At 63.8% G+C, this 56,328-nt stretch carries 51 protein-coding genes and 1 other RNA gene (1 of these 52 only partly in view); 35 read left to right on the forward strand and 17 right to left on the reverse strand.

Annotated features, from left to right (window positions below; translation table 11 throughout):
• Positions 1-391: 391 nt before the first annotated feature.
• Positions 392-1,423, reverse strand: a complete 1,032-nt coding sequence (locus tag AC0GNR_RS10340; RefSeq protein WP_472900876.1) for an IS110 family RNA-guided transposase — start codon at positions 1,421-1,423, stop codon at positions 392-394.
• Between the two features lie 184 nt (positions 1,424-1,607).
• Between AC0GNR_RS10340 and AC0GNR_RS10345 the strand changes: the two genes are divergently transcribed.
• Genes AC0GNR_RS10345 through AC0GNR_RS10355 form a run of 3 tightly spaced genes read left to right on the forward strand, consistent with a single transcriptional unit; the run spans position 1,608 to position 4,456 of the window.
• Positions 1,608-2,540 (forward strand): hypothetical protein, encoded by a 933-nt coding sequence (locus tag AC0GNR_RS10345; RefSeq protein ID WP_472900877.1) that lies wholly within the window; start codon positions 1,608-1,610, stop codon positions 2,538-2,540.
• Positions 2,534-4,081 carry an Eco57I restriction-modification methylase domain-containing protein gene (locus AC0GNR_RS10350; protein ID WP_472900878.1) on the forward strand — a complete coding sequence of 516 codons (1,548 nt, stop codon included), beginning with the start codon at positions 2,534-2,536 and terminating at the stop codon, positions 4,079-4,081. The genes AC0GNR_RS10345 and AC0GNR_RS10350 overlap by 7 nt, the downstream gene beginning before the upstream one ends.
• A 36-nt stretch (positions 4,082-4,117) precedes the next feature.
• Entirely contained in the window at positions 4,118-4,456 is a 339-nt protein-coding gene (locus AC0GNR_RS10355) for a hypothetical protein (protein WP_472900879.1), read from the forward strand.
• 384 nt (positions 4,457-4,840) lie between these two features.
• On the opposite strand, the gene AC0GNR_RS10360 is transcribed toward AC0GNR_RS10355, so the two are convergent.
• The 9 genes from AC0GNR_RS10360 to AC0GNR_RS10400 all read right to left on the reverse strand — a co-directional run bounded on the left by AC0GNR_RS10360 (position 4,841) and on the right by AC0GNR_RS10400 (position 13,525).
• Entirely contained in the window at positions 4,841-5,050 is a 210-nt protein-coding gene (locus AC0GNR_RS10360) for a hypothetical protein (protein WP_472900880.1), read from the reverse strand.
• A 71-nt stretch (positions 5,051-5,121) separates the two neighbouring features.
• Positions 5,122-5,532 (reverse strand): DUF2784 domain-containing protein, encoded by a 411-nt coding sequence (locus AC0GNR_RS10365; RefSeq protein WP_472900881.1) that lies wholly within the window; start codon positions 5,530-5,532, stop codon positions 5,122-5,124.
• A gap of 43 nt (positions 5,533-5,575) precedes the next feature.
• Positions 5,576-6,421, reverse strand: coding sequence for a class II aldolase/adducin family protein (locus AC0GNR_RS10370; RefSeq protein ID WP_472900882.1), 846 nt, complete (start codon positions 6,419-6,421; stop codon positions 5,576-5,578).
• Between the two features lie 97 nt (positions 6,422-6,518).
• The gene (locus tag AC0GNR_RS10375) at positions 6,519-7,685 is read right to left on the reverse strand and encodes an ABC transporter substrate-binding protein (RefSeq protein ID WP_472900883.1); all 1,167 of its coding nucleotides are present in this window, start codon (positions 7,683-7,685) and stop codon (positions 6,519-6,521) included.
• A gap of 57 nt (positions 7,686-7,742) precedes the next feature.
• The gene (locus AC0GNR_RS10380; protein ID WP_472900884.1) at positions 7,743-9,599 is read right to left on the reverse strand and encodes an AMP-dependent synthetase/ligase; all 1,857 of its coding nucleotides are present in this window, start codon (positions 9,597-9,599) and stop codon (positions 7,743-7,745) included.
• Between the two features lie 136 nt (positions 9,600-9,735).
• Positions 9,736-10,524 carry an ABC transporter ATP-binding protein gene (locus AC0GNR_RS10385; protein ID WP_439114658.1) on the reverse strand — a complete coding sequence of 263 codons (789 nt, stop codon included), beginning with the start codon at positions 10,522-10,524 and terminating at the stop codon, positions 9,736-9,738.
• Positions 10,521-11,351, reverse strand: coding sequence for an ABC transporter ATP-binding protein (locus AC0GNR_RS10390; protein ID WP_472900885.1), 831 nt, complete (start codon positions 11,349-11,351; stop codon positions 10,521-10,523). Before AC0GNR_RS10390 ends, AC0GNR_RS10385 begins: the two co-directional genes overlap by 4 nt.
• Positions 11,352-11,484: 133 nt before the next feature.
• Positions 11,485-12,561 carry a branched-chain amino acid ABC transporter permease gene (locus tag AC0GNR_RS10395; RefSeq protein WP_472900886.1) on the reverse strand — a complete coding sequence of 359 codons (1,077 nt, stop codon included), beginning with the start codon at positions 12,559-12,561 and terminating at the stop codon, positions 11,485-11,487.
• A gap of 88 nt (positions 12,562-12,649) precedes the next feature.
• Positions 12,650-13,525: a branched-chain amino acid ABC transporter permease gene (locus tag AC0GNR_RS10400; protein WP_439114655.1), complete on the reverse strand. Its 876-nt coding sequence runs from the start codon at positions 13,523-13,525 to the stop codon at positions 12,650-12,652.
• A 235-nt stretch (positions 13,526-13,760) separates the two neighbouring features.
• Here AC0GNR_RS10400 and AC0GNR_RS10405 point away from each other — a divergent pair, with 235 nt between their 5' ends.
• Genes AC0GNR_RS10405 through AC0GNR_RS10420 form a run of 4 tightly spaced genes read left to right on the forward strand, consistent with a single transcriptional unit; the run spans position 13,761 to position 16,811 of the window.
• A complete protein-coding gene (locus tag AC0GNR_RS10405; RefSeq protein WP_472900887.1) occupies positions 13,761-15,167 on the forward strand; it encodes an acyclic terpene utilization AtuA family protein in 1,407 nt (468 codons plus the stop codon).
• A complete protein-coding gene (locus AC0GNR_RS10410) occupies positions 15,164-15,583 on the forward strand; it encodes an AtuA-related protein (protein WP_472900888.1) in 420 nt (139 codons plus the stop codon). The genes AC0GNR_RS10405 and AC0GNR_RS10410 overlap by 4 nt, the downstream gene beginning before the upstream one ends.
• Entirely contained in the window at positions 15,580-16,050 is a 471-nt protein-coding gene (locus tag AC0GNR_RS10415; RefSeq protein ID WP_472900889.1) for a nuclear transport factor 2 family protein, read from the forward strand. Before AC0GNR_RS10410 ends, AC0GNR_RS10415 begins: the two co-directional genes overlap by 4 nt.
• A 20-nt stretch (positions 16,051-16,070) precedes the next feature.
• Positions 16,071-16,811, forward strand: coding sequence for a type 1 glutamine amidotransferase (locus AC0GNR_RS10420; RefSeq protein WP_472900890.1), 741 nt, complete (start codon positions 16,071-16,073; stop codon positions 16,809-16,811).
• Positions 16,812-16,818: 7 nt separating this feature from the next.
• Here the strand turns inward: AC0GNR_RS10420 and AC0GNR_RS10425 are convergent, their stop codons facing one another.
• Positions 16,819-17,259: an acyl-CoA thioesterase gene (locus tag AC0GNR_RS10425; protein WP_472900891.1), complete on the reverse strand. Its 441-nt coding sequence runs from the start codon at positions 17,257-17,259 to the stop codon at positions 16,819-16,821.
• Positions 17,260-17,297: 38 nt separating this feature from the next.
• On the opposite strand from AC0GNR_RS10425, the gene AC0GNR_RS10430 reads away from it, so the two are divergent.
• On the forward strand, positions 17,298-19,160 hold the full coding sequence (locus tag AC0GNR_RS10430; RefSeq protein WP_472900892.1) for an ABCB family ABC transporter ATP-binding protein/permease: 1,863 nt from the start codon (positions 17,298-17,300) through the stop codon (positions 19,158-19,160).
• Positions 19,161-19,571: 411 nt separating this feature from the next.
• Here AC0GNR_RS10430 and AC0GNR_RS10435 read toward each other — a convergent pair whose 3' ends face one another.
• Positions 19,572-21,122 carry an acetyl-CoA hydrolase/transferase family protein gene (locus AC0GNR_RS10435; protein ID WP_472900893.1) on the reverse strand — a complete coding sequence of 517 codons (1,551 nt, stop codon included), beginning with the start codon at positions 21,120-21,122 and terminating at the stop codon, positions 19,572-19,574.
• A gap of 108 nt (positions 21,123-21,230) precedes the next feature.
• Between AC0GNR_RS10435 and AC0GNR_RS10440 the strand changes: the two genes are divergently transcribed.
• The 5 genes from AC0GNR_RS10440 to htpX all read left to right on the forward strand — a co-directional run bounded on the left by AC0GNR_RS10440 (position 21,231) and on the right by htpX (position 26,433).
• Positions 21,231-22,169, forward strand: coding sequence for a LysR substrate-binding domain-containing protein (locus AC0GNR_RS10440; protein WP_472900894.1), 939 nt, complete (start codon positions 21,231-21,233; stop codon positions 22,167-22,169).
• Between the two features lie 14 nt (positions 22,170-22,183).
• Positions 22,184-23,233: a dihydroorotase gene (pyrC, locus tag AC0GNR_RS10445; protein WP_472900895.1), complete on the forward strand. Its 1,050-nt coding sequence runs from the start codon at positions 22,184-22,186 to the stop codon at positions 23,231-23,233.
• A 7-nt stretch (positions 23,234-23,240) separates the two neighbouring features.
• Entirely contained in the window at positions 23,241-24,020 is a 780-nt protein-coding gene (locus AC0GNR_RS10450) for a DUF3025 domain-containing protein (RefSeq protein WP_472900896.1), read from the forward strand.
• Positions 24,021-24,073: 53 nt separating this feature from the next.
• The gene (locus AC0GNR_RS10455) at positions 24,074-25,459 is read left to right on the forward strand and encodes a glutamine synthetase family protein (protein ID WP_472900897.1); all 1,386 of its coding nucleotides are present in this window, start codon (positions 24,074-24,076) and stop codon (positions 25,457-25,459) included.
• A 104-nt stretch (positions 25,460-25,563) separates the two neighbouring features.
• Positions 25,564-26,433 carry a protease HtpX gene (gene htpX / locus AC0GNR_RS10460; protein ID WP_472900898.1) on the forward strand — a complete coding sequence of 290 codons (870 nt, stop codon included), beginning with the start codon at positions 25,564-25,566 and terminating at the stop codon, positions 26,431-26,433.
• Between the two features lie 83 nt (positions 26,434-26,516).
• On the opposite strand, the gene AC0GNR_RS10465 is transcribed toward htpX, so the two are convergent.
• Both AC0GNR_RS10465 and AC0GNR_RS10470 read right to left on the reverse strand, forming a co-directional pair.
• Positions 26,517-27,263, reverse strand: coding sequence for a glycine zipper 2TM domain-containing protein (locus tag AC0GNR_RS10465; RefSeq protein WP_472900899.1), 747 nt, complete (start codon positions 27,261-27,263; stop codon positions 26,517-26,519).
• Positions 27,264-27,364: 101 nt separating this feature from the next.
• Positions 27,365-29,194 carry an NAD(P)/FAD-dependent oxidoreductase gene (locus AC0GNR_RS10470; RefSeq protein ID WP_472900900.1) on the reverse strand — a complete coding sequence of 610 codons (1,830 nt, stop codon included), beginning with the start codon at positions 29,192-29,194 and terminating at the stop codon, positions 27,365-27,367.
• 69 nt (positions 29,195-29,263) lie between these two features.
• On the opposite strand from AC0GNR_RS10470, the gene rnpB reads away from it, so the two are divergent.
• Positions 29,264-29,635, forward strand: an RNA gene (gene rnpB, locus AC0GNR_RS10475) — RNase P RNA component class A.
• Positions 29,636-29,640: 5 nt separating this feature from the next.
• Here the strand turns inward: rnpB and AC0GNR_RS10480 are convergent.
• The 3 genes from AC0GNR_RS10480 to AC0GNR_RS10490 are packed head-to-tail and all read right to left on the reverse strand — an operon-like array spanning position 29,641 to position 32,476.
• Complete coding sequence (locus tag AC0GNR_RS10480) at positions 29,641-30,438, reverse strand: metallophosphoesterase family protein (RefSeq protein ID WP_472900901.1); 798 nt, start codon at positions 30,436-30,438, stop codon at positions 29,641-29,643.
• A gap of 11 nt (positions 30,439-30,449) precedes the next feature.
• A complete protein-coding gene (locus AC0GNR_RS10485) occupies positions 30,450-30,770 on the reverse strand; it encodes a c-type cytochrome (protein ID WP_472900902.1) in 321 nt (106 codons plus the stop codon).
• Positions 30,767-32,476, reverse strand: a complete 1,710-nt coding sequence (locus AC0GNR_RS10490) for an MBL fold metallo-hydrolase (RefSeq protein ID WP_472900903.1) — start codon at positions 32,474-32,476, stop codon at positions 30,767-30,769. The genes AC0GNR_RS10485 and AC0GNR_RS10490 overlap by 4 nt, the downstream gene beginning before the upstream one ends.
• 97 nt (positions 32,477-32,573) lie before the next feature.
• Between AC0GNR_RS10490 and dapF the strand changes: the two genes are divergently transcribed.
• The 21 genes from dapF to murC all read left to right on the forward strand — a co-directional run.
• Positions 32,574-33,449 (forward strand): diaminopimelate epimerase, encoded by an 876-nt coding sequence (gene dapF, locus AC0GNR_RS10495; RefSeq protein ID WP_472900904.1) that lies wholly within the window; start codon positions 32,574-32,576, stop codon positions 33,447-33,449.
• A 26-nt stretch (positions 33,450-33,475) separates the two neighbouring features.
• Positions 33,476-34,177, forward strand: coding sequence for a DUF484 family protein (locus tag AC0GNR_RS10500; protein WP_472900905.1), 702 nt, complete (start codon positions 33,476-33,478; stop codon positions 34,175-34,177).
• 19 nt (positions 34,178-34,196) lie between these two features.
• Positions 34,197-35,219, forward strand: a complete 1,023-nt coding sequence (locus AC0GNR_RS10505) for a tyrosine recombinase XerC (RefSeq protein ID WP_472900906.1) — start codon at positions 34,197-34,199, stop codon at positions 35,217-35,219.
• A gap of 153 nt (positions 35,220-35,372) precedes the next feature.
• A complete protein-coding gene (locus AC0GNR_RS10510; RefSeq protein WP_472900907.1) occupies positions 35,373-35,810 on the forward strand; it encodes a DsrE family protein in 438 nt (145 codons plus the stop codon).
• A gap of 238 nt (positions 35,811-36,048) precedes the next feature.
• Positions 36,049-37,233, forward strand: a complete 1,185-nt coding sequence (locus AC0GNR_RS10515) for a class I SAM-dependent rRNA methyltransferase (protein ID WP_472900908.1) — start codon at positions 36,049-36,051, stop codon at positions 37,231-37,233.
• A gap of 90 nt (positions 37,234-37,323) precedes the next feature.
• Positions 37,324-38,403 carry a CobW family GTP-binding protein gene (locus AC0GNR_RS10520; RefSeq protein WP_472900909.1) on the forward strand — a complete coding sequence of 360 codons (1,080 nt, stop codon included), beginning with the start codon at positions 37,324-37,326 and terminating at the stop codon, positions 38,401-38,403.
• A 598-nt stretch (positions 38,404-39,001) separates the two neighbouring features.
• Entirely contained in the window at positions 39,002-39,823 is an 822-nt protein-coding gene (gene dksA, locus AC0GNR_RS10525) for an RNA polymerase-binding protein DksA (RefSeq protein ID WP_472900910.1), read from the forward strand.
• 43 nt (positions 39,824-39,866) lie between these two features.
• Positions 39,867-41,723, forward strand: coding sequence for an STAS domain-containing protein (locus AC0GNR_RS10530; protein WP_472900911.1), 1,857 nt, complete (start codon positions 39,867-39,869; stop codon positions 41,721-41,723).
• 158 nt (positions 41,724-41,881) lie between these two features.
• Positions 41,882-42,427 carry an ATP-dependent protease subunit HslV gene (gene hslV, locus AC0GNR_RS10535; protein ID WP_472900912.1) on the forward strand — a complete coding sequence of 182 codons (546 nt, stop codon included), beginning with the start codon at positions 41,882-41,884 and terminating at the stop codon, positions 42,425-42,427.
• Positions 42,428-42,505: 78 nt separating this feature from the next.
• Entirely contained in the window at positions 42,506-43,840 is a 1,335-nt protein-coding gene (hslU, locus tag AC0GNR_RS10540; protein WP_472900913.1) for an ATP-dependent protease ATPase subunit HslU, read from the forward strand.
• A gap of 407 nt (positions 43,841-44,247) precedes the next feature.
• Positions 44,248-44,676 (forward strand): division/cell wall cluster transcriptional repressor MraZ, encoded by a 429-nt coding sequence (gene mraZ, locus AC0GNR_RS10545; protein WP_472900979.1) that lies wholly within the window; start codon positions 44,248-44,250, stop codon positions 44,674-44,676.
• 9 nt (positions 44,677-44,685) lie between these two features.
• Positions 44,686-45,609 (forward strand): 16S rRNA (cytosine(1402)-N(4))-methyltransferase RsmH, encoded by a 924-nt coding sequence (gene rsmH / locus AC0GNR_RS10550; RefSeq protein ID WP_472900914.1) that lies wholly within the window; start codon positions 44,686-44,688, stop codon positions 45,607-45,609.
• 73 nt (positions 45,610-45,682) lie between these two features.
• Positions 45,683-45,982: a cell division protein FtsL gene (gene ftsL / locus AC0GNR_RS10555; RefSeq protein WP_472900915.1), complete on the forward strand. Its 300-nt coding sequence runs from the start codon at positions 45,683-45,685 to the stop codon at positions 45,980-45,982.
• Positions 45,979-47,712, forward strand: a complete 1,734-nt coding sequence (locus AC0GNR_RS10560) for a peptidoglycan D,D-transpeptidase FtsI family protein (protein ID WP_472900916.1) — start codon at positions 45,979-45,981, stop codon at positions 47,710-47,712. Before ftsL ends, AC0GNR_RS10560 begins: the two co-directional genes overlap by 4 nt.
• Positions 47,712-49,259, forward strand: coding sequence for a UDP-N-acetylmuramoyl-L-alanyl-D-glutamate--2,6-diaminopimelate ligase (locus AC0GNR_RS10565; RefSeq protein ID WP_472900917.1), 1,548 nt, complete (start codon positions 47,712-47,714; stop codon positions 49,257-49,259). Before AC0GNR_RS10560 ends, AC0GNR_RS10565 begins: the two co-directional genes overlap by 1 nt.
• A complete protein-coding gene (locus tag AC0GNR_RS10570) occupies positions 49,256-50,701 on the forward strand; it encodes a UDP-N-acetylmuramoyl-tripeptide--D-alanyl-D-alanine ligase (protein ID WP_472900918.1) in 1,446 nt (481 codons plus the stop codon). The genes AC0GNR_RS10565 and AC0GNR_RS10570 overlap by 4 nt, the downstream gene beginning before the upstream one ends.
• Positions 50,691-51,869, forward strand: a complete 1,179-nt coding sequence (mraY, locus tag AC0GNR_RS10575; RefSeq protein ID WP_472900919.1) for a phospho-N-acetylmuramoyl-pentapeptide-transferase — start codon at positions 50,691-50,693, stop codon at positions 51,867-51,869. Before AC0GNR_RS10570 ends, mraY begins: the two co-directional genes overlap by 11 nt.
• A complete protein-coding gene (gene murD, locus AC0GNR_RS10580; RefSeq protein ID WP_472900920.1) occupies positions 51,866-53,653 on the forward strand; it encodes a UDP-N-acetylmuramoyl-L-alanine--D-glutamate ligase in 1,788 nt (595 codons plus the stop codon). The genes mraY and murD overlap by 4 nt, the downstream gene beginning before the upstream one ends.
• A complete protein-coding gene (gene ftsW, locus AC0GNR_RS10585; RefSeq protein WP_472900980.1) occupies positions 53,653-54,960 on the forward strand; it encodes a putative lipid II flippase FtsW in 1,308 nt (435 codons plus the stop codon). Before murD ends, ftsW begins: the two co-directional genes overlap by 1 nt.
• A gap of 85 nt (positions 54,961-55,045) precedes the next feature.
• Entirely contained in the window at positions 55,046-56,128 is a 1,083-nt protein-coding gene (murG, locus tag AC0GNR_RS10590; RefSeq protein ID WP_472900921.1) for an undecaprenyldiphospho-muramoylpentapeptide beta-N-acetylglucosaminyltransferase, read from the forward strand.
• Positions 56,125-56,328, forward strand: the start of a protein-coding gene (murC, locus tag AC0GNR_RS10595; RefSeq protein ID WP_472900922.1) for a UDP-N-acetylmuramate--L-alanine ligase. The gene runs 1,206 nt beyond the window's last position; the window shows 204 of its 1,410 coding nt (coding positions 1-204); it begins with the start codon at positions 56,125-56,127; its stop codon lies beyond the right edge, outside the window. The genes murG and murC overlap by 4 nt, the downstream gene beginning before the upstream one ends.

Raw genomic sequence — 56,328 nt, forward strand, 5'->3', positions numbered from 1 at the left:
CTACAAGGGCTTCCCCCCAGATTGCAAGCAGCCTCCATCCTGGGTCTATTGCGCAGCAATAGACCCAGGTATCGGTATTCCAGTTTTTCCAATCAGATCCAACATTCGCAGCAGACGGCGGGCGGTTGATGTCGTGATGCAAAGGGTGCGGACGGCGGTACTACAAACGGTCATTGGTGCTGCATCTGCTGGCAGCGGACCCTGATGAAAGACGCGCGCCGGGGGCTCCATTCGTTAGTCGGGCTTGGGGAGATTTCTCCCCCGTTATCCCCTTGAGCTAATCGAGCATTCCCCAGCGCAGGTCCAACCTTTGCACATCAACTTTAGGCCTTCACGCGGCGGACTGTGGGATCTCGGATGTCATGTCACTTCAAGTCGTGGCAGGCGTGGTTCAGGCAGGCATCTTGAACCCCTCCCCACGTTGCAACACCGCCCAGCACATGCGCGCGTTCTTGGCCGCCACGGCCACCACCGCGCGCCAGTAGCCGCGCCGCTCGGCCAGCGCGCGAGCCCAGCGGCTGACCGGGTCTTGTCTGGGGTTTGTCTTGTTCATCGCCAGCGCCAGCACCGCCCTGGCGCCCATCACCAGCAGGCTGCGCAGGTACGGGTCGCCAGCCTTGGTGATGCGGCCCAAGCGCTGTTTCCCACCTGAGCTGTACTGCCCGGGCACCAGCCCGAGCCAGGCGCAGAACTGGCGGCCGCAGGCAAAGTCGTGCCCATTGCCCACGGTGCTGACCAGCGCCGTGGACGTGGTCTCGCCAATGCCCGCCAATTGCATCAAGTGCTGCGCGGGCGTGCTTTGGCGGGCCATGGTCTGGATGTGCCGGTCGTACTGGCCAATACGTTCGTCGAGCCGGGCGACCTCGTTCAGCAGGTCCCCAATCACCGTGTTGGCCCAGCCGGGCAAATCCTCCAGGCGGGCCATGGCTTCGCGGCGCACCACGGCTGCCTTGAGCGGCAGCACGATGCCCAGCTCCGAGAGCAGACCCCGGATGCGGTTGAAGGTGGCGGTACGCTGCTCCACAAAACCCTGGCGGGCACGGTGCACCAGCAACTGGCCTTGTTGTTCAATCGATTTGATCGGTACGAAGCGCATGTTGGGCCGGGTGACGGCTTCGCAGATGGCGGCGGCATCGGCCGCGTCGTTTTTGCCGCGCTTGCCCGAGAGGCGGTAGGGGATGACGAACTTGGGCGCCATTAGGCGCACGGTGTGGCCGCACTTTGCAAACTCACGCGCCCAGTGGTGGGCGCCGGAGCAGGCTTCCATGCCGATGAGGCACGGCGGCAGCGAGGCGATGAATTCGAGCAGTTTGGCGCGCGGCACAGTGGGCCGCACCAGGGCGGGCTTGCCTGTGGCGTCCACACCATGAACGGCAAAGACATTCTTGGCGAGATCGATTCCGACGGTGACAATGGCAGACATGGACTTCCCCTTCCGCAAAAACGAGTGAGTTGATGAAAAGTTCGAGCTTCCCATCGTGGCACTCAGTTGCCGAAAACCGCAAGCCTCACGGTGCGCGGCTCGCTCGGGACGGGGAAGTCCCTTTCATTCGTTAGGCGTCACCGGACATTTGTGCCAATATCGGCCCTATTACAGAGAGAAGAAAATGGACATGCACGTAACTAGAAATCTCTATACACAAAAAGCCGAAATTTTGCGCTACTTGCGCGATCGAGCAGCCGAATCACATGGCGAAATTATTCGAATCCACGGTGAACGGGACTACAAGGAACGTGGCGCTGCAATAAACAAAGCAATAACGCTTACTACAACAAATCTAAAAACCATAATTTTTCAGCGTGCCTTAGCTCAGGGGTGGAGCAGGGATGAGGTCTTAAAGAATATCCTTATCGTAACTTACTGCTCTTACGTTGTAATGATTGAGTTCAGGAATATGGTTTGGCCATATGAATACATGGCATTCTCCCGAAGAGTTGGAGAACTATGGGAGCCGTTCTGCAAACTTTGCTTCGACTACCCTGTAAGAAATGACGTTGAACTTTATGAGCCTCCATTATTCTCAGAGGTCAAAGAGCGACTGCAAGAAGAGATTCGGCAGTACATCTTTAATCTAAATCTGAAAAATGAAGAAAAAGAACAACTGCTTTCGTATTACGACAAAGTCTGGAGTCTGGTTACCTCTGGCGAAATCAAGCTGGAGCTTGATCTCCACTTCAGAATAGGGCAAAACAATTTCAACGTTGACTTCAAGAGCGGATTTCAATCTAACGAAAAAGGAAATACAAACCGTCTGCTATTGGTGGCATCAATATACAAAAACATCATTGGCGCAAATAATGAGTGCCTGTTATTTGTAAGGGCAAACGAAGACGATAATAACCATTATCTTCAGACGCTCAAGAATTCAGGCATCTGGGGTGTCTATTGCGGCGCAGAAACTTATGAAAAAATTCACGAATATAGCGGCTTTGATTTAGCAGGCTGGATAGAAAACAATATTTCATGGAGTAACGACCTCTCACAAGAAACACACGACCATTTTCATGCGAATGATCTTACGAAGTATTTAACATGGTAGCTCTAGCCAAGAGAAAAACGGACGAGTTTCAAGCATTCTATACAAGTTGTAACCACATAACAGGCTATATGGTTGGGCTATTGGAATGCGATTCTGAAATGTCAATTTTAGAGCCGTGCGCTGGTGATGGCGCATTCATTGACGAGCTTCTCAGCCAAAATTATAAGTCGAGTATCGCTGCCTTCGAAATTGATGGTAAAAGTGTTGGCAATTTAATAAACAAATATCGAACCTCCAGCAATGTGCATATTCAGCAGGCCGACTTTGCTTTCCTTGAATTGGAACCGATCTTTGACAGGGTTATCGCCAATCCACCTTACGGTGCTTATCAAACCCCAGAAAAGAGGGCAAGACTGAAAAGCACCTATCCCGATATATATGCGAAAGAGACATATGGAATATTTTTGGTCAGAGCAATGGAATTGCTTAAACCAAATGGACGCTTGGTGTTTATTGTCCCTGACACTTTCTTAACCCTTCATATGCACGAAGGGTTAAGAAATAAGATTCTTTCCGAATACAAAATCGAATCAATTGCATTATTCCCATCAAAATATTTCCCTGGCGTAAATTTTGGATATGCTGGGCTTTCAATAATTTCAATCAAAAAATCCCGCGTTTCCAATGAATGGAGCTTCCCTATATACAAAGGGCTTTCCAGCCCGGAGGAGCTAGAAGCCTTGCTAACGCCAAAGAAGGAATCCTTTGTAGCTGGCAGGCTCTCATATGGGAAGTTAAAAACAAACCCTTCGCTCTCTTTCTATCTTTCCGATGAATCAAGGGTTCAAAATCTTTTGGATCAGGATTTGCCAACAGTTGACACCATCTGTCATGTTGTAACTGGTTTCTATTCTGGCAATGACGCTCATTATTTAAGAAGAGCAAATTCTGTTGTTCGCGGGGCAAAAAAATATGCCTCCGTTGATGAAAATTTGATTTGCGATATCAATCACCAGTTAAACCCACCGCTTGAAGGGATTGTAGGTAAAAATTACTGGGTGCCGATTGTTAAGGGTGGAAACCGGCGTTTCCATAAACCTTCAGAATGGTTTATGGATTGGAGCAAAGCTTCAGTACACGACTACAAAGTGGTCAACAAGAAAAAAGCGAGATTTCAAAATTCTCGGTTTTATTTCAGTCAAGGCATCGCTGTGCCTATGGTTTCGTCCAGTTCAATTACTGGCTCGCTGATAGATGGCAGATTATTTGATCAATCTATAGTTGGGATTTTTCCAAAAGAAGGGATGCAGCATTTACTGATGTATTTGTTAGGCTTTTTTAATTCAAGAATATGCAATCAACTTATTAGAACCATTAACGCAAGCACAAATAATTCGTCAAATTACATAAAAAAAATACCCCTCATAATTCCAGGGCAATGCCAACTCGATGAAGTTTCAGCCATAGTTTGTAAGCTGTGCGACCTTGCAAAAAATAGAGAAATCGGAGAATCTGACTTGTGCGAGATGAATGGATATTTCGATCAAATCTTCGGCATAAAAACGCATAACCCGGCAGTCCACACGGACGCTGCGCGATAAAGCCGCGCAGCGCCGGTGACTTCTACGTTAGGCCTCATGATCGTTAATCCTGCACTCGTCCGCCGCCGCGTTGCGCAAGGCGTCGCCATGGTGGTGTTTCTGGCGCTGCTGCCCGAGGTTGCGCAGCGGTGGACGCCGTCGGTCGCTCGTTATATTCCGCCTTTTCTGTTGTCCACCGTGGTTCTCACGAGCCTCTCGTACGCGTTGGCTGTCTGGCGTACGCGTTGGTTCTTTTCGTTGCTTTTGCCGGGTCATGAGTTGATCACGAGCAACCTCCTCACGTCGGAGAAGCGGCGCGGTGAAGTGCTGAGTGCCTTCGTCAGCGTGGTTGTTGCCCTGTCTCTTTCAGCTATGTGGGTTGCTTCCCTGCTATGAGTGCTGCGCTGCCTGCGTTCACGCAAGTCTGCATCGTCAGCGTTGATCCGCTGGTTCTCGGTCGAGAGCCGCCGCTGGGGCGTGGATTGACACGTGAAGTGCGACACCTTCAACCGTAGGCTCACGTACTATGAAAACCTTCCACTCCGCGCCCCAGCCTAACTGTCAGGTCAACTCGGACGCAACCAAGGGCCATGCCTTCGGCATTTTCATGGCCCTTGGTTGTGCCCTCCGCCCTGGCGGGCTCCGGCGCCGGTTACCTTGGTAGTTGAACTACTGCTTCGCTGACCTAGCAGCGCCTGCTCCTGGCCAAAAACAGCCCCGCAACAGTCGCCCGTCCCGGCGCGCCGCAGCGCTGATTTTTCTCGAGAAATTGAGCGCCGCTCAACCCTCCAGCATCACACCCAAGGCCTGCAGCTTTTTCGCAAACGCGTCCCTGCGTTTGTCCGCCCGTGCCGCCGTATCGACGGCGGCTTGAATGGCTTTGGGGCCTTTTTGGGCGGCCTTGTTGATCAGGCTGCGCTTGTGCGCAGCATCGGCTTCAGCCCGCTTGAAAGTGGCGATCAATTCGGCATGGGCGACGGGTGGTTTCATAGGTTGGGGATTGTATGAAACACCATTTTTGCGCGGTTTGATTTGATTACCGTTTGACGCCGCGTGACCTGTCATTCAGCAAGGTGGCCCTTCGGTGGTACCCACCACCACGCCACCGCCACCAGCACCGCAAACGCGGTGTAGGCCGCCACAAACACCCACCAAGGGGCTTCCCAATACAGCAGGCGCGACAGCCAGTGCTCGATGAAACTTTGCGTGTAGCTGCCCTGGCCGGCCAGGCGGCGCAGGTCTTGTTCCCAGACGGTCAGGGGGCAGAGCTGGCCGAGCCAGGTTTGTGCGGTGATGAAGGCCATGAGGCCCAGGTGGGTGAGGCGCAGGCCGCGCCGGCGCACCCAGCGCCAACCCCTTGCGCCACCCAGCAACACCAGCGGCAGCAGACCCACCACAAACACCACCAGCCCCAGGTGCAGGGCCAGCAGGGTGTCGGCCAGCAGGGCCGCCCAGGCGGGCGTGATGCTCATGGGGGTGGTGTGGCCGCGTTGGCGGGCCGGGTTGCTGTGCTGCTCAATCGAACATGTCGGGCTGGGTGCGCAGCAAGTCGTTCCAGATGGTCTGGAAGTGCAGCCAGCCAATGTATTCGCTGCCGACGTGCTCGCGGCTGTAGCGTGCCTTCTCCGGCGGCACCAGCCGGGGTTTGATGCCTGTGGCTTGCACCAGGAGCTGCTGCTGGCAACAGCGTTCCAGCGCAATGAACCAGAACGCGGCCGCTTCGATGCTGTGGCGGCTGGCGGTCAGCAGACCGTGGTTTTGGTGGATGGCGGCTTTGACGCCTTTGAACCAGTCGGCCACTTTCAACCCGGCTTTTACCTCGACCGCGACTTGACCGGCTTCGTCGCTGATGACCACATGGTCTTCAAAGAACGCGGCGGCGTCTTGCGAGATGGGCTCCAGCGGCTGGGCGAGTGCCGCAAACGCCGTGCCGTACAGCGTGTGGGCGTGGCACATGGCGACGATGTCCGGGTGGGCTTCGTGCACGGCGGCGTGCAGCACAAAGCCGGCGCGGTTGATCGCATGCTGGCCCTCGACCACATGGCCCTGGTGGTCGGCCAGGATCAGGTTGGACACCTTGACCTGCGCAAAATGCACCGCCATGGGGTTGGTCCAATACAGGTGCGGGTGCTCGGGGTCGCGCACCGTCAGGTGCCCGGCAAAGCCGTAGTCAAAGCCCTGCAGCGCAAAGGCGCGGCAGGCGCCCACGAGCCGTTCTTTCAGGTGGCGCCGGTGCTCGGCGTGGCTGGTGAAGTGGGGAATGCCGGGGAATATGCGCCCGTGCTGGTCGGGTTGGTAGATCGAAACCTTCTCGTCGGTGAGGGGGTCAAAGCGCGGCTCGCGCTGGGGCGTGATGTGCATCTCGGGTCCTGCGGGGGAAGGGGCAACGTGCCTCGTTTCAATGAAAAAAGGCCGTCAGCGTTTGCACACTGACGGCCGCGCTGAACAGAGACCGTGCTCAGTTCACCTTGAAATACTCAGACACCACTTTCCAGCGGTTGTCTTGCAGCTGCGACAGGCGGGTGGCGTCGCTGCCCAGGCGCTTGGTGGGGCTGAAGGTCATCTGGGAGCTGCCGAAAATGTCCGGTGGGATCACCATCGTGTCCATGGCTTTGATGAAGCTTTCGGTGGTCAGGTTGGTGCCGGCTTTGCTGGCGGCGCGCAAGAACGAGTCAACCAGCGAGTAGCCGTACACCGAGAACACGGTCGGGTCTTCGTTGAACTTGGTCTTGTACTTGTTGGCCCAGAACCGGATCGGCTGTGAAGCTTCGTCGGTGTAGGGGTTTTGCACCGTCATGGTGGCGTAGAAGCCGTTCATGGCGGGGCCGCCCAGCTTGTGGATCAAGTCAGTGTAAGCGGCGCTGGAGCCGATAAAGGTGGGGTTGAAGCCCAGGCGGCGGGCGGTGGCAATGCCGCCAATGGTCTCGCGAATGATGGTGCCCATGACGACCAGGTCGCACTGGGACGAAGCCAGCTTTTGCATTTGCGACGAGAAGTCTGTGGCGCCGCGCTTGTAGGTGGTGACTTCGGCAAACTGCATGCCCGCTGCCTTCAGGCCGGCCTCGGCGCCGCGGAACACTTCCAGGCCGAACTCGTCGTCCTGGTACATGGTGCACACCTTCTTGGCGTTTTTCTCTTTGGCCAGCTTGGGCACGGCCACGCGCATCTGGTCGTAGTAGGTGGCGGCAAACGAGTACTTGAGCTTGTGGAATGGCTCGTACATTTCACGCGCGGCGGTCACGGGGAAGAAGTTGATCACGTTCTTCTGAAACTGCACCGGCATGGCGGCCATGTTTTGGGCGGTGCCAATGTGGCCAACCATGGCAAAAATCTTGTCCTGGTTGACGAGCTTCTGCGCGGCCAGCACGGCGCGGCGTGGCTCGTAGCCCGAGTCTTCCACCAGCAGCTTGATCTTGCGGCCGTTGATGCCGCCTTGCTCGTTGGCTTCGTCCACGCGCAGCATCATGCCAAAGCGCACCTGCTTGCCAAAGCCGGCCAGTGGGCCGGACAGGTCTTGAATGGAGCCCAGCACCAGCTCGTTTTTGCTGACGCCTTGCGACTGCGCCATGGCCGCTGTGCTGGCCAGGGCCAGGCTGGCGGCGATCAATGTCAGGGTGTGTTTCATGTCTCGTGTCTCCTTCGTTGTGAATGGGATGGGTGATCAAAAAGCACTGGCTGCGCGTCAGCTGTACATAGCTTCAATTTGCGGGTTGTATTTCTTTTCCACCAGCTTGCGCTTGAGCTTCATGGTGGGCGTGAGTTCTTCGTCTTCGGCGCTGAGCTGGGTGTCGAGCAGGAAGAACTTTTTGATCTGTTCCACCCGGGCAAACTTTCTATTGACGCGGTCGATCTCGTCTTGAATAAGCTGCTGCACTTCGGGGGCACGCGTGAGGCTGGCGTAGTTGGAAAACGGCACGTCGTTGTCCTGCGCATATTTTTCGACGTTCTCCTGATCAATCATGATGATGACGGTGAGGTAAGGGCGCTTGTCGCCGATCACCACCGCGTCGGTCACGTAGGGCGAGAACTTCAACTCGTTTTCCAGTTCGCTGGGGGTGATATTCTTGCCGCCTGCGGTGATGATGATGTCTTTCATGCGGTCGGTGATGCGGAAAAACCCTTCCTCATCGACCACGCCCACATCGCCTGTGTGCAGCCAGCCATCGGCGTCGATGGTCTCGGCGGTTTTCTCGGGCTGGTTGAGGTAGCCCATGAACACGTTGGGCCCGCGCACCAAGATTTCGCTGGTGACCGGGTCCAGCCGCACGTCGTTGTAGCTCGCGGCTGGGCCAATGGAGCCGGGCTTGATGCGCTCGGCCGGCACGCCGGTGGACGCGCCGCAGGTTTCGGTCATGCCCCACACCTCCAGCATGGGTACGCCCAGGGCCATGTACCAGCGCACCAGCTCGGGTGAAATGGGCGCGGCGCCGGTGACCAGAAAACGCGCTTTGTGAATGCCGATGAGCTTGCGCACGTTGTTGAGCACCAGCACCCGCGCCAGGTGAAACTGCAGCTTGAGCGGGGCGGGCACCGGCTGTTGCGCCATCACCAGGTCGGCCACGCGCTGGCCCACACCAATGGACCAGGCGTAGGCGGCTTGCTGCAGCTTGCCGGCTTCTTTCAGCGTGATCATGACGCCGGAGTAAAACTTTTCCCACACGCGGGGCACGGCGGTGAACACCGTGGGTGCGATCTCGCGCACGTTTTCCGGCACGGTTTCGGGGTTTTCAACGAAGTTGAGTTTGGCGCCGGTGTAGAGCGAAAAATACTCGCCGCCCATGCGCTCGGCAATGTGGCACAGCGGCAAGAAGCACATGCATTCGTCGGCGTCGCTGCGGGCAATGAGCGTGTTGTAGCCGCGCACGGTGTACACCAGCCCGTGGTGGCTGTGCATGGCGCCTTTGGGTTTGCCGGTGGTGCCTGATGTGTAAACCAAAATGGCGAGGTCGCTGGGTTTGCAAGCGGCCACGCGGGCTTGCAAGGCGTCGGGGAATTGTTTGGCGTGCTCGCGGCCCAGCGCGCGCAGCGCGTCCAGGCTCATCACTTGCGGGTCGTGCAGGTCGCGCAGGCCTTCCATGTCAAACACCACAATCTTGCGCAGCTTGGGCAGTTGCTCGCGCACGGCCAGGGCTTTGTCGAGCTGTTCGTCGTCTTCCACAAACAGCACCGTGGTGCTGGAGTCTTCACACAGGTACTGCACCTGCTCGGCTGCGTCGGTGGGGTAAATGCCGTTGGACACGCCGCCCGCGCTGAGCACGGCAATGTCGGCCAGCACCCAGTCGATGTTGGTGTTGGACAAGATGGAGGCCGTGTCGTGCGGCGCGAAGCCCAGCGCCAGCAGGCCGTTGCCGATTTCGCGCACCGCCTCGGCGGTCTGGTTCCAGGTCCAGCTGTGCCAGATGCCAAAGTCTTTCTGCCGCATCCAGACGTTGGGGCCACGCGCTTTCACCGCGTTCCAGAACATGGCTGGAATGGTGTCGCCGGGCAACACCACGGCGGTTTGCGGCTGGATGCCGGAGAGGTCCCAGAGATTACTCATGCTCGATGTCCAAGGTCAAAACCACATTCGATACGCAGGGGAGCCGTGCAACCCAGGGCACAGCCGGGCTGGCTTTGCCAGACGGCCAGTGCCGCCCCCTGGGGGGTAGCGCGAAGCGCTGCGGGGGGAGCCACATCTAGCGCCAATTTTTCTTCTTCTTCCAGCGCCGGTCTGCGCGCACGCCTTCTTCCTTCATGCCCAGGTAAAACTCCTTGATGTCGTCCTTCTCGCGCAGGTGGGCGCAGGTGTCTTCCATCACGATGCGGCCGTTTTCCAGCACGTAGCCGTAGTCCGAAGCGTTCAGCGCCATGTTGGCGTTTTGCTCCACCAGCAAGATGGTGGTGCCGCGCTCGCGGTTGATGCGCACCACGATCTCGAAGATCTCTTTGGTGAGCTTCGGGCTCAGGCCCAGGCTCGGTTCGTCGAGCAAGATCAGGTCGGGGTTGGCCATGAGGGCGCGGCTGATGGCCAGCATCTGCTGCTGGCCGCCCGAGAGCAGGCCGGCGTCTTGCAGTGCGCGCTCACGCAAAATGGGAAAGTAGTTGAACACCACCTCCATGTCGCGCGCCACGCCGTCGCGGTCTTTGCGGGTGTAGGCGCCCATCAGCAGGTTGTCGCGCACCGAGAGCAGCGGAAACACTTCGCGCCCTTCGGGCACGTGCATCAGGCCCTGCTGCACGATGTGCGCCGGGTCCTGGGCGGTGATGTTTTCGCCCTTGAATTCGATGCTGCCCTTGCGCGGGTCGATGATGCCGCTGATGGTTTTCAGAATGGTGGTTTTGCCCGCGCCGTTGCTGCCCAGCACGGTGGCAATTTCGCCGCGGCGCACCTGCAGGCTCACGCCACGAATGGCTTTGATGGGGCCGTAGGCGCTCTCGACGTTGAGCAGCTTGAGCACGGCGTTGTCAGTGACCGGGGCCGTCATGCGGATGCTCCCACGTGGTTCTCACGCCGCAGGCTGGACACGTCGTCCACCGAGCCCAGGTAGGCCTCGATCACGCCGGGGTCGCGCTGCACTTCGGCCGGTGTGCCGGTGGCCAGTTCGGCGCCCATGCTCATGGCCAGCACGCGGTCGGACACCTTGGACACCAGGGTCATGTCGTGTTCCACCATCAGCACCGTGATGCCCAGCTCGTCCTTGATGTCGGTGATCCAGAACGCCATGTCTTCGGTTTCTTCCACGTTCAGGCCTGAAGAGGGTTCGTCCAGCAGCAGCAGCTTGGGTTCGGTGCACAAAGCGCGCGCCAGCTCAACCACTTTGCGCACGCCATAAGGCAGCCCGGCCACCATCGATTCGCGGTGGTGTTGCAGGTCCAGCAGTTCAATGACCTGCTCGACTTTTTCACGCGCCTCAATTTCGGCTGCGCGGGTTTTGGCGGTGAAGAAAATCTCGCTCCAGAGCCCGGTTTTGCGGTGGGTGTGGCGGCCAATCAGCAGGTTTTGCAGCACCGTGGCGTGTTCAAACAGCTCGATGTTTTGAAAGGTGCGCGCAATGCCCAGGCTGGCTATTTTGTGCGGCGGCTGGTCGGTGAGCTTGAGCATGCCTTGCGGCCCGGCGTAGTCGATGGTGCCGGTGGTGGGCGTGTAGATGCGGCTGATGAGGTTGAACACCGTGGTCTTGCCGGCGCCGTTGGGCCCGATCAGGGTGAACACCTCGCCGCGCTTCACATCGAAGCTCACGTTGTTGACCGCCAGCACGCCGCCGAAGCGCACGCTGAGGTTCTTCGCTGAAAGAAGGATGTCGTCTGTCATGAAAGACTCGCCAAAACAGAAGCGGCACAGGCGAAGAAGCCCAAGCCGGGAACACCGCCGAACCGGCTTTGCCGGGTGGCAGGTGTTGCCCCCTTGAGGGGGTGACGCGAAGCGGCGCGGGGGTGGTGTTCCATCATTTCAACCGGTCGGATTTTTGGAAGCTCTTTTGCCGCTTGAACATACCCTTGCGGTAGAACGGAAAGAGCTGGAAGTAGGTGCGGATCTTGAGCCAGCGGCCGTACAGACCCATGGGTTCAAACAACACAATGGCGATCAACACCATGCCGTAGACCACGCCCTTGATGCCGGCGGCTTCACCAATCACGGCGGGCAAAAAGTCTTTGCCAATGGCGATCAGCTGCGGCATGACGATGATGAAAATGGCACCCAGAAACGCCCCGTGGATGGAGCCCAGGCCGCCAATCACCACCATCAGCAGCAGGTCGACCGACTGCAGCAGGCTGAACTGGTCGGGCGACAAAAACTGGATCTTGTGGGCGTACAGCGCACCGCCAATACCGGCCAGCGCAGCCGACAGCGCAAAGCTCATGGTTTTGTAGCGCGCCAGGTGAATGCCCATGCTCTGCGCAGAAATTTCCGAGTCGCGGATAGCGACAAACGCCCGGCCGGTGCTTGAGCGCATGAGGTTGACGATGGCCAGCGTGGACGCCACGGTGATCAGCAGGCACAAGAAGTAAAACTCGTTGGACGAGTCCAGTTCCCAGCCAAACAGGCTGGGTTGGTTCACCATCAGGCCCGAGTTGCCGCCGGTCATGCTTTCCCAGCGCGCCATGCCCTCTTCCACAATGAAGCCAAACGCCAGTGTGGCCATGCCCAGGTAAATGCCTTTCACCCTCAGCGCCGGCAAGCCCACCACCATGCCCACAGCGGCCGACAGCAAACCCGCGCAAGCCAGCGCAATGGGAAACGGCACGCCCGCGTTGACCATGATGGCCTGCGTGTAAGCGCCCACGCCCAGAAACGCCGCATGGCCCAGCGAAAACAGGCCCGTGAAGCCGGCGAGCAGCATCAGCCCCAGGCCGACGATGGCGTAGATCAGCACAAAGGTGAGTTGCGCCAGCCAGTACTCTTGAATAAGCCAGGGCGCTGCCACCAGCAGCACGCCCAGCAGGCTGTACCAGAAGGTATGGCCGCCGTGCTTGGCCAGCCGGATGTCCTGGTTGTAGTCGGTCTTGAAGAGAAATCTCATTTAGTCTCCGCAGAGCCGCCTCAAGGAGGCTGAGGCCCCCTCGGGGGGCAGTGAATACACGAAGTGATGAACGTGGGGGTTCATGTCATCAAACCTTTTTTCGGAGTTTTTCGCCGAACAGCCCGTTGGGCTTGAGCACCAGCATGATCAGCACCACGATGTAAGGCGCAATGTCCTTGAAGCCTTCGGCCATGTAGAAGCCCGCCAGCGCCTCCACGATGCCAATGATCAGCCCGCCCACAATGGCGCCGGGCAGGCTGCCAAAGCCGCCCACCACCGCCGCCGGGAACGCCTTGAGGCCGATGAAGCCCATGTTGGCGTGCACAAAGGTGATGGGCGCGAGCAGCAGGCCGGCAATGGCCGCCACCGCGGCAGCCAGGCCCCACACCAGGCCGTTGAGCCGCTTCACGGGAATGCCCATGTAATAAGCCGCCAGCTGGTTTTGCGACGAAGCCTGCATGGCAATACCGAGCTTGGTGTAGCGGAACATGGCAAACAGGCCGGCGCACAGCACGGCGGTGGCGCCAATCACCACCACCTGCTCGGCCGACACCACCAGCGTGCCCAGGCGCAGCACCTCGCCCGCATAGGGCACGGGCAGGGTGTGGGTGTCGGTGCCAATGTCGGGGATCATGGTGATGAGCCCGCGCAGCACATAGCCCACTCCAATCGTCAGCATCACGATGGAAAACGCCGGCTGGCCCAGGATGGGGCGGATCACCACCCGCTCCAGCAGCACGCCAAACACGCCCATGCCCACAATGGCGGCGGGCACCGACAGCCAGAACGGGAAGCCCAGCACGGTCATGGCGGCCAGGCCGCCAAAGGCGCCCACCATCATCAGGTCGCCCTGGGCAAAGCTCACCGTTTCGGTGGCCTTGTAGATCAGCACGAAACCCAGGGCGATGAGTCCGTAGATACAGCCCTGGGCCACACCGCTGATGAGCAGTTGCAGCAATTGCACGCTTGTCTCCTAAATTGTTCTCTGGGGCGCCAGACGGGTGAACACCTGCGTATGCAGGTGGCATTTCCGAACGCCCGTGCTTTTGCGGAGCTTAGTCGGGGACTCAAAGGCTTGCCCATGGGGGTTTCCCGCAGGACAGTGCTGTAGGCGACACAACGGACATTTGTGCCAAGCGGCCGCTTGGTGAACGCATGCCGGGGCGCTATGCTGAATACTTCATTGTTAAGAGCCTGCCATGAAGTCCATACGCATTGGTGCCGGTCTCGGCTTTTACGGCGACAACTGGGAACCGGTGGTCGCGAGCATCGAACGCGGCAACGTGCAGTTCATCGCCAGCGACCACCTGGCCGAACTCACCCTGGCCATTTTGCAAAAAGACCGCCAGCGCGACCCGGCGCTGGGCTATGCCCGCGATGTGGTGCCCATGCTGCTGCGGCTATGGCCGCTCATGGCTGAGCGCGGCGTGCGCTTTGTGTGCAACGCGGGCGGGCTCAACCCGCACGGAGCCGCGCAGGCGGTGCTGGCGGCATTTGCCGCCAAAGGTTTCACGGCGCGGGTGGCGGTGGTCACCGGCGACGACGTGTTGCCGCAGTTGCTCGACGCCTCAAAGCCGGCCGACGGTTGGGCGCACCTGTTCACCGGCGAACCGGTGGCGGGTGTGCGCGAGCGCCTGGTGTTTGGCAACGCCTACCTGGGCGCGCAGCCCATCGTGCAGGCGCTGGACGCGGGGGCCGACATCGTCATCACCGGGCGCGTGGCCGACGCAGCGCTGTTTTTGGGCCCGCTGGTGCACAGCCTGGGCTGGACGCTCACCGGCGCCACGGCCCAGGCCGACCTGGACCGCCTGGCGCAAGGCCTCACCGTGGGGCACCTGCTGGAATGCTCGGGCCAGGGCAGTGGCGGCAACTTTGGCAGCCAGGGTGCCTGGCAGGCCATACCCGACCTGACGCATATTGGCTACCCCATTGCCGAGGTGTGGGAAGACGGCACCGCGCTCATCACCAAGGCGCCGGGCACGGGCGGGCGCGTCAACTTCGACACCGTGCGCCAGCAGTTGCTGTATGAGGTGCACAACCCGCACGCTTACCATGCGCCCGACGTGGTGCTGGACATGGGCCATATCACCCTGCACGACGAAGGTCACGACCGGGTGCGCCTCACGGGTGCACGCGGGCAGGCGCCGAGCGACCAGCTGAAGGTGGTGGCTGGCTACCGCGACGGCTACAAAGCCGAGGTGACCTGGGGCTTTTCATGGCCCGATGCCTGGGACAAGGCTCAGGCCGCGCAGTCCGCTATCCTCACCCAGTTGCTTGAAAAACGCATACCGCACGACGAGCTGTACATCGAGCACCCCGGCCTGAATTCGGCCCACGGCGCCCTGGCGCCCCTGCCCGATGCCGACGCCCTCAACCAGCTCAACGAGGTGTGGACACGCATGGTGCTGCGCACCCCGGTGAAAGCCGCCGCCGATGGCTTCGGGCGCTTGTTTCCCTGGCTCGCGCTGAGCGGGCCGGCCTACACCTGCGGCTTTCATGGCCTGCACAACACCAGCGAACTGCTGGGCATCTGGCCCACCCTGGTGCCCCGCGCGGCGGTGGAGCCAGGTGTGCGCGTGCAACTGCTGGAAGGGTCGGCGCCATGAACACATCGGTTGACATGAAGGACAAGGTTCGCGTGCCGCTGGCGCGCCTGGCCCACGCCCGCAGCGGCGACAAGGCCGACTGGGTGGACTTTGGCCTGTTCGCCTGGAACGCAGCGGGCTACGCGCTGCTGGCCCGCGAAGTGACGGCCGAGCGGGTGCGCACCCACTTCATGCCGTGGCTGGGGAGCGACATGACTGGCGAGGTGGACGCCTGGCTGTTACCCAACCTGCTGGCGATCAAACTGGTGCTGCGGGGTGCACTGCAAGGCGGTGGCGCGCGCAACCTGCGGCTGGACAACCTGGGCAAATCCATGGCGGGTGCGCTGCTGCGCATGGAGGTTGAGGTGACGCCCGCCGAGCTGGCCGAGGCGCTGGCCGCCCCGCGCGTGGGCTGGTGGGGCGAGGGCGCGCCATGAACGCGGCGCTGATCGGCCGCAAGCCTGAGGCGGCCAAGGCCTGTGCTGACATGGATGAAGCTTCGGTGCGCTCTGCCACCGAGGCCTGGATCGCAGCCTTCAACCGCGCCGATGCGGCGGCCATGGCCGCGCTGTACGACCCGCAAGCGGTGCTCTGGGGCACAACCGCCACGCAGCTCATCACCACGCCACAGGGCATTGCGGCGTATTTCGACGCTGTGTTTGCCCTGCAACCCGTGCCCCGCATGGCGCTGGTGGAGGCGCTGCCCAGGGTGTTTGGCGACGTGGCGGTGAGCTCGGGCCGCTACACGCTCACGCTGTCCCCCGCGCCGCACCTGCGCGAGGTGCCGGCCCGCTTCAGCTTCACTTACCGCCGCACCGCAGGCATATCCGGCCTGTGGCGCATCGTGGACCACCATTCGTCTGCCATGCCCGCGCCACTGGCTGCGCTGGCCGCAGCCGCCTGACCGTTTTCTATGATCGGGCCATGACATCCACCGATTTCTCCACCCCTGCCGACGTGCTGGTGTTGCAGCACTTGCTGGAAGACGGCCCGGGTTACCTGGGCCAATGGCTCGACGAGCAAGGCGCCAGCTGGCAGGTGCGCTGCACCGAAGCTGGTGACGCGTACCCCACTTCGGTGCGGGGTTTCCGAGGTTTGGCCGTGCTGGGCGGTGCCTGGAGCGCCAACGACGAGCGTCCCTCGCTGCGCCAGGCCGAGGCGCTGATTCAAGAGGCCGATGCGCTGGGTATTCCCGTCATTGGTCATTGCCTGGGGGGCCAGCTCATGGCGCGGGCTTTCGGTGGCCGAGTGCAACAGCTGCCGCAGCCCGAGGTGGGCTGGTTGCCCTTGCACATTGGCCGCAGCGCGTCGGCGCGCCACTGGTTGGGCGACGCTCCGGTGGCCACGGTGTTTCAGTGGCACCAGGACAACTTTGTGCAGTTGCCGCCCAACGCCGAGCTGATCGCCAGCTCACCGGCCTGCGTGCACCAGGCATTCGCCATTCGGCAGCACCTGGCCATGCAGTTCCACATTGAGATCACCCCGGCCAAGATCGCCGCGTGGCTGGCCCACCCCGGCCAAGCCTACCCGCTGCATGTGCTGCTGCACCCGGACAGCGTGCAAGACCCGGCCCGCATGCACGCCGCCACCCAGCAGCACCTGGCTGGCAGCCAGACACTGGCCAGCCACATTTACCGCACCTGGCGTTCGCGCTGGCCGAGTTGAGCGCGGTTCAGCCCGCCAAACCCGGAATGTTCAGGCCTTCCTTGGGAATGGCGCGTGGCTTGCCGTCCTTGTCGATCGCCACGTAGGTCAGGCTGGCTTCGGTCACCTTCACGTATTGCCCCTGGGCCGAGAAGCGCTCGGCGAACACCTCGACCTGCACCGTGATGGACGTGTTGCCCACGCGCGTGACGTGCGAGAAAAAGCTCAGGATGTCGCCCACCCGCACCGGCTGCTTGAAGATGAACTGGTTCACCGCCACGGTAGCCATGCGCCCGCGCACATAGCGCGCCGGCAGCACGGAGCCGGCCAGATCGACCTGGGCCATGACCCAGCCGCCAAAAATGTCGCCGTTGCCGTTGGTGTCAGCCGGCATAGGGATGACCTTGAGCACCAGCTCGCGGTCTTGCGGCAGGGCGGTTTCTGGGCGGGGGCTTGATTCGTTGGACATGGGCACAATCTGGTTTCAACAGACCACCATTCTCCTGCATGCGCCCCAACTCTCCCAGCCCAGCCACCGTTGCCTTGCCCACCAGCCACCCCGGGGGCGGCGCGCCCGCCGCCAAGCGCTCCGACTGGGCCACGCTCTCTCGCCTGTTTCCCTACCTGTGGCAATACAAATGGCGCGTGCTGATCGCGCTGGGCTTCATGGTGGCGGCCAAAGTGGCCAACGTGAGCGTGCCGCTGCTGCTCAAAGAGCTGGTGGATTCCATGACCATTTCACCCACCAGCCCGCAGGCGCTGCTGGTGGTGCCGCTGGGGCTGTTGCTGGCTTACGGGGGCTTGCGTTTGTCCACCACCTTGTTTACCGAACTGCGTGAGCTGGTGTTCGCCAAGGCCACCGAGGGCGCCACCCGCAGCATCGCGCTGCAGGTGTTTGGCCACCTGCACGCGCTGAGCCTGCGCTTTCACCTGGAGCGCCAGACCGGCGGCATGACGCGCGACATCGAGCGCGGCACGCGCGGCGTGCAGTCGCTCATTTCGTATTCGCTTTACAGCATCGTCCCCACGCTGATTGAAGTGACGATGGTGCTGACGGTGCTGGGCACGAAGTTCGACATGGGTTACGTGTGGATCACCCTGGTGGCCCTGGTTCTCTACATCAGCTTCACCGTGGTGGTGACCGAGTGGCGCACCAAGTTCCGCCGCGAGATGAACGAGCTGGAGTCCACCAGCCAGTCGCGCGCCGTGGATTCGCTGCTGAACTACGAGACCGTCAAGTATTTCAACAACGAAGCGTTTGAAGCGCGGCGCTACGACGAGGCGCTGGAGAAACTGCGCCGCGCCCGCATCAAGAGCCAGACCACGCTGTCCATGCTCAACGCCGGGCAGCAGCTGGTGATTGCGATTGCGTTGGTGCTCATGCTCTGGCGCGCCACCCAGGGCGTGGCCAGCGGCGAGATGACGCTGGGCGACCTGGTGATGGTCAACGCCTTCATGATCCAGCTCTACATACCGTTGGGCTTCCTGGGCGTGCTGTACCGCGAAATCAAGCAGAGCCTGACCGACCTGGACAAGATGTTTGTGCTGCTGGAGAAAGAGCGCGAAATTGCCGACGACCCCAGCGCCCAGCCGCTCGCGCTCAGCGGCGCGCCCGCGGTGCGCTTTGAAAATGTGCGCTTCTCCTACGAGCCCGCGCGCGAAATTTTGCACGGCATCAGCTTTGAGATTCCCGCCGGGAAAACGGTGGCGGTGGTCGGGCCATCGGGCTCGGGCAAGTCCACGCTGGCACGCCTGTTGTACCGGTTTTACGATGTGAGCAACCACGGCGACACGGGGCCGCATGGCGGCGGGCGCATCCTCATCAACGGGCAAGACATTCGCCAGGTGACGCAGTCCAGCGTGCGCCAAGCCATTGGCATCGTGCCGCAAGACACGGTGCTGTTCAACGACACCATCGAATACAACATCCTTTACGGCCGCCCCGACGCCGGCCATGACGCTGCCGTGGCCGCCGCGCAGGCCGCGCACATTCACAACTTCATTGAAAAGCTGCCGCTGGGCTACCGCACCATGGTGGGCGAGCGGGGTTTGAAGCTCTCAGGCGGTGAAAAGCAGCGCGTGGCGATTGCGCGCACGCTGCTGAAAAACCCGCCCGTCGTGATTTTTGACGAAGCCACTTCGGCGCTGGATTCGGCGAACGAGCGGGCGATCCAGGCGGAATTGAAAACGGCTGCGCGGAACAAGACTTCGCTGGTGATTGCGCACCGGTTGTCTACGGTGGTTGATGCGCACGAGATTTTGGTGCTCGTCAACGGGGAGATTGTGGAGCGGGGGACGCACGCGGATCTGGTGTTGCTTGGGGGTGTTTATTCGGGGATGTGGGCGCTGCAGCAGTCTGGGACGGACTGACCGTTTTGTGTTGGGGTTGCTTTTGTGGGGCGGGTCTCGCCCCGGCGGGCGCCTCACTTTTCTTTGCTTCGCCAAAGAAAAGTAAGCAAAAGAAAGGCGAGCCGAAGTCCGGGCCGCTTCGCGGTGCCTTGCGCTGCTCGGTTCGCGGGGGAAATTCGCAAACTTGTCCGCTTCGCGGCCTTCGGACATGCGAATTTCTGATCCCCGCGCCCCTGCGCTGCTCAGCCCGGCCACACGGCAAAGCATGGTTGCGGGAACGGGAACGGGAACGGGAACGGGAACGGGAACGGGAACGGGAACGGGAACGGGAACGGGCTTCCCTTCCGGCGAGCCGGTCTTTCCCCCTCTCCCTCTGGGAGTGGCCAGGGGAGAGGGCCACGCCAGCCAAACATCTGTTCGGCAGCCGTGCCTTTACGCCGCCCGCATCGTCCCCGTCCGCTCATACCGGCTGTGCCAGCTCAGCGCTTCGTCCAGCAAATGCGGCGTGTGCATGCCGGCATGCCCCGCACGCGCATTGGCTTCAGAGCGCTCTACGTAGTCCAGCAGCGCTGGTTTGAAATCTGGGTGCGCGCAGCGTTCGATGATGTGGCGCGAGCGCTGGCGGGGTGAGAGTCCACGCAGGTCGGCCAGGCCTTGTTCGGTCACGACGATCTGCACGTCGTGTTCGGTGTGGTCCACGTGGCTGACCATGGGCACGATGCAGCTGATGCTGCCGCCCTTGGCGGTGGACGGCGTCATGAAGACCGAGAGGTAGGCGTTGCGCGCGAAGTCGCCCGAGCCGCCGATGCCGTTCATGATGCGCGTGCCCATCACGTGGGTGGAGTTCACGTTGCCGTAGAGGTCGGCTTCGATCATGCCGTTCATGGCGATGATGCCGATGCGGCGGATCACCTCGGGGTGGTTGCTGATCTCCTGCGGCCGCAGCACGATGCGTTCGCGGTAGAAGTCCAGATTCGCCAGAAACTCTTCCATCACCGGTGCCGAGAACGACAGCGCGGTGGACGAGGCCATGGCCATCTTGCCGGACTTGAGCATGGCGAGCATGCCGTCCTGCAGCACCTCGGTGTAGCCCTGCAAATCATTGAACGGGCCGTCGTTCAGGCTTTCCATCACCGCGTTGGCGATGTTCCCCACGCCCGATTGCAGCGGCAGCAGCTCGGGGGGCAGGCGCCCTTGGGCCACTTCGTCCTGCAGGAAGGCCATCAGGTGGCCGGCGATGCGTTTGGATGCTTCGTCGGGCGCCGAAAAGCGCGTGTCGCGGTCGGGCAGGTTGGTTTCGACGATGGCGATCACCTTGGCCGGGTCGCAGCGCAGGTAGGGTTCACCGATGCGGTCGCCCGCGTGCGTCATGGGGATCGGCTTGCGGTGCGGCGGGCGCTCGGTGCCGTAGTAGATGTCGTGCATGCCCTCCAGCCCCAGGCTGTGGCCGTGGTTCACTTCCAGAATGACCTTGTCGGCCTGGTCCAGCCAGGTCTTGTTGTTGCCCACCGAGGTGGCCGGGATCAGGCGGCCGTCTTCCAGAATGCCCGCGACCTCGATCACCGCCACATTGAGCTTGCCCAGAAAGCCGAACCACACGTACTGCGCCACGTGTGAGAGGTGGATGTCGATGTAGGCCATCTCGCCGTCGTTGATGCGGGCGCGGCAGGTCGGGTCGGACTGGTAGGGCAGGCGCATGTCCATGCCGCCCACCTTGGCGAGTGCGCCGTCGAGCTCGGGCGCTGTGGAGGCACCGGTCCAGACGCCGATACGAAAGGGCTTGCCCGCGTCGTGGTGGGCCTGGATGTGCTGGGCCAGCGCGAGCGGAATGGCTTTGGGGTAACCAGCGCCGGTGAAGCCGCTCATGCCGACGTGATCGCCGTGCTCAATCAGGGCGGCCGCCGCCTCGGCCGACATGATTTTCTGGCGCAGCCCTGTGTGGGCGATGCGGGACGGGCGGATATCGGGTGGATTTTTCGTCATGGTGTGAAATATTAGGGTTAACCCTAGTTGGAGGCGATGGTACCGGAAGCGCTCGGCCGCAAAGCGGCGAAAAACACCGGATTTCGCCCGCGCGCATAATCCGCGGCCATGGAAACCAAATGGCTTGAAGACTTCGTCAGCCTGGCTGAAACCCGCAGCTTCAGCCGCTCGGCCCAGCTGCGCCATGTGACCCAGCCCGCGTTCTCGCGCCGCATCCAGTCACTGGAAGCCTGGGCCGGCACCGATCTGGTGGACCGGTCTTCGTACCCCACCCGCCTCACCCCAGCCGGGCAAACGCTGTACGACCAGTCGCTGGAAATGCTGCAAGCGCTGCAAAGCACCCGCGCCATGCTGCGTGCGCACACGGTGGCCGCGCAGGATGTGATCGAGTTCGCGGTACCGCACACGTTGGCCTTCACGTTTTTTCCGTCGTGGCTCTCGGGCCTGCGCGAAGCCTGTGGCCCCATCAAAAGCCGGCTGATCGCCCTCAATGTGCACGACGCCGTGATGCGCCTGGTGGAGGGCAGCTGCGACCTGCTCATCGCCTACCACCACATGGCCCAGCCCATTCAGCTCGATGCCGAGCGCTACGAAATGCTGCCACTGGGCCGTGAACTGCTGTCGCCCTACGTCAAACCCAACGAGCACGGTGGGCCGCTGTATGCGCTGCCGGGTACCGCCAGCCAGCCGCTGCCTTACCTGGCCTATGCTCCCGGCGCCTACCTGGGCCGTGCGGTGGACCAGATCCTCAAGCAAAGCGCCACGCCCCTGCACCTGGACCGCATTTACGAAACCGACATGGCCGAAGGCCTCAAGGCCATGGCCCTGGAAGGGCACGGGGTGGCGTTTTTGCCCTCCAGCGCGGTACGCAAAGACGTGCGTGCCAAAAAACTGGTGCCGGCCGGTGGAGTGTTTGAAACCACGCTCGACATCCGCATTTACCGCGAACGCCCCTCGGCCCGCAAAGCCAAAGGCCCGGTCGAAAAGTTTTGGTCCGATCTGCAAAACCACCTGGACGCCGCGTCGGCGCCACCCGCCACCCGCTGAGCGAAAATAGAACCATGAGCACCACGGCCCCCCTGAAACACATCACCATCACCCGCCCGGACGACTGGCACCTGCACGTGCGCGACGGCGACGCCCTGCGCACCGTGGTGCCGCACACCGCCGCCCAGTTTGGCCGCGCCATCATCATGCCCAACCTGCGCCCGCCGGTGACCACCGCCGCCCAGGCCATGGCCTACGCCGAGCGCATCCGCGCCGCCGTGCCCGCCGGCGTGAGCTTCGAGCCGCTGATGACGCTGTACCTGACGGACAACCTGCCGGCCGACGAAATTGCCCGCGCCAAAGACGCTGGCGTGGTCGCCGCCAAGCTGTACCCGGCCGGTGCCACCACCAACAGCGATGCCGGCGTGACCGACATCCGCAAAACCTACAAAACGCTGGAAGCCATGCAGCGCGCCGGCCTGCTGCTGCTGGTGCATGGCGAAGTCACCAGCCCCGACATCGACCTGTTTGACCGCGAAGCCGTGTTCATTGAACAGCAAATGATCCCGCTGCGCCGCGACTTTCCCGAGCTCAAGGTGGTGTTTGAACACATCACCACCAAAGAAGCGGCGCAGTATGTGACCGAAGCAGGCGCTTACACCGCCGCCACGCTCACCGCCCACCACCTGCTTTACAACCGCAACGCCCTCTTCACCGGCGGCATTCGCCCGCATTACTACTGCCTGCCGGTGCTCAAGCGCGAGACCCACCGCCTGGCCCTGGTGGCTGCCGCCACCAGCGGTTCGCCCAAGTTCTTTCTGGGCACCGACAGCGCCCCCCACCCGGCGCACCTGAAAGAGCACGCCACGGGTTGTGCCGGCTGCTACACCGCGCACGCCGCCATGGAGATGTACGCCGAGGTCTTTGATGCCGCTGGCGCGCTCGACAAACTCGAAGGTTTCGCCAGCTTCTTTGGAGCGGACTTCTACGGCCTGCCACGCAACACCGGCACCATCACCCTCCAGCGCGAAAGCTGGACGCCACCCGAGAGCTTTGCGTTTGGCGAAGCCGAGCTCAAGCCGCTGCGCTCGGGCGAAGCGCTGCCCTGGAAACTCGTGGCCTGATTTCGCGATGTGCGCACCTGGCGAAGGTGTGGCAGTCTGGCCAGCGCCCGACTGGTCGCAACCCTGGTTTGAGCCGGTCGCCGCCCATGGCGCGGCTGTGCGCCAGGCGTGCGACGCCGGTGTGGGCTTGCCGCAGGCGCTGACAGCGCGGGCCGTGGGCTTGTCCGTGCCGCGCTTCATCCCACAAGCCGAATTGCCCGCTGGCGTGGCCTATGAAGCCCACATCTTCAACACCGGCGCCGTGCCCACCCGCGAAGGCCTGCACGATTTTTTCAATGGTTTGTGCTGGATGCGGTTTCCCCAAACCAAGCGGCGGCTGAACCAGCTGCAGGCGACTGAAATTGCCACCGCCGGCGTGGGCCAGGTGCGCGGTGCGGTGCGCGACGGGTTGACGCTGTTTGACGAAAACGCCGCCTTGCTGCAAGCCCCCGATGCGCTCTGGGACGCGCTGCTGGCGCGTGACTGGACACGTCTTTTTGTGGACCTTCGGCCGCTGTGGGCGCAAGCCCGGCTGGTGCTGTTTGGCCATGCCCTGCTGGAGAAGCTGATGGTGCCCTACAAGTCCATCACCGCCCACGTGGTTCGCGAGCCGGTGCCGCTGGCGCTGGGCGACGACCTGGCCGCTTGGGACGGCTGGCTGGCCGCTCGCCTGAGTGCCGCCGATCTGGCCACCAAGCCCTTCACCCCGTTGCCGGTGCTGGGCGTGCCGGGCTGGTGCCCGGCCAATGAAGACCCCGCCTACTACGCGGATGCCGGGGTGTTTCGCCCCAAGCGCGTGGTGGCCTGACCCACGCTGCACCCCGAGCCCAGGCGCTCACCGATTGTTTTGCAGGACCACCCATGACCTTGCCCGTTTCGCCCTCGTGGGCGCATCTGAACCTGTCGCAAAGTGCCGACAGCGCCGAACTGGCCGCGCATTTCAAGGCCAGCGGCGTGCGCGATGTGGAGTGCATGTTTGCCGACGTGACCGGCTACCCGCGCGGCAAGCTCATGCCGGCGGCCAGCTTCGCGGCGGGCAGCGAGCTGCGCATCTGCCAGGCCATTCCCATGCAATGCGTCACCGGTGAATACAGTGTCGACCCGATATTTCCCGACAGCGACCCCGACGTGCGCCTGGTGCCCGACCTGGCCACCCTCAAGCCAGCGCCCTGGGCCAGCGTGGCGCGTTATGTGGCGGTGCACGACTGCGTGGAGATGGACGGCAGTCTGTGCGACTTTGCGCCGCGCTCGGTGCTGAAGCAGGTGGTGGCGCGTTACCAGGCGCTGGGGCTGCAGCCCGTGGTGGCGCCCGAAATCGAGTTTTACCTGACCGCGGCCATGACCGACCCGACCCAGCCGCTGACCGCCCCGCTGGGCCGTGGCGGTCGGCCCGAGGTCGGTCAATCTGCCTTCAGCATGAACGCGCTGAACGAGCTGGCACCGTTTTGGGATGCGTTCCACGCCGCCATCGACACGCTGGGCATCCGCACCGACACCTGGCTGCACGAAGTCGGCCCGGGCCAGTACGAGATCAACCTGCTGCACGGCGACCCGGTGGCCGTGGCCGACCAGGCTTTTTTGTTCAAGACCGCCGCGCGTGAAATCGCTCTGCAGCATGGGCTGAACGCTGTTTTTATGGCCAAGCCCATGGCGGCCGAGGCGGGCAGCTCCATGCACTTGCACCAGAGCGTGGTGGACGCGCAGGGACGCAATGTGTTCAGCCAAGCGGACGGCTCGGCCAGCGAGGCGTTTTTGCATTACATCGGCGGTTTGCAGGCCTACACCCCCGACCTGATGCTGCTCTATGCACCCACCGTCAACAGCTACCGACGCTATGTGGCGGGCAGCCAGGCGCCCACCAACGTGCAGTGGGGCCACGACAACCGCACCGCCGGCCTGCGTGTGCCGGTGAGCCCGCCGGTGGCCCGCCGCGTGGAAAACCGCCTGGCCGGTGCCGACGCCAACCCCTACCTGGCCATGGCCGCCACGCTGGCCGCCGGGCTGGCTGGCATGCAAGAGCGCCTGCAGCCCACCGCTCCGGTGGAAGGCAACGGCTACCACCAGGCGCGCGGCCTGCCGCATACTTTTTCGACCGCCCACGAACAGATGGCACACAGCGTGCATGCACCCCGCTTGCTGGGCGCGCGGTTTGTGCAGGCTTACCTGGCCGTCAAAGGTCTGGAGCACCAGAGCTACCTGGCCGAGGTGAGCGCCTGGGAGCGGCGTTTTTTGTTGCCCCAGGTGTGAACTGCCGCGGGGTTTTCGGGTCTCATACCCGGCCAGCGTTGACTTGAAAACGCAGCCCTGATCCCCACTATGATTCGGTCAGTTTTTCTTTCTTCGGAGATTTCATGAAACGCATCCTGTTGTTTGTCTTGACCAACTTCGCTGTCATGGCGGTGTTGCTGGTCACCACCCGCATCCTGGGCGTGGACCGTTTTCTCACGGCCAACGGGCTGAACATGACGGCGTTGGCCGGCTTTTCGCTGGTGATCGGTTTTGGCGGCGCCATCATTTCGCTGCTCATCAGCAAGCCCATGGCCAAGTTCAGCACGGGTGCCCGGCTGATCAACCAGCCCCAGACCGCTGACGAAGCCTGGATCGTGCAGACGGTGCAAAAGTTTGCTGAAAAGGCCGGCATCGGCATGCCCGAAGTGGCCATTTTTGAGGGGGCGCCCAATGCGTTCGCCACCGGCGCTTTCAAAAATTCGGCCCTGGTGGCCGTGTCCACGGGCCTGCTGCAAAACATGACCAAGGAAGAAGTCGAGGCCGTGATCGGTCACGAAGTCGCCCACATTGCCAATGGCGACATGGTCACCATGACGCTGATTCAAGGCGTGATGAACACCTTTGTGGTGTTCCTCAGCCGGGTAATCGGCTACGCCGTGGACAGCTTTTTGCGCAAAGGCGACAGCCAGAGCAGCGGCCCTGGCATCGGGTACATGGTCACGACCATCGTGATGGACATCGTGCTGGGCTTTGTGGCCGCCATCATCGTGGCCTGGTTCAGCCGCCAGCGCGAATTCCGCGCTGACTCGGGCGCCGCCAACTTGATGGGCCGCAAGCAACCCATGATCAATGCGCTGGCCCGCCTGGGCGGCCTGACGCCCGGTGAACTGCCCAAAACCATGCAGGCGCTGGGCATTGCCGGTGGGCTGGGCAAACTGTTCAGCACGCACCCACCGATTGAAGAGCGCATTGCTGCACTGCAAAAGTCTTGATCCCTGCGCCGCTTGCTTGCGGCGCTCCCAAAAAAGAAGCGACCCGAGGGTCGCTTCTTTTTTGTCAATTGGCTCTACGGCTTTCAGCGCCAGTTGCGTTCCCACCGGTCCTCCTGCCGTTCGCGGCGGTGTTCCTTGCGCTCATGCCGGTCTTTTCGGTCGTGGCGCGGGTGCATCTGCTGCACAGATGCCTGCCGGTAGCCGTTGATGTAAACCACCTGCGGCGACGCCACCGTGTAGGCGGGGTAAAACTGCGTGCCCACCACCACGCGGCCCACCACCGGTGCGGCCGGCTGGTAGTGCACCTGGGGTTGCGGTGCGTAGCGGGCAGGCGGCGGCGGGGGCAGGTTGTCCACCGGCGTCACGCTCAGGCGCACATAGCGGCCAGGGTCCTGCGGCATCTGGGTGGTGTACTGGCGGCCGGCGTATTCGTAGACCACGTTGTAGGCCACGGTGCGGTTTTCATAAAAGTTTTGCGTGCTGCATTGCTGCACCGTCTGGGTGCGCGCCTGGCCACCGCCTTCAATGCGGTCGCCCACCATGGCGCCACCAATCAGGCCGATCACGGTCGCCAGGGCCCGGCCGCTGCCATCGCCGATGGCGTTGCCCATGGCGCCGCCAGCAATGCCGCCCACGATGGCGCCAGCGCCCGACTTCTGGCCGGGCACCGTCACCACCTGCTCCTGGCACACCTGGCGGGGCACCGCGATCTGTTGCACCACGGGGGTGCTGCTGATCACGCGGCCTTGTTCGTCTTGGGCCTGTGCGGCACCGGCACCCGCCAACGCCAGCAAGCCGGCCATCACGGGAAGCAACACGGGTTTGTTCATGGTTGTCATCGAAAAAGCTCCTGAGATGAGGAGCCTTCAGCATGCGGGCGCTGTGTCAAGCGCTGATGGCCGGTTTGTAAAGTTGGGTATCGGGCCGCTGTTCAGGCCGGCAGCCCCAGCGCATCGCGCGCCAGCGCCTCGGCCACCTTCAGGCCGTCCACCCCGGCCGACAAAATGCCGCCCGCATAGCCAGCGCCTTCGCCCGCTGGATACAGGCCGCGCGTGTTCAGGCTCTGAAAGTCGGCCCCGCGGGTGATGCGCAGCGGCGCCGAGGTGCGCGTTTCAACCCCGGTGAGCACCGCGTCGGCCATGTCGTAGCCCTTGATCTTGCGGCCAAACACCGGAATGGCCTCGCGCATGGCTTCAATGGCATAGGCGGGCAGGGCGGGTGCCAGGTCGCCCAGCTTCACACCCGGCTGGTAAGAAGGTTCCACCGCGCCCAGTGCGCTGGATGGCTTTTGCGCCACAAAGTCGCCCACCAGCTGGCCGGGCGCTTCGTAGGTGCCGCCACCCAGGGCGTAGGCTCGGGCTTCCAGCTCGCGCTGCAGCACGATGCCCGCCAGCGGGTGTGTCTGGCCCCGCTCGGCCAGCGCCTGGGCTTCGGTGGCGTAGCGCGCACCGTCTGCTTCGCCAAAGGCGGCGGTCCACAGCGGCGTGTCTTGCGGAAACGTCTGTGGAAAGTCGGCTGGCTCAATGCCCACCACCATGCCCGCGTTGGCGTTGCGTTCGTTGCGCGAATACTGGCTCATGCCGTTGGTGACCACCCGGCCCGGTTCGGACGTGGCAGCCACCACCATGCCGCCCGGACACATGCAAAAGCTGTACACCGCGCGCCCGTTTTTGGCGTGGTGCACCAGCTTGTAGTCGGCCGCGCCCAGCAGCGGGTGGCCGGCGTGGCGGCCCCAGCGGGCGCGGTCGATCACGCTTTGCGGGTGCTCAATGCGAAAGCCCACCGAAAACGGCTTGGCTTCCAGGAACACGCCTGCGTCATGCAGCAGCGCAAAGGTGTCGCGCGAGCTGTGGCCCAGCGCCAGCACCACGCGGCGCGCGGGCAGCGTTTCCACGGTGCCCGTGTCCAGCCGGCGCACCTGCAGGCCGGTCAACTGGTGTCCACCACCGTCGGTGGGGGCCAGCTGCAGGCCGCACATGTGCTGCTGAAAGCGGATTTCACCGCCGAGCGCGATGATTTTTTCGCGCATGGCTTCCACCACCTTGACCAGCTTGAAGGTGCCAATGTGTGGGTGCGCCATGTACAGAATTTCGGGTGGCGCGCCAGCGTCCACAAACTCATGCATCACCTTGCGGCCCAGAAACCGCGGGTCCTTGATCTGGCTGTAGAGCTTGCCGTCGGAAAACAGGCCGGCGCCGCCTTCGCCGTATTGCACGTTGCTTTCGGGGTTGAGCACCTTTTTGCGCCACAGGCCCCAGGTGTCTTTGGTGCGCTGGCGCACCGGTTTGCCGCGCTCCAGCACGATAGGCCGGAGGCCCATTTGCGCCAGCGCCAGCGCGGTGAACAGGCCACATGGCCCCAGCCCCACCACCACGGGGCGGTCGGCTTCGTCAGCCGGCCAGTGCGCGGGCGCGTGGCCAGGGGGGTGCCAGGCCATGTCGGGCGTGGGGTGGATGTGCGGGTGGCCCGCGTGCCGGGCCAGCAGGGCGGCTTCCTGGGCCGGGTCAGCCAGCGTCAGGTCCACGATGTACACCGCCAGCAAATCGGCCTTGCGGGCGTCAAAGCTGCGCTTGAACACCTGCAGCGCTGCGATGTCGGCCGGCGCAATGCCCAGGGCCGCAGCGGCCAGCCGGGTCAGCGCGTCCGTGGGGTGCGGCGGCGGTGTTCGGTCTTCGTCGGTTTCCGACGGTGCATCGGCGGCGCGGCGGTGTTCGGCCGGCACATCGGCCAGCGGCAATTTGAGTTCTGAGATGCGAATCATGGTGTCTGGGGCTTGTGGTTATCAAGCAGTCGGCGGCCTGGTGCTGCCAGGTAGCGATAATAGCGGGGTGAAGCGCGCTAGGCCGTCGCTGGCACAGCCCGCAAGGGAACCCGAAAGGGAGTGCTGGAGGAACGTCCGGACTGCACAGGACAGCGTAGGAGGTAACACCTCTCCACCGACAAGCCAGCCAGGGCAACCTGGCGGGCCCTAAGGTGAGGATCAGAGCAACAGAGACGAGCCGATTCAGTTCGGGTGAAACGGGCAATCTCTACGCGCAGCAATACCAAATAGGCCAACGTTGACGTGGTTCCGCGGAGTTGGCGGGTAGGTAGCACCGAGCCGCTTGGGTGACCAGCGGCCCAGAGGAATGACGGTCACGCCCAGGGCGTTCGCAAGAATGTCACGGGTGCACAGAATCCGGCGTAACGGCGCGCTTCACACTTTATTCACCGCGCCATCCAGCCCGTGCGCAGGGCGTGGGCCCAGTCGGGGCGCTGGCGCTGGTCGGCCAGCCCGGCCATCGATTCGTGGTCATAGGGCACGCTGATCAGCTCGCAGGTCCAGTGCCCGCTCTGCCGTTCCACCACCGCGTAGCGCGCATCGGGGCTGCCGGTTTCGATGCGGTGGAAACTCGAATGCGGGTAGGGATGGTCGTCGTCGTAGGCGGGCAGGCCCACGCTGCCGGGGTTGACGATCAGCAAGCCGCTGGCGGTGTGGACCGCGCGCGGCACATGGGAGTGCCCGCAGGCCAGCAAGGTGATGTGCGGCGGAATCCGGCCATCCAGGCGTTCCTGGATCTCGTCGGGCCTGGCCAGTCGGGCCTCTTCACCCACCGGCGTTTCCAGCAGGTATTCGATGTCGCTGCGCGGGCTGCCGTGGCACAGGGCCACGTCGCCGCCGAGCCGTTCGGGCCAGACTTGGCCGCTGTGCAGGCGCGGTTCGCAGGGGTCGGCATGACCGGCCAGCCAGGCCTTGTCCGCGTCGGCCAGCCGGCCGCTGGTGTAGGCGTCGGATGGGTTCTGGCGCGCCAGCGGCAGCTGCAGCACCTGCCGTTCGTGGTTGCCCGCCACGTGCAGCCAGGGCAGCTTGCTCAGGCGCTGGGCCGTCTCCAGCGGCAGCAACGGACCGCTCACTGTGTCGCCCAGGTTCACGACCTCGTCCACCCCGCGCCGTTCGATGTCGGCGATGACCGCGTCCAGTGCGGTGAGGTTGCCGTGGATGTCGGAGACGAAGGCGATGCGCACGGTGCGGACTTTCAGCGGCCGCCGTCGACCAGCCAGCGCACAAAGCGACCGGCTTCTTCGGCACTGAGCCGTTCGTGGGCCGCCACGCCGCCGAACAGGTGGTGTTCGCGCAGATGGGCGGTGAGCCGGGCGATCTCGTTCTCGTCGCCCTGGGCGGCGGCGTAGCGGTTGGCGAGTTCGGTCATGGTCGGTGCCTTGCCGCGCGGGGGCGTGCCGTGGCAGCCCAGGCAGCCCTTTTCGAGGGCCAGGTTCATGCTGGCCTGGGCAGCCAGGGGCAGGGCGCTGCCCATCAGCGCGAGCAGCAACACCCGGGTGGGGGTGCGAGGTGTCATGCGTTGAAACCTCCCAGGCTCTGGATGCGTTCGACGTGCGCCAGCATGGAGCGCTTGGCCACCGGCCACAGCCGTTCGGGAACATCGTCGTAGGCCAGCTTCACCCAGTCGTCGGGCGTGCCGTGGGGCAGTGCGGTCATGGCGCGGCCCACCTTGGCTTCACGGGCCAGGCGGTGCGCCTTCAGGTGGTTGATGGCTACTTTGGCGCCACCTTCGGCAGGAGCCGACGGGTTGTCGACGCTCTGGCGCAGGTCGCCCAGCACGTAGCCGTGCGCGGGCAAGATGAAGTTGATGACGTGGGTGTCACACAGGCTGGCCAGCCGGTCCAAGGCGTCCAGGTACGCGCCCATGTTGCCGTCGGGCGGGTCGATCACGGTGGTGCTGCCGTTCAAGATGTGATCGCCGCTGAACAGCAGCCCGTCTTCTTCAAGCACCAGGCACAGGTGGTTGGCCGCGTGGCCTGGGGTGTGCACCACCTGCAGCGTGTGCGTGACGGTGCCTTGGGCGTTTTCACCTTGCAGCACCAGGCGCTCGCCGTCGGCCAGGTCGCGCTCGGGGGTGAATCGGCTGTTCTCGCGGGCTGTGGTGGCGCTGGGCAGACCCAGAATGGGTGGCTTTTCGCGCGCGGCGGTGCTGCAAAGGGCCTGCAGGCGCGGAGCGCCAGGTGAGTGGTCGGGATGCGAATGGGTGCAGACGATGGCGCGGATGTCGCCACCCGCCGCACGCCACAGGCGCTCCAGGTGCTCGGGCTCGTCCGGGCCTGGATCGATCACCGCGTAGCCTGTGGTCGGGTCGCCGACCAGGTAGCTGTTGGTGCCGGGGCCGGTCATGAACCCGGGGTTGGGCGCGGTGAGGCGCTGCACGTTTTTCAACAGCGCCACGGGGCGCTCGGTCTGCCAGTCCAGGCTGTGCACGATCTGCCCATCGGGGCTGACAAGGGCCAGCTCGCCAAACGGCGCTTCGTGCTCCATGTGGCGCGACTCTCTGCCACCCAGCAGCCCCGCACGCGGGCAGCTGGTGAACAGCGGCTCATCGTTGACGGCGCAGGCGTCCAGCAAGGCCTGCACGCTGGGGTAGGTTTGCAGCCGCTCCAGCGTGCGAATGGTCGGGAAAATGATGAAGAAACCGCCGGCGGCATGGCGCGCCAGCGCGTCGGCCGGGCGCACCCACAGCGGCTCGAACTGCTCGGACTCGTCGGCCACCGGCTCCTGCCCTTCGGGCATGCGCGCCACCAAAAAAGGCACATCGAAGCGGCGCGGCAGGTCGCGGTCGGTGATCCAGTGGGAGAGCACGAACACCTCAGCGCCGTCCAGGGTGAGGCCGTTGGCTGCGCACACGGCGGCAAAGGGCGCCTGGCGGTCGAGCGCGGCAATATCGGCCGTGCCCAGGTGCGAGCCGTCAGGCCGGCGGGCCAGCAAAACGCCCAGTTCTTCAAAGCTTTCGCGGATCGCGGCGATGGCTTGCGTCAGGTGCACATCGCTTTGTGTGGCGCGCCGGGTGGACTGGCTGTGCGCCAGCGCGTCGGCAGCGTCGATGCCGCCGCCGGGGAACACGTAGGCACCGGGCGCAAAACTCGCCGTCATGGAGCGGCGCGTCATGAGCACTTCAATGCCTTGGGGGCTGTCGCGCAGCAGCAGCACGGTGGCGGCGGGCCGCAGCGCGGCGGGCGTGCGGGGGGTGTGTAGGAGCTGGGTGGGTCTGACCATCGCTCCATTGTGAAGGATGCCCGGGGGCGGCTTCTGTCGCCGGTCTGCCAGTGGCAGGGCCTGCGTTGGCCCATTGGCGCAGGGCGATAATCTGCCCATGCACATTCGATTCACCAAGATGCAGGGCGCGGGCAACGACTTCGTCGTGCTCGACGAGACCCGTGGCCGCCTGGGTCTGAGCACGGCCCAGTACCGCTGGCTGGCCGACCGGCACTTTGGCGTGGGCGCTGACCAGATCCTGAGCGTGCGACCCTCGCCCGCGCCGGGGCTCGACTTCGAATATGTGATTCACAACGCCGATGGCGGCGAGGTGGAGCACTGCGGCAACGGCGCGCGCTGCTTTGTGCGCTACGTGCACGAAAAAGCGCTGAGCGCCCGCAACCCGCTGCGGGTGAAGGTGCAGCAGGGTGAGATTGAGCTGCGCATGGACCCCGATGGCCGTGTGACCGTGGACATGGGTGCGCCGGTGTTTGAGCTGGCCCGCGTGCCCTTTGTCGCCACCGGCCTGCAGGCCCAGCCCATGGCGGGTTTTGAGCGTTGGCCACTGGCCCTGCCCGATGGCAGCCAAGCGTGGGTTTCGGTGCTGTCCATGGGCAACCCGCACGCCGTGTTGCTGGTGGACGATGTGGACACCGCCCCGGTGTTGGTGCAGGGGCCACTGGTGGAGCAGCACGAGCGCTTCCCACGGCGTGTGAACGCCGGCTTTTTGCAGGTCGTGAACCGTACCCAGGTGCGCCTGCGCGTGTACGAGCGCGGCGCTGGCGAAACCCTGGCCTGCGGCACCGGCGCCTGTGCGGCCGTGGTGGCAGGCATTCGGCTGGGCTTGCTGGACGCCAGGGTTGACGTGCACACCCACGGCGGCGTGCTCACCATCGAATGGCACGACAGCCCGGCGCACGATGGCTCGGTGTTGATGACCGGCCCGGCCACCACCGTTTTTGAGGGCGAGATTGACGTGCCCGACCTGCCCTGAGTGGCCTTAACCCCGACACACCCCACATGAACCACGAACCCATTTCCCCGATCACCGAAGACGACATTGCCAACTACCTGGCCAATACGCCCGATTTTTTCGAGCGCCACGCCAGCCTGCTGGCCGCCGTTCAGCTGACCAGCCCCCACGGCCAGCGCGCGGTGAGTTTGCAGGAACGCCAGGCGGGCATGTTGCGCGAAAAAATCCGCGGGCTCGAGCTCAAGGCTGCAGAGATGATTCGCCACGGACAGGAAAACACCGCCATTGCCGACAAGCTGCAACGCTGGACCCGCGAGCTGCTGCGCGCCCGCGAAGCGCGCGAGCTGCCTGGCGTGGCGGCGCGCGAAATTGCCGCGCAGTTTCTGGTGCCCCAGGTGGCCATCAAGGTCTGGGGGGTGGCGCCCGATTTTGCCAACGAGCCGTTTGCCCAAGGCGCCAGCGACGACGTGATGGCGTTTGCCTCATCCCTCACGCGCCCCTACTGCGGCACCAACCCCGGCCTCGAAGCCGCCCGCTGGCTGGACGACCCCACCGCCGCCGCCTCGCTGGCTCTGATCCCGCTGCGCGCTGGCGCGGCGCCACAAGCCTTTGGCCTGCTGGTGCTGGCTTCTGGGGATGCACAGCGGTTTTCGGCCGACATGGGCACCGATTTCCTCGAACGCATCGGTGAGCTCACCAGCGCCGCCTTGTCGCGCCTGAGGCCGGTGGTGCCGGCCGCGGTGGTCTGACGTTGAGCGTCTTTCGCCCATGACCGACGTGACGACTTCGTTGCAAGCGGCGGGCGACGCTGTGCTGGTGCAGGCCTACCTGGCCCATGTGCGGGTAGAAAAACGGCTGGCCGAGCGCACCGTGGCGCTTTACACCCTGGATCTGGAAAAGCTCGTGGCCCACGCCGCTGAGGCAGGCTTGCCTTTGCGCTCGGTGCACAACCCGCACATCCGCCGCTGGGTGGCGCAGATGCACAGCGGCGGGCGCAGCGCCCGTGGCATTGCGCTCATTTTGTCGGGCTGGCGCGGTTTTTATATCTGGCTGGGCCGCCAGGGCCTGATGGACCACAACCCGGTGCAAGACGTGCGGGCGCCCAAAGCCGGCAAGCCTTTGCCCAAAGCGCTGGGTGTGGACGAGTCGGTGCAGCTGGCTTCTTACGAACACGAAGCCGACGACCCTATGCTGGAAGCCCGAGACCGCTGCATCACCGAGCTGTTGTATGGCTGCGGTCTGCGCATTGGCGAGCTGGTGGGGCTGGACGTGGCCGCCAGCGGCCAGGCGCGCGGCTGGATCGACGCCGATGCCGGCGAGGCCCACGTGCTGGGCAAAGGCGCCAAACGCCGCAGCGTGCCGGTGGGTCGCGCCGCGTTGGCCGCGCTGGCCGCCTGGCTGGCGGCCAGGAGCGCCTGGCCGCAAAACGACCCCGCGCTCTTCATCAGCGCCCGCGGCCAGCGCCTCACGCCGCAGCACATCCGGGTGCGGCTCAAGCGCCGCTCGCTGCTGGCCGGGCTGGCCACGCCGGTGCACCCCCACATGCTGCGCCACTCGTTTGCCAGCCACGTGCTGCAGTCCAGCGGCGACCTGCGTGCCGTGCAGGAGCTGCTGGGGCATGCCAGCATCAGCACCACGCAGGTGTACACGCGGCTGGACTTTCAGCATCTGGCCCAGGTGTACGACGCGGCCCATCCGCGCGCGCAGGCCCGTGGCGCGCTGCCTGCCGCGTCCGTCGAAGCGGCGCGAGATGACCCAACACCCAGCGGCTCGCCAGACACAAGTCGCTGAGGGACGGAGCAACCCCTGTCGGCGCTGGGCTGTGGTTCTGGTGGCCGTGCCGTTTCGGGTAATCCCTGTAGCATTTCGGGGTGCTTGTCTGACAATTCATTGGTCTATAAGCAATGGCTATCAGGCCTTACCCATTTACCCCGGAGACGTCCCATGTTCAAAATTTTTGCCACCCTCAAGGCCCTTGTGTTCGCCGCTGTCATGGCCACCTCGTTGCAGGCCCAGGCGGCTGACGACGTCATCAAGGTCGTGTACCACCTGAGCGAAGGCATTCCCCAGGCCTCGCGTGGGCTCAACAACATCCGCAACCACCTGGCGGCCGATCCCAAGGCCAAGATCGTGGTCGTCACCCACGGCCTGGGCATTGACTTCCTGCTGCAGGGCGCCACCAACCAGATGGAACAGCCTTTTGCCGGCGCCATCGCCGACCTGGCCAACAAAGGCGTGGAATTCCGGGTCTGCAACAACACCCTGGTGTCGCGCAAGATCGACGCCAGCAAGTTGGTGATGGAAGCTTCGGTGGTGCCTGCTGGCGTGCACGAAGTGGCCAAGCTGCAGGCCCGCGAAGGTTTCGTCTACCTGCGCCCCTGAACAGGGACGCCCCCGCCGCGCTTCGCTCAACCCCCTCCAGGGGGCAACGCGGTGCCGCCTGGCCAAGCCGGTTCCGCTGCGTTCCGGGTTTGTGCACCCAGATCCGGAGAGGGGCAAAGTCGCAGAAAAGCAGGGAAGCCCATCCAGGGCACCGCCGGGCCGGCTTCGTCGGACGGCCAGTGCCGCCCCCTGGGGGGGGTGACGGCCGCAGGCCGGCGCGGGGGGAGACAATACCCAGATGAAAACCATACGACTCAAGCCCGGCAAAGACCGATCCCTGCAGCGCCGCCACCCCTGGGTGTTTGACGGCGCCATCGCCAAAGGCGGGGCCGATGCGGGCGAGACCGTGCGTGTGGAAAGCCACGAAGGGCAGTTTCTGGCTTGGGGCGCGTTTTCGCCCACATCGCGTATTCGCGTGCGGGCCTGGAGCTTTGACGAAGCGCAGCGCATCGACGTTGCGTTTTTGCGCGGCCGGTTGGCCCGCGCCATCGCCCTGCGCGAGCGCATGGGCATTGACAGCAACGGCCTGCGGCTGGTGCATGGCGAGTCAGACGGCCTGCCTGGCCTGATCGTCGACCGCTATGGCGACACCCTGGTGGCCCAGTTCACCGCCTGCGGTGTGGAGCGCTGGAAACCCGAACTGGCCGATGCGCTGATCGAACTCACCGGCTGCCCGCGCTTGTACGAGCGCTCAGACACCAGTTCGCGCAAGCTGGAAGGCTTGGCAGAGGCCACCGGCTGGCTGCGCGGCAGTGGCGACACCGCACTGGTGCTGAAAGAGCACGGCTGGAGCCTGGGGCTGGACATTGCCCATGGCCACAAAACCGGCTACTACCTGGACCAGCGCGACAGCCGCCAGGTCTGCCACGACTACACCCAGCGCCTGGGTTTTGCCCAGGTGCTCAACTGCTTCAGCTACACCGGCGGCTTTACCGTGGCCGCGCTGGCCGGCGGGGCCGGGCATGTCACGTCCATCGACTCGTCAGCCCCTGCGCTGGAGCAGGCCGCAGCCAACCTCGCACTCAATGGTTTTGACGCTGCACGCGCCACCTTCATGGATGCCGACGTGAACGCCTCGTTGCGTCAGTTCATCGGCGAAGGCCGCCAGTTCGACGCCATCGTGCTCGACCCTCCCAAGCTCGCCCCGACCGCTGCGCACGCCGAACGCGCGGCCCGTGCCTACAAAGACATCAACCGCCTGGCGTTCAAACTGCTCAACCCGGGCGGCGTGCTGTTCACCTTTTCGTGCTCGGGCGGCATCGGCGTGGAGCTGTTTCACAAGATCGTCGCCTCGGCCGGGCTGGACGCTGGCGTGGACGGCGCGATTTTGCAGCGCCTGGGTGGCGCCTGCGACCACCCGATGACGGTGAACTTCCCCGAGGGTGAGTACCTCAAAGGCCTCGTGATCATGAAAAGCAGCTGATTTGATCCACCGCAGGCAGACCGCGGGCTGGTCGAATACACTCCCCCGCTGTCGCCTTCCCGTCACTCCGTCGTACGAGCACCGATCACCATGTCCCTGATTCCCGCCACCATCCTCACCGGCTTCCTGGGTTCGGGGAAAACCACGCTGCTCAAGCGCGTGCTGAGCGAGGCCCACGGCCAAAAAATCGCGGTGATTGAAAACGAGTTCGGTGAAGAAAACATCGACAACGAGATCCTGGTGGCCGACACCACCGAAAACATCATCCAGATGAGCAATGGCTGCATTTGCTGCACCATTCGCGACGACCTGCGTGCCACGCTGCAAGACCTGGCCGAGAAAAAGCGCAAAGGTGAGCTCGACTTTGACCGCGTGGTGATTGAAACCACCGGCTTGGCCGACCCCGGCCCGGTGGCGCAAACCTTTTTTATGGACGACGAGGTGGCCGAGCAGTACCTGCTGGACTCGATCTTGACCCTGGTGGATGCCAAGCACGCGGCGAACCAGCTCAACGAGCGCCAGGAAGCACGCCGCCAGGTGGGTTTTGCCGACCAGATTTTCATCAGCAAAGCCGACCTGGTGGACGCGGGCGAGCTGGAAGCCCTGACCCACCGCCTCAAGCACATGAACCCGCGTGCGCCCATGCGCCCGGTGCATTTTGGGGAGGTGTCGCTGAAGGAAGTGTTTGACCTGCGCGGCTTCAATCTGAACGCCAAGCTCGACATCGACCCCGATTTCCTCAAGGTCGAAGACGACCACGACCATGGTCACGACCACCACGGGCATGGCCACGAGCACGGCGAGCACTGCAACCACCCGTCGCACCAGCACGGGCACGAGGGGCATGGCCACCACCACCACCATCACCACGACGATGACGTAAAAAGCTTCGTGTACCGCGCCACCCGGCCGTTCAACCCGGCCAAACTGGAAGACTTTCTGGGCGCCATCGTGCAGGTCTATGGCCCGCGCATGCTGCGCTACAAGGGGGTGCTCGACATGGAAGGCACCGACCGCAAGGTGATTTTCCAGGGCGTGCACCAGCTCATGGGCAGTGACCTTGGGCCACCGTGGGCCGAAGGCGAGACCCGTGTGAGCAAAATGGTGTTCATCGGTCTCGACCTGCCGCGGGACATCCTGGTTCAGGGGCTGGACCAGTCGCTGGTCTGAAAACCGCGTGGCATGACGGCTCCATAAACAAGGTCTGCTCGTGCTCTTTGTCTCTCTTCTCCAACGCCTTGGCTTTCTTGCTGGAGGCATTTCGCAGCCTTCGGCCACACCCTCGTTACAATCGCGGCCCAAGTCGGTCGCCCAAGGCTCCGCCAGACCCGCCACCCGCCCACCAGCGGCTGGCCATCTGGAGCCTGACCGCAACGGGGGTATAACAACCAATAAGCCGAGTTCACCGGCTCAACGTGAGGCGCAGCGAACCCCGGTTCGCGGCATCGACCGGCCCCAAGATCCCGCATCGTCAGGTACTGAGAGGAGACCCGTTGTGAAAGCCCCGGCCACCAAGACCGCAAAACCAGGCAAATCAGCTGCAGTGGGGGCCAAAGAGCGCTCTGCCGCCGCGCCAGCCAAGGTCTCTGCCGGCAGCAAGCTTGCCGCGAAAACCCCGACCAAAGCCCCGACCCCTGCGGCGGTGAAACCCAAGCAACCGGCTGTCGCAGCCAAAAAAGCGGCGGCATCTGCCAAGTCCAGTTCAACCCAACCCCCCAGCCGCACCGCCACACCCGTGGTTTCGCCGGTCAAACCTGACAAACAAACCGTGGCCAAATCTGCCGTGAAACCCGCGGCCAAGCCCGCGGCCAAAGTGGCAGCGCAACTGCCTGTGAAGCCCGCCGCGGCCAAGCCTGCTGTCGCCAAACCGGCGAAAGCGGCGGTTGAGGTGGTTGAAAAACCAGCGGCGAAAACCACACCCAAGCCCCCTGCCAAAGCTGCTCGCTCTGCGCCTGCGCCGGTCATTGTTGAGCCCACACCAAGGCCACTTGGCAAGCGTGCCGCCAAAAAGGTGATGATGGAGCAAATGACGCAGGCAGCGGTGGTTCCCACCCACGCACCCGATGCCGCCAAGGCGACTTTTTCCACCATGAACGAACGTGCCGTAATGACCCCTCCCGTGCCATCCTCCGTCCAGAAAGATCCCACGCGGGCGAACAACTGGAAGACCCTGTCGATCGAGCAGCTGACCGACCAAGACGTCCAGGCCATGCCCGACAGCGAGTACATGAGCGATCTGCAGCTGGCTTACTTCCGCCGCAAGCTTTCGCAGCTCAAGGCCGACATGCTGGCCAACGCGGGCGAGACCACCGAGCATCTGCGCGAAGACACCGTGGTGGTGCCCGATCCGGCAGACCGCGCGACCATTGAAGAAGAGCACGCCCTGGAGCTGCGCACGCGCGACCGCGAACGCAAGTTGCTCAAGAAAATCGAGCAGGCCATTGCACGCATTGATTCGGGCGACTACGGTTACTGCGAAGAAACCGGCGAAGCCATTGGTGTGGGCCGTCTCATGGCGCGCCCCACCGCCAGCCTGTCGCTGGAAGCCCAGCAACGCCGCGAGCTCAAGCAAAAAATGTTTGGGGATTGAGTTTTAACGGTCCTTCCACTCTTCTACCCAGACCTGACGCTCCATGTCCAAGGACGAATCCAACGGCGGCTTCCTGTCCAAGGTGGTGAAGTTCGTGCGCCATCCGACCACCAGTTGGTCGGATCTGGACACGCGCGCGGCCGACCGTGAGAGCGAGTACAGCAAGGCGGCGCTCAAGGAAATGATTGAGCGCAAGCGGCGCAATGACTTTGTGCGCAAGCGCGAATTCGATTTGTTGCGCAAAGTGCGCAGTCGGGAAGCCTCGGGCGAAGAAGGTCAGGGCGTCAGACCCTCGTTTTTCCAGAGCAGCCTGCCGTCCAAACCGGACGACCGCGCCATGACGCTCAAGAAAATCGACGAGATCGAAGCCCAGATGTCGATGCAGTGGTGGAAGACCAAGGGGCCGGACTCGTTGGTGACGGGCTCCAGCCTGAGCAGCGGCACGCACTCCACGGGCGGCACGCCCTTGAGCCGCAAGAGCGACGCCGCCGACCGCAAAACAGCGCCTGATCCACAGGAAAAACGGCGCATCCAGCAATACAACGAGACCGAAGCCAGCCCGTTGGCCTTCGATGAGTCGGCACCGACCGAGCCAACCGTGCCAACCGTGCCCGCAGCGGCGGCTCCTGCCGTTCGAAAAGCCTGGTCACCGTCCAAGGAAAGCGAATTGGTGGCCCAGGCGCCTGCTGCGCCAACGCCATCTGCCGCCCGCACCGGTTTGATGGCGCCCACCGCCCAGGGTGAGCTCAACAGCGCCAACTCGGTTTTCTCGGCCTCCCATTTCTTCGCGCTTGACGTGCAGGAGGTGGCGCAAGACCCCGAAGTGGAGGAAGCGGCCATTCGGTTTGCCAACGGTGACGATACGGGCGCTGAGCAAGGTTTGCTCGAGGCGCTGGGCGAGGGCGGGAACCGAGCCCATCAGCAAGAAGACTGGTTGGCCTTGTTCGACCTGTACCGAGCCACGGGGCAGCTTGCGCCCTTCGAGAGCCATGCGGTGGACTTCGTCAACCGCTTCAACCGATCGGCGCCGCAGTGGTTTGACATGCCCGAGCTGGTTTCCAGCATGGGAAGCAAGAGCTTCAAGCCCTCGGCTGCGCCCAATCGCGCGGTCTGGGTGTGCGAGCCAGTGATTGACGCGCACGCGGTCGGTACGCTGCAAAACGTGTTGCTGCGCGCCAGCCAGCCTTGGGTTCTGGACTGGTCGCCGGTCGAGTCCATCGACGTCAAGGCTGCCCGTGCCTTGCTGGGTATTTTTACCCTGTGGGGCGACCAAGATGTGGAGCTGCGCTTCTGCGGCACCAGCGAGCTGCGCGATCTGCTCAAGAAGCTCACGCCCTCGGGGCGGCGCGATATGGAGCAGCTCTGGTGGGAGCTGCGTATGGCCGCTTTGCGCGTCATGAATCGGCCAGACGAGTTTGAACTCACCGCGCTCGATTTTTGCGTCACCTACGAAGTGTCTCCCCCCGGCTGGGAACGGCCCCGGTGCCATTTCCAGTCGGTGTCGAACGACGACACGGCGGAAACCGGTCAATCGGTGCTGGGTGAGGTCGTGCTGGAGCAGGTTCCTTCCACCTACCCCAGCGACTCCGTCATGGACGGGCAAGCGTCCGAGTTCAACAACCTCGGTCTGGTCGAGCTGTCGGGCGAAATCCGGGGCGATCCGCAGGACACGTTGACCGCGCTGGAGCACCGGCTGAAGGGCGCGGACGTGTTGATCATTTCCTGCCGCAACCTGATTCGAGTGGACTTTTCGGCTGCCGGTACCTTGCTGAACTGGGTGTCGGGTCACCACGCCGAAGGGCGCATGGTTCAGTTTGTGGATGCGCATCGGCTGGTATCGGCGTTTTTCCATGTGATCGGCATCACCGAATACGCCAAAGTGGTGCTGCGCAACGACTGATCCGTAACGCCCCAGCCCTCGGTGTCACCCCATTCGGGGGGCAGCCCCGCCAGCCCAGAGAAACCGCCTGTGCGGTGCCTGAGGTTCGCACCGCGTAGCGCAGGCTTGGTCTGTGCCGCGCTTGAGATTCATCCGATCACCCCCACTTCTTTGCTCTTATGGAATCATTTCACGGAACTACCATCGTCTGCGTGCGCCGCGAGACGCCCGACGGTGTTCAGGTCGCCATCGGCGGTGACGGTCAGGTGACCTTGGGCCACATCGTGGTCAAGGGCACCGCGCGCAAGGTGCGCAAGCTGCACCACGACAAGGTACTGGCCGGTTTTGCCGGCGCCACGGCCGACGCTTTCACGCTGTTTGAGCGCTTCGAGGCCAAGCTGGAAAAGCACCAGGGGCACCTGGTACGGGCGGCCATTGAGCTCACCCGCGACTGGCGCACCGACCGCGTGCTGCGGCGTCTGGAGGCGATGCTGGCGGTGGCCGACCACAGCGCGGCCTTGATCATCACCGGCAACGGCGATGTATTGGAGCCCGAGCACGGTGTGGTGGCCATTGGATCGGGCGGCGCCTATGCCCAGGCGGCAGCCCGGGCGCTGACGCAGCACACGAACTTGAGTGCCGAAGACGTGGTGCGCCAATCGCTCCAGATTGCGGGCGAGATCTGCATCTACACCAACATGAACCACACCATTGAAGTGCTTTGACGGTTCGGGTTGGCTGTTGCTGTGTGTGCAGCTCGGTGCCCCGTTGCCTGATCCTTCCCTGTTTAACGATTGACGCGCATGTCTTCCATGACCCCCCAGGAAATCGTCTCCGAACTCGACCGTTTCATCATTGGCCAAACCGGTGCCAAGCGTGCCGTGGCCATTGCGCTGCGCAGCCGCTGGCGCCGTCAGCAGGTGGACGACAAGCTGCGGCCTGAAATCACCCCCAAAAATATTTTGATGATTGGCCCCACCGGCGTGGGCAAGACCGAGATTGCACGCCGCCTGGCCAAACTGGCCGACGCGCCCTTCATCAAGGTCGAGGCCACCAAGTTCACCGAGGTCGGTTACGTGGGCAAGGACGTGGATTCCATCATCCGCGATCTGGCGGACATTGCGATCAAGCAGACCCGCGAGATCGAGATGCGCAAGCAGCGGGTGCGCGCGGAAGACGCCGCGGAAGAGCGGATCCTGGACATTTTGATTCCGCCACCGCGTGCCGTGGGCTCCGAGCCGACCTTGGCGCCCACGCCCGACAGCACCGCCCGCCAGGCGTTTCGCAAGAAGCTGCGCGAAGGCGAGCTCAACGACCGTGAGATCGAGATTGATTTGATTGAAGCGCGCCCCGCCATGGAAATCATGGGGCCAGCCGGCATGGAAGACATGGCCGAGCAGTTGCGCGGCATGTTCAGCCAGATGGGCCAGGACAAGCGCCGCAAGCGCAAACTCAAAATTGGTGAGGCGTTGCAGTTGCTGATTGACGAAGAAGCCGGCAAGTTGGTCAACGAAGAGGAGATCAAGACCCGCGCGCTGCACAACGCAGAGCAAAACGGCATTGTCTTCATTGACGAGATCGACAAGGTCACCTCGCGCAGCGATTCGGGCAGCGCTGAGGTGTCGCGCCAAGGCGTGCAGCGCGACCTGTTGCCGCTGGTGGAGGGCACCACGGTGACCACCAAGTACGGCATAATCAAAACCGATCACATTCTGTTCATCGCCAGCGGCGCGTTTCACTTGGCCAAACCGAGCGACCTGATTCCCGAATTGCAGGGTCGTTTCCCGATTCGCGTGGAGCTGCAGTCGCTGTCGGTGGACGACTTTGAGGCGATTCTGACGCAGACCCACGCCTCCTTGGTACGCCAGTACCAGGCGCTGCTGGCCACTGAGGGTGTCACGCTGCATTTCACACCCGAGGGCATTCGGCAACTGGCCCAGATTGCCTGCGACGTGAACGAGCGCACTGAAAACATTGGTGCACGCCGCCTGGCCACGGTGATGGAGCATTTGCTGGACGAGGTCAGCTTTGAGGCCACACGCCTGCAGGGCCAGACCATCACCATCGACGCGCCTTACGTGGACGGTCGCCTGGCTGCACTCAGCCGCAACGAAGACCTGTCGCGCTACATCTTGTGATGTGAATGCGGGGCCCGGGTGCGGCGCGCATCCGGTCAAATCTGCTCGAATAGGGGTTGCAGGCCCTTGCGGCCCCTGGCGCTTGGCGTGCTGCGGAGGCATGCGGGGTTGCGCTACGCGGCACGGGTTACCGACCCGCCGACCGATTCGCCTCACCACCTCCGCGCCGCCGACCCGCGCGGCTCCAACCCCGCGTGTAACAGGGTTTTCAAGCATCACATGCAGTGCATGTTGTAAGTGCTTGCTTTTGCTGCATTTTTAAGCTTTAAGTTGCTTCAGAATGTTCGCTAAGTGGTTGATTTCATTGAAAAAATATGTTGCTGGCGGGTTGCGCTGCTTGCTTTTCCTGATAAAGTGGAAAAAAGTGCAATTAAGTGGTGAAAAGTGTTTTTTTAGGATCTGCCGCGGTGTTTCAGGGTGCTTCATCTCTCAGTCTCGATGTCAAAGGACGGCTCTCGGTGCCGACCAGGCACCGTGACGTCTTGAGCGCCACCGCCGCCAGCCAGCTGACCATCACCAAACACCCGCACGGATGCCTCATGATTTTTCCCCGCAACGAGTGGGAGAAGTTTCGTGACCGCATTGCGGCGCTGCCGATGCAGGCGCAATGGTGGAAGCGCATCTTTCTGGGCAACGCAATGGACGTCGAGATGGACGGCTCGGGTCGTGTGCTCGTGTCGCCCGAGCTGCGCGCCGCGGCGGGCATCAGCAAAGACGCCATTTTGCTCGGCATGGGTGCTTATTTCGAGCTTTGGGATGCGCAGGCTTACGCCGCACAGGAGGCCGAAGCGATGAAGGCCGACATGCCCGATGTCTTCAAAGATTTCTCTTTCTGAAGGACTGTGGTGCAAGGCGCTCTGATTCATCACACGGTCCTGCTGAACGAAGCTGTCGAGGCTTTGGCGATCAATCCGGACGGTCACTATGTGGATGCGACGTTTGGGCGGGGAGGGCACTCGCGCCTCATCCTGCAGCACTTATCGCCCCTCGGGCGCCTGACGGCGTTCGACAAGGACCCGCAGGCCGTGGCGGCTGCGCAAGAACTGGCGGCCAGCGATGGCCGTTTTTCCATCCGGCACCAGGGGTTTTGCCACCTGGGTGAGCTGGGGCTTGCCAGTGCTGATGGGGTGCTGATGGACCTGGGCGTGAGCTCCCCGCAGATTGATGACCCCGAGCGGGGTTTTTCTTTTCGTCACGATGGTCCTCTGGACATGCGCATGGACACCACGCGCGGCCAGAGCGTGGCGCAGTGGCTGGAAACAGCCGATATTTCCACCCTGTCGGAGGTCATCCGTGACTATGGCGAAGAACGGTTTGCTCAACAGATTGCAAAGGCGATTGATCGTCGCCGACAGGAACGGGGCCCTTTTCGAACCACCCGCGAGTTGGCCGAAGTCGTGGCTGGCGCGGTCAAAACCCGCGAGCCGGGCAAGGACCCTGCAACGCGCACATTTCAGGCTTTTCGGATTTTCATCAACGCCGAGCTTGAAGAGCTGCAACAAGCGCTAGAGGCCAGCTTGCAGGTGCTGCGTCCGCACGGTCAGCTGGTGGTGATCAGCTTCCATTCGCTGGAAGACCGCATCGTCAAGAAGTTCATGGCCGGCCATTCGCGCACGGTGGTGGACCGCCGCGTCCCGTTTGCCGAGCCGGCGCCGATGCGCCTGCGCGGCGTGCACCGCATCAAGCCCTCGGAGGCTGAAGTCAAGGCCAATCCGCGTTCGCGCAGCGCGGTCATGCGGGTGGCCGAGCGCTCAGAGGTGGCAGCATGAATGAAGCCCACGGCGTTCCCGATTACGCAGTGCCTGGCGCTCTGCGCGCGGGCACCTGCGGGGGGGTGTGCGCATGATCCGTTTGAACCTGGTGCTGCTGGTGGCGGTGCTGGCCAGCGCGTTTTATCTGGTGCATACCCAGTACGAATCGCGCCGCCTGTACACCGCGCTGGACCGTGCCCAGGCGCAGACGCGCAAGCTCAGCTCGGAACACGAGCAATTGCAGGTGCAAAAACGCGGCGAGGCTACGCCGGCCCGTGTGCAGCAGCTGGCCAGTCGGCAGCTGCAGATGCGCCCGGTGAACCCGGCCATCACCCAATACGTGACGGTATTTGAGTCGCCCGCTGCGCGCGCCGGGGAGTCGGTCCCGTGAGCCGTAGCATCAACTACAGCGCCAGCCCGCTGCTGGCCAGCAAGACGCCGGTCTGGCGCAGCAAGTTCATCGTGGCCGGCTTGGCCGTGGCCTTTGCCGGCCTGGGCGCGCGAGCCGCCTATGTGCAGGTGTTTGGTAACGAGTTTTTTCAGCGCCAGGGCGAGGTGCGGTTTGCCCGCACGCTGGAGCTGCCGGCCAACCGGGGCCGGGTGCTGGACCGCAATGGGCTGATCCTCGCTTCCAGCGTGGTAGCGCAAAGCATCTGGGCCATCCCGGAAGACGTGGACCGGACCGACCCCAAGCTGCGCCAGCTGGCCAAGCTGCTGGAGATGCCGCTGGCCGATTTGCGCAAGCGCCTGGGCCAGGAGGACAAGACCTTTGTCTGGGTGAAGCGCCAGGTGGACGAGCCGGTGGCCAAAGAGATTGCGGCCCTGGGCATCAAGGGCATTTACCAGCGCCGCGAATACAAGCGCCAGTACCCCGAGGGCGAAGCCGCCGCGCACGTGGTGGGCTTCACCAATGTGGAAGACCGCGGGCAAGAGGGCGTCGAGCTGGCGTTCAACCAGCAGCTGTCGGGCAAGGCGGGCTCTCGGCGCGTCATCAAAGACCGGCTCGGCCGTGTGGTGGAAGACGTGCGCGACGTGGTTCCGCCGGTGGACGGCCCCGACCTGCAGTTGTCGATCGACAGCAAGGTGCAGTACTTCGCCTACCAAAAACTGCGCGATGCCATTCAGGAGCACAAGGCCCGCGCTGGCAGCGTGGTGGTGCTTGACGCGCAGACCGGCGAAGTGCTGGCGTTGGCCAACTACCCGAGCTACAACCCCAACCGCCGCCAAAACCTGAGTGGTGAGCAGCTGCGCAACCGCGCGCTCACCGACAGCTTTGAGCCCGGCTCCACGATGAAGCCTTTCATCGCCGCACTCGCGCTGGACAAGGGTTTGGTCAAACCCACCACCCCGATCCAGACCGCACCGGGCCGCATCAGCATTGGGGGCTCCACCATCAACGATGCGCACCCGCACGGCATCCTGACGGTGAACGAGGTCATTCAAAAGTCGAGCAACGTGGGCACCGTCAAGATGGCGATGCAGATGTCGCCCCGGGAAATGTGGGAAACCTATGCCCAGGCCGGCTTCGGCCAGAAGCCGCAAGTGCCCTTCCCCGGTGCGGTGAGCGGTCGTCTGCGGCCTTACAAAACCTGGCGTCCGATTGAGCAGGCCACCATGAGCTACGGCTATGGCCTGTCCGCTTCCTTGTTTCAGTTGGCTCAGGCTTACACCATCTTTGCGCGCGACGGTGCGCTGATTCCGGTCAGCATGGTCAAGACCGACACCACCGCCAGCGGCGTGCAGGTGTTCAGCGAAAAGAACGCCAGCGCTGTGCGCAAGATGCTGGAAATGGCTGCAGGCCCCGGCGGTACCGGCCAGCGTGCGCAGACCATGGGCTATTCGGTGGGTGGCAAGTCGGGCACCGCACGCAAACAAGAAGGCAAGGGCTATGCGGACAAAAAGTACCGCAGTTTCTTCGTTGGCCTGGCGCCGGTGGAGTCGCCGCGCATCGTGGTGGCGGTGATGGTGGACGAGCCGAGCAACGGCGTCTACTACGGTGGCGCAGTGGCCGGACCCGTGTTCAGCGAGACCGTGCAGCAGACGCTGCGCATCATGGGCGTGCAGCCCGACATGAGCGTCAAACCCCAGATCGTGACCGAAGTGGTCGAGGAGTCGTTTTGATGCAGGCCCTGCAAGATCCCCAGGCGGTGGCCAACTGGTTGCGCAGCCGCGTGCAGGGCGACCTGCATTGCGACAGCCGCCGCATCTGCGCCGGTGACGGTTTTGTGGCCTGGCCAGGGGCTGCCACCGATGGGCGCCGATTTGTTGCTGGCGCCTTGCAGGCCGGCGCGGCAGCGGTGCTGGTGGAGCAACAAGGTGTGGAGGCTTTTGGGTTCAACGACGAGCGGGTGCTGGCCGTGCCGGGTCTGAAGGCGCTGGCCGGCCCCATCGCTAGCGCGTATTACGGCGACCCCAGCAGCCAGCTCGACCTGATCGCCATCACCGGGACGAACGGCAAAACCTCGACCGCGTGGTGGGCAGGACAGCTGTTGTCGGCCGCTGGTCAGCCGTGTGCGGTGGTCGGCACGCTGGGCATTGGCCAGCCGCCGCTGGCCGGCGACACGGGCCATGCGCTGGTGCCCACCGGTTTGACCACGCCCGACCCGGTGCTGCTGCAGGCGCGCCTGCGCGGCATGGTGGACGCGGGTGTGAAGGCGTGCGCGGTGGAGGCGTCGTCCATCGGCCTGGTGGAAGGCCGCTTGAACGCCAGCCGTATCCGCGTGGCGGTGTTCACCAATTTCACCCAGGACCACCTCGACTTCCACGGCAGCATGGACAGCTACTGGTCGGCCAAAGCCGCCTTGTTTGAGTGGCCGGGTTTGATGCATGCGGTGGTCAACCTGGACGACCCGCGGGGTACGCCTCTGGCCGCAGCGCTGGGCGCGCGCGGGCTGGACGTGTGGTCCGTTGGCATTCAAGAAGCTGGGCAAGCCATGCCAGCGCGGCTGTTTGCCCAAGACATCGGCTTCACCGACCATGGCATGCGCCTGGTGGTGGGCGAGCGCGGCGCTGACGGCGCCTTGATCGAATCGCACCCCCTGAGCCTGCCGCTGGTGGGCCGCTACAACGTGTCCAACCTGTTGTGTGTGCTGGCGGTAGCCCGCGCGCAAGGCCTGGCGCTGGCCGATGCGGTGCAAGCCTGTGGCGCGCTGACGCCCGTGCCTGGGCGCATGGAACAGGTGCCCGGCGCCAACCCCGAGCAGCCGCTGGTGCTGGTGGACTACGCCCACACGCCCGACGCACTGGAAAAAGCGCTGCAAGCGCTGCAGCCCCTGGCGCAGCAGCGCGGCGGCGCACTGTGGGCGGTGGTGGGGTGTGGCGGCGACCGCGACGCCAGCAAGCGCCCGCTCATGGCCGCCGTGGCTGAGCGCGGCGCGCAACACACCGTGCTCACCAGCGACAACCCCCGCAGCGAAGACCCCTTGACCATCCTGTCGCAGATGCAGGCGGGGCTGGCCCAACCGGGCGCCGCGCACACAGAGCCCGACCGCGCTGCGGCCATTGCCTGCGCCGTGCAAGCCGCAATGCCGCACGACGTGGTGTTGATTGCCGGCAAAGGCCACGAGGATTACCAGGAAATCAAGGGCGTGAAGACACCATTTTCTGATCTGGCGCAAGCCCAGACAGCGCTGCAACAGCGCAGCACCGCAAAGGGGGCCAACGTATGAACAACTTGGCCCAGTTATTGAACCGCCTGACCGGTGCGAACGCGGTGGGGACGGTCCAAGCACCGATTGCACGCGTGCACACCGACACCCGCAGCCTGCAAGCGGGTGACCTGTTTGTGGCGCTCAAGGGCGAGCGTTTTGACGCGCACGACTTTCTGCCCCAGGCCGCGGCACAAGGCGCGGTGGCCGCCATTGCACACGCTGGCCTGGCCGCTGCCGGTATGCCCGGTGTGGAAGTGCCCGACACCCGTCTGGCGCTGGGCGAGCTGGCCCGCCTGTGGCGCGAGCAGTTCAGCTTGCCGCTGATTGCCGTGACCGGCAGCAACGGCAAAACCACGGTCACGCAAATGATCGCGTCCATCCTGCGCGCCCAGGCGGGTGATCAGGCGCTGGCCACGCAAGGCAACCTGAACAACGACATTGGTGTGCCGCTCACGCTGCTGCGTTTGCGCGAAGCGCACCGCCTGGCCGTGGTGGAGCTGGGCATGAACCACCCCGGCGAGATCGCGTACCTGGCTGCCCTCGCGCAGCCCACCGTGGCGCTGGTCAACAACGCGCAGCGCGAACACCAGGAGTTCATGGCCACGGTAGAAGCCGTGGCGCGCGAAAACGGCGCCGTCATCAGCGCCTTGGCCCCGGCCGGTGTGGCCGTGTTCCCCAGCGACGACGACTACACGCCGGTGTGGCGTGCGCTGGCGGCCAGCCACCGCGTAGTGACCTTCAGCGACACCGACGCCAGCGCCGATGTGCACGCGCTGCAAACCGCCTGGGCCGACGGTGCCTGGGCCTTGAGCATGGCCACACCCGCTGGCGCATTGAACTGCCACCTGCGCATTGCCGGACGCCACAACGTGCGCAACGCGCTGGCCGCAGCCGCCTGCGCGCTGGCCGCCGGGGTGCCGCTCGCCGCCATCGGCCGTGGGCTGGACGCCTTTGAGCCTGTGGGCGGGCGCTCGCGGGCCTTGTCGCTCGCGCTCGCGGGCCGCAGCGTGACCCTGATTGACGACACCTACAACGCCAACCCCGACTCGGTGGTGGCCGCCATCCACGTGCTGGCCGAGCTGCCTGGCCCGCGTTTGCTGGTGGTGGGCGACATGGGCGAGGTGGGCGAGCAAGGGCTGGCCTTTCACCTGGAAGTGTTGCGCCATGCGCAGGCCTGCGGCATTGAAACCGTGCATTGCGCGGGCGACTGGATGCGCCAGGCCACCGAAGCCTTGCAGGCCGCGGGCGAGCCAGCGCCCACGCACTGGGCCGACGTGTCCGCGCTGGTGGCCCATGTGTGTGCCACCGTGGCCGCGGCCGATGCCGGCGTGCGCAGCGTGCTCGTGAAGGGCTCGCGTTTCATGCGCATGGAACGCGCCGTGCAGGCACTGCAAGCCCTTGCGGCGCCTGCAGCCCACCCCCAACAACAAGAACACAAGGAAGCCCCGCATGCTGCTTAGCCTGGCCCTGTGGCTGCAAACCCTCGGACCCGAGTTCGGGTTTCTGCGCGTTTTTCAGTACCTGACCTTTCGCGCCGTCATGGCCGCCATGACCGCGCTCATCGTCGGGTTGGTCGCGGGGCCGTTCTTCATCCGCCGCCTGGCTGCGCTCAAGATCGGACAGCCCATCCGCGAATACGCGATGCAAACGCACCTGAGCAAAGGCGGCACGCCCACCATGGGCGGTGTGCTGATTTTGTTTGCGATTGCTTTGTCCACGCTGCTGTGGTTTGACCTGTCCAACCGCTTCGTGTGGATTGTGCTGCTGGTGACCTTGGGCTTTGGCGCCATTGGCTGGGTGGACGACTGGCGCAAGGTGGTGCACAAAGACCCGGAAGGCATGCGCTCGCGGGAAAAATACTTCTGGCAGTCCGTCATCGGCATGGTGGCCGCGCTGTACCTGGTGTTCAGCGTGTCCGAAACCAGCAACCTGCGGGTGATGGAGCTGTTCATCCAGTGGGTCGCTTCGGGCTTCACCGTGGACCTGCCGCCTCAAGCCGGGTTGATGGTGCCGTTCTTCAAGGAAATCAGCTATCCGCTGGGCGTGTTCGGTTTCGTGGTCATGACCTACCTGGTCATCGTCGGTTCGAGCAACGCGGTGAACCTCACCGACGGACTCGACGGCCTGGCCATCATGCCGGTGGTGATGGTGGGCTCTGCTTTGGGCGTGTTCGCCTACGTCACGGGCAGCGCGGTGTTTTCGCGCTACCTGCTGCTGCCGCACATTCCGGGCGCGGGTGAGCTGCTCATTTTCTGCGCCGCCATGGCGGGCGCCGGGCTGGCGTTTTTGTGGTTCAACGCGCACCCTGCGCAGGTGTTCATGGGCGACGTGGGTGCGCTCGCGCTCGGTGGCGCCTTGGGCACCATTGCCGTCATCGTGCGCCAGGAAATCGTGCTGGCCATCATGGGCGGCATCTTTGTGGTGGAAGCCCTGTCGGTGATGTTGCAGGTGGCGTATTTCAAATACACCAAGCGCCGCTATGGCCAGGGTCGCCGCCTGTTCCAGATGGCGCCTTTGCACCACCACTTTGAGAAAAAGGGCTGGAAAGAAACCCAGGTGGTGGTCCGCTTCTGGATCATCACCATGCTGCTGTGTTTGGTGGGCCTGTCCACCTTGAAGCTGCGATGAACACTTTGCGCGACCACCACGTTCTCGTCCTGGGCCTGGGCCACTCCGGCCTGGCGATGGCGCGTTGGTGCGCGCGCCACGGCGCCCGGGTCACGGTGGCCGACACCCGTGCAGCGCCGCCGCAGCTGGTCACCTTGCAGGCCGAGTGCCCGACGGCGCACTTCGTATCGTGCGCTTTCGATGACGCGCTGCTGGCGCAGGGCGGCTGGACGCTGGTGGCCCGCAGCCCTGGCCTGGCCCCGACGCAACTGGCCGCCGTGAACGCCTGGGCGCAGACCCACGGGGTGGCGGTGGTGGGCGAGCTCGACTTGTTTGCTCAGGCGCTGGGCGATCTGGCGAAGCGCGAACACACCCCCTACACGCCCAAGGTGCTGGCCATCACGGGCACCAATGGCAAAACCACCGTGACCTCGCTCACCGGCTTGCTGCTGCAGCGCGCCGGGGTGAACGTGGCCGTGGCCGGCAACATTGGTCCGGCCTTGCTCGACGTACTCAGCCAGGCGCTGGACGCCGAAGCCGTGGCCGAGGCCGCAGACGCCCAAAAGGCCGCAGCGGAAGCGGAAGCGGAGGCCGCCGCCGGCACGCCCCTGCCCGAAGCCTGGTTGCCTGCCGATCCAGACGAGCGCCCGCCCGCAACGGCAGAAGCAGCCACCACCGACGCTGAAACAGAAGAAGCCGCAGAAGACGAAGGCCCGGTCCAGTTGGTGCCGCCACCACTACAGCTGCCGCAGCCGCCCCACCTGCCCGCCGTGTGGGTGCTGGAGCTGTCCAGCTTCCAGCTGGACGGCGTGGCCGGTGGCGCCTGGGACCGTGTGCCCACGGCAGCCACCGTGCTCAACATCACCGAAGACCACCTGGACTGGCACGGTTCGCTGGCTGCCTACGCGCAGGCCAAGGCGGCCATCTTTGGCACCCAGGCGCTCATGCTGCTCAACCGCGACGACCCGCAGGTCATGGCCATGAAGCCGTCGCTGGTCACGGTGAAGGTGAGCGGGCGCAACCGCCAGCAGCCGGCCCGGCCTTACGCCACGTTTGGCCTGGGCGCACCCACCCGCCCGGGCGACTGGGGCATTGAGGCGGTGAACGGCATGGAATGGCTGGTGCGTGCGTTGGCGCTGGACGAAACCCGCAAACGCGGGCGGGCCGCAGACACCGAAGACGAGGTGTATTTCCAGCGCATGATGCCGGTGGATGCCCTGCGCATCCGTGGCCGGCACAACGCTGCCAACGCGCTGGCCGCGTTGGCCTTGGCCACCTCCACCGGCGCTGCGCTGGGCGCCATGTTGCATGGTTTACGCGAATACCGCGGCGAGCCGCATCGGGTGGAACCGGTCGGCATTCTGGACGACGTGGAGTATTTCGACGACAGCAAAGGCACCAACGTGGGCGCCACGCTGGCCGCCATCAACGGTTTGGGCGCCGACCGGCGCCTGGTGGTCATTCTGGGTGGTGACGGCAAGGGCCAGGACTTCAACCCATTGACCGACGCGCTGGTGCGCCACGCCCGCGCGGTGGTGTTGATCGGCCGCGATGCGCCGCTGATTCGCGCCACCATCGGCGACGCTGTCGCGCACGCGCAGCTGCCGCTGCTGGATGCCGCCAACCTGCCCGAAGCGGTGGCGCTGGCCGCCCAGCAGGCCCGCCCAGGTGACGCGGTGCTGATGTCGCCCGCCTGCGCCAGCCTGGACATGTTTGACAACTACGTGCACCGCGCCCGCGTGTTTGTGGCGGCGGTCGCCGAGCTGGCGGCTGACCGGGGTATGGATCTGGAGAGCTACGCATGATGGCGGCCCTGACTCACCGGCTGGCGCAATGGCGCGGCGCTTTCGCGTCCGCTTTGCCCAAGCTCATTGGGCGCGACCTGGCTGGCGCGCTGGCAGGCGGCACCTCGCGCGACGGCTTGCCGGTGCGCCTGTCCAACCGCACCTACGCCGGCACCCGCAACGTGGCCGTGCGCGAGCTTGGCTTTGACCAACCCTTGCTCTGGGTGGTGGTGGCGCTGCTGGCCTGGGGCCTGGTGATGGTGTATTCGGCTTCCATCGCCTTGCCGGACAACCCGCGCTTTGCCAACTACGCCCACACCCACTTTGTATTGCGCCATGGCATTTCCATGACCATTGGCGTCATCGCGGCCATGGTGGCGTTCCAGTTTCCGCTGCGCGCCTGGGAAAAGATGGCGCCCTGGCTGTTTGCCGTGGCCCTGGTGTTGCTGGTGCTGGTGCTGGTGCCTTTCATCGGCAAAGGCGTCAACGGCGCGCGGCGCTGGATCTCGCTGGGCATCATGAACTTCCAGCCCTCTGAGCTGGCCAAGCTGGCGGTGCTGCTGTACGCCGCGGACTACATGGTGCGCAAGATGGAGGTGAAAGAACGCTTCTTCCGCGCTGTATTGCCCATGGCCTTGGCGGTGCTGGTGGTGGGCATGCTGCTGCTGGCCGAGCCCGACATGGGCGCTTTTATGGTCATCGTGGTGATCGCCATGGGCATTCTGTTTCTGGGTGGGGTCAACGCCCGCATGTTTTTCCTGATGGCGGTGCTGGTGGTGGCGGCGTTTGCCATGATCGTGCTCACCAGCGAATGGCGCCGTGAGCGCATTTTTGCCTACCTCGACCCCTGGAGCGTGGAGCACGCGCTGGGCAAGGGCTACCAGCTGTCGCACTCGCTCATTGCCATTGGCCGGGGCGAAATCTTTGGCGTGGGCTTGGGCGGCAGCGTGGAAAAACTGCACTGGCTGCCCGAAGCCCACACCGATTTCTTGCTCGCCGTCATTGGAGAAGAGTTTGGTCTGGTCGGCGTGCTGTTGCTGATCGGCCTGTTTCTCTGGCTCACCCGCCGCATCATGCACATCGGCCGCCAGGCCATCGCGCTCGATCAGGTGTTTGCCGGGCTGGTGGCGCAGGGCGTGGGCCTGTGGATGGGCTTCCAGGCCTTCATCAACATCGGCGTGAACCTGGGTGCACTGCCGACCAAGGGCCTGACGCTGCCGCTCATGAGCTACGGCGGCTCGGCGATTTTGCTGAACCTGATCGCCATCGCCATCGTGCTCAGGGTTGACTATGAAAACCGCCAGCTCATGAAGGGTGGGCGGTCATGATCAGCTGGCGGTTTATTCAAAACTGGCAGGCAGGCGCGCAGCGGCTGCAGATGCGGAATGCATCGTTGATGAAAGGGGGCCGCGCATGACGAAACGCCAGCCTTGCGCCCTCATCATGGCCGGCGGTACCGGTGGCCATATCTTCCCGGGGCTGGCCGTGGCCGAAGCCCTGCGCGAGCGCGGCTGGCGTGTGCACTGGCTGGGTGCGCCCGGCAGCATGGAAAGCCGCCTGGTGCCACCGCGCGGTTTCGCGCTGGAAACCATTGACTTTGGCGGTGTGCGCGGCAAAGGCGTGAAGACGCTGGTGCTGCTGCCACTGCGCCTGCTCCGGGCCTTCTGGCAGGCGTTGCAGGTGGTGCGCCGGGTGCAGCCCGACGTGTTGGTGGGCCTGGGTGGCTACATCACGTTTCCGGGCGGCATGATGGGCACCCTGCTGGGTAAACCGCTGGTGCTGCACGAACAAAATTCGGTGGCAGGCATGGCCAACAAAGTGCTTGCAGGCATTGCCGACCGGGTGTTCACCGCCTTCCCCAATGTCTTCAAGAAGGCCGAGTGGGTGGGCAACCCATTGCGCGCGGAGTTCCTTCGCCAGCCCGCACCCGCGCAGCGCTTTGCTGGCCGCAGCGGCCCGCTGCGCCTGCTGGTGGTGGGCGGCAGCCTGGGCGCCAAAGCCCTGAACGACACCGTGCCGCAGGCGCTGGCACTCATCCCCTCGGGCCAGCGCCCGCAGGTGGTTCACCAGAGCGGTGAAAAGCAGATTGACGCGCTGCGCGCCAACTACACCGCCGCCGGCGTGCTGGCCGAGCTCACGCCGTTCATTGACGACACGGCCCAGGCCTTTGCCGACGCCGATCTGATCGTGTGCCGAGCCGGCGCCAGCACCGTGACCGAAATTGCCGCGGTGGGCGCGGCCGCCCTGTTGGTGCCGTTTCCGCACGCGGTGGACGACCACCAGACCACCAACGCCCGGTTTTTGACCGATGCTGGCGGCGCCTGGGTGGTGCAACAGAACGAACTGACCCCGCAAACGCTGGCGAGCCAGCTGCAAAGCTTGCAGCGCAACCAGCTTCTGGCCATGGCCGAAAAAGCCAAACAGATGGAAAAAACACATGCCGTGGCGGCCGTGGTGTCCGCCTGCGAGCAACTCGCGAAAGTGAAAACAGTATGAAACATGCCATTCGCCACATTCATTTCGTCGGCATCGGCGGCTCCGGCATGAGCGGCATCGCCGAGGTGCTGCTCAACCAGGGCTATGTCATCTCGGGCAGCGACCTGGGAGAAAACGCGGCCACGCGGCGCCTCGTGTCCATGGGGGCCAAAGTGTTTACCGGGCACGATGCCCGGTACATCGAAGGCGCTGACGCCATC

This window comes from Hydrogenophaga sp. LT287 (genome assembly GCF_055702805.1).

Bases quoted from the DNA above. Each gene is read 5' to 3' on its own strand.
- AC0GNR_RS10340 (WP_472900876.1), bottom strand. From the start codon at position 1,423: ATGTCTGCCATTGTCACCGTCGGAATCGATCTCGCCAAGAATGTCTTT.
- AC0GNR_RS10345 (WP_472900877.1), top strand. From the start codon at position 1,608: ATGGACATGCACGTAACTAGAAATCTCTATACACAAAAAGCCGAAATT.
- AC0GNR_RS10350 (WP_472900878.1), top strand. From the start codon at position 2,534: ATGGTAGCTCTAGCCAAGAGAAAAACGGACGAGTTTCAAGCATTCTAT.
- AC0GNR_RS10355 (WP_472900879.1), top strand. From the start codon at position 4,118: ATGATCGTTAATCCTGCACTCGTCCGCCGCCGCGTTGCGCAAGGCGTC.
- AC0GNR_RS10360 (WP_472900880.1), bottom strand. From the start codon at position 5,050: ATGAAACCACCCGTCGCCCATGCCGAATTGATCGCCACTTTCAAGCGG.
- AC0GNR_RS10365 (WP_472900881.1), bottom strand. From the start codon at position 5,532: ATGAGCATCACGCCCGCCTGGGCGGCCCTGCTGGCCGACACCCTGCTG.
- AC0GNR_RS10370 (WP_472900882.1), bottom strand. From the start codon at position 6,421: ATGCACATCACGCCCCAGCGCGAGCCGCGCTTTGACCCCCTCACCGAC.
- AC0GNR_RS10375 (WP_472900883.1), bottom strand. From the start codon at position 7,685: ATGAAACACACCCTGACATTGATCGCCGCCAGCCTGGCCCTGGCCAGC.
- AC0GNR_RS10380 (WP_472900884.1), bottom strand. From the start codon at position 9,599: ATGAGTAATCTCTGGGACCTCTCCGGCATCCAGCCGCAAACCGCCGTG.
- AC0GNR_RS10385 (WP_439114658.1), bottom strand. From the start codon at position 10,524: ATGACGGCCCCGGTCACTGACAACGCCGTGCTCAAGCTGCTCAACGTC.
- AC0GNR_RS10390 (WP_472900885.1), bottom strand. From the start codon at position 11,351: ATGACAGACGACATCCTTCTTTCAGCGAAGAACCTCAGCGTGCGCTTC.
- AC0GNR_RS10395 (WP_472900886.1), bottom strand. From the start codon at position 12,561: ATGAGATTTCTCTTCAAGACCGACTACAACCAGGACATCCGGCTGGCC.
- AC0GNR_RS10405 (WP_472900887.1), top strand. From the start codon at position 13,761: ATGAAGTCCATACGCATTGGTGCCGGTCTCGGCTTTTACGGCGACAAC.
- AC0GNR_RS10410 (WP_472900888.1), top strand. From the start codon at position 15,164: ATGAACACATCGGTTGACATGAAGGACAAGGTTCGCGTGCCGCTGGCG.
- AC0GNR_RS10415 (WP_472900889.1), top strand. From the start codon at position 15,580: ATGAACGCGGCGCTGATCGGCCGCAAGCCTGAGGCGGCCAAGGCCTGT.
- AC0GNR_RS10420 (WP_472900890.1), top strand. From the start codon at position 16,071: ATGACATCCACCGATTTCTCCACCCCTGCCGACGTGCTGGTGTTGCAG.
- AC0GNR_RS10425 (WP_472900891.1), bottom strand. From the start codon at position 17,259: ATGTCCAACGAATCAAGCCCCCGCCCAGAAACCGCCCTGCCGCAAGAC.
- AC0GNR_RS10430 (WP_472900892.1), top strand. From the start codon at position 17,298: ATGCGCCCCAACTCTCCCAGCCCAGCCACCGTTGCCTTGCCCACCAGC.
- AC0GNR_RS10435 (WP_472900893.1), bottom strand. From the start codon at position 21,122: ATGACGAAAAATCCACCCGATATCCGCCCGTCCCGCATCGCCCACACA.
- AC0GNR_RS10440 (WP_472900894.1), top strand. From the start codon at position 21,231: ATGGAAACCAAATGGCTTGAAGACTTCGTCAGCCTGGCTGAAACCCGC.
- pyrC (WP_472900895.1), top strand. From the start codon at position 22,184: ATGAGCACCACGGCCCCCCTGAAACACATCACCATCACCCGCCCGGAC.
- AC0GNR_RS10450 (WP_472900896.1), top strand. From the start codon at position 23,241: ATGTGCGCACCTGGCGAAGGTGTGGCAGTCTGGCCAGCGCCCGACTGG.
- AC0GNR_RS10455 (WP_472900897.1), top strand. From the start codon at position 24,074: ATGACCTTGCCCGTTTCGCCCTCGTGGGCGCATCTGAACCTGTCGCAA.
- htpX (WP_472900898.1), top strand. From the start codon at position 25,564: ATGAAACGCATCCTGTTGTTTGTCTTGACCAACTTCGCTGTCATGGCG.
- AC0GNR_RS10465 (WP_472900899.1), bottom strand. From the start codon at position 27,263: ATGAACAAACCCGTGTTGCTTCCCGTGATGGCCGGCTTGCTGGCGTTG.
- AC0GNR_RS10470 (WP_472900900.1), bottom strand. From the start codon at position 29,194: ATGATTCGCATCTCAGAACTCAAATTGCCGCTGGCCGATGTGCCGGCC.
- AC0GNR_RS10485 (WP_472900902.1), bottom strand. From the start codon at position 30,770: ATGACACCTCGCACCCCCACCCGGGTGTTGCTGCTCGCGCTGATGGGC.
- AC0GNR_RS10490 (WP_472900903.1), bottom strand. From the start codon at position 32,476: ATGGTCAGACCCACCCAGCTCCTACACACCCCCCGCACGCCCGCCGCG.
- dapF (WP_472900904.1), top strand. From the start codon at position 32,574: ATGCACATTCGATTCACCAAGATGCAGGGCGCGGGCAACGACTTCGTC.
- AC0GNR_RS10500 (WP_472900905.1), top strand. From the start codon at position 33,476: ATGAACCACGAACCCATTTCCCCGATCACCGAAGACGACATTGCCAAC.
- AC0GNR_RS10505 (WP_472900906.1), top strand. From the start codon at position 34,197: ATGACCGACGTGACGACTTCGTTGCAAGCGGCGGGCGACGCTGTGCTG.
- AC0GNR_RS10510 (WP_472900907.1), top strand. From the start codon at position 35,373: ATGTTCAAAATTTTTGCCACCCTCAAGGCCCTTGTGTTCGCCGCTGTC.
- AC0GNR_RS10515 (WP_472900908.1), top strand. From the start codon at position 36,049: ATGAAAACCATACGACTCAAGCCCGGCAAAGACCGATCCCTGCAGCGC.
- AC0GNR_RS10520 (WP_472900909.1), top strand. From the start codon at position 37,324: ATGTCCCTGATTCCCGCCACCATCCTCACCGGCTTCCTGGGTTCGGGG.
- AC0GNR_RS10530 (WP_472900911.1), top strand. From the start codon at position 39,867: ATGTCCAAGGACGAATCCAACGGCGGCTTCCTGTCCAAGGTGGTGAAG.
- hslV (WP_472900912.1), top strand. From the start codon at position 41,882: ATGGAATCATTTCACGGAACTACCATCGTCTGCGTGCGCCGCGAGACG.
- hslU (WP_472900913.1), top strand. From the start codon at position 42,506: ATGTCTTCCATGACCCCCCAGGAAATCGTCTCCGAACTCGACCGTTTC.
- ftsL (WP_472900915.1), top strand. From the start codon at position 45,683: ATGATCCGTTTGAACCTGGTGCTGCTGGTGGCGGTGCTGGCCAGCGCG.
- AC0GNR_RS10565 (WP_472900917.1), top strand. From the start codon at position 47,712: ATGCAGGCCCTGCAAGATCCCCAGGCGGTGGCCAACTGGTTGCGCAGC.
- AC0GNR_RS10570 (WP_472900918.1), top strand. From the start codon at position 49,256: ATGAACAACTTGGCCCAGTTATTGAACCGCCTGACCGGTGCGAACGCG.
- mraY (WP_472900919.1), top strand. From the start codon at position 50,691: ATGCTGCTTAGCCTGGCCCTGTGGCTGCAAACCCTCGGACCCGAGTTC.
- murD (WP_472900920.1), top strand. From the start codon at position 51,866: ATGAACACTTTGCGCGACCACCACGTTCTCGTCCTGGGCCTGGGCCAC.
- ftsW (WP_472900980.1), top strand. From the start codon at position 53,653: ATGGCGGCCCTGACTCACCGGCTGGCGCAATGGCGCGGCGCTTTCGCG.
- murG (WP_472900921.1), top strand. From the start codon at position 55,046: ATGACGAAACGCCAGCCTTGCGCCCTCATCATGGCCGGCGGTACCGGT.